Here is a 57,671-nt window from a genome sequence, read left to right as displayed (position 1 = left end):
CGGCCGTATCCCCTTCGTGATGCGGTCCATCTCCGTCAGGGCCGGGCCGTCCGGGCCCGCGTCGAACACGTAGCGGACGACGACCGCCGTCCGCGATCCCGTCCGGGACCGGAACGCCAGTGACTGGACGTAGCCGCCCGGCCCGTCGGCCGTCCGTATCCGCCAGCGCACGTAGTAGCCGGCCGCGCCCGCGACGGTGACCGGGCCGCTCGCGACGACCTGGTGGGACTCCAGCCCGCCGTAGGGGCGCCGGCCGAGCGGGTCGCGGTCGTACGCCTCCTCGGCCGCGGCCGGGACGTCCTGGGTGGCGAGCGTCCGCACGGAGGTCGCGCCGCTCGCCGTGGCGGTCCGGGAGATCACCAGGCCGTGGTGGCACGGGCCCGGGTCGCCGGGGCAGTCGTAGACCCCGTCGGTGGTCATGACGGCGTCCGGCTCCGTCACGTCCTGCGCCGGGACCCAGCCGTGGAGCAGCGGCAGCGTGATGCCGTTCAGCTCGTCCACGACGTACGACGGCGTGGGCGCGGGGGATCCCGGCGGCGCGGTGGGGCGCGACGGACCGGAGGTCGGCCGGGACGGCGGGCGGGAGGCGGGCGCGGGCGACGCGGAGTGCGGCGACGGCCGCGCGGTCGGCGACCTGGGCGGGGCGGACGAGCGTGTGGCCGAGGGCGCGGGGGTGGCGGACGGTGGCGCCGTCGGCGGGGCCGAACCCGCGCCGTCGGCCCGCGGATCGCCGTTCGGCGCGCGCCCGCCCTGGCCGAGGGCGCTCACCCCGGTGACGATCGCGACCACCAGGACGGCGCAGGCGGACACCAGCGCCACGGCCTTGGCCCGGCCCGGTCCCTCGGGCACCGGAGGCGGCTGCTGCCAGGGCGCCTGCGGGGTGCGCCGGTGCTCGGTCCAGTCGGCGCCGTCCCACCAGCGCTCCTGGTGGGCGGCCGCCGGATCGCGGTACCAGCCGGGCGGGGTCGTCATGCTCACCCCGGCACTGTAGGACCGGGCCCGGCGCCGCGTACACGGGGTGCGGGTGCCGAACGGGGGGCGCCCCGGGGCGGGTTACAGCGGGGTGACGTACGCGCCGGAGATCCCGCCGTCGACGAGGAAGTCGGTGGCGTTGACGAAGGAGGAGTCGTCGCTGGCGAGGAAGGCGACGGCGGCGGCGATCTCCTCCGCCTCGGCGAACCGGCCGACGGGGATGTGGACCAGGCGGCGCGCGGCGCGCTCGGGGTCCTTGGCGAACAGCTCCTGGAGCAGCGGGGTGTTGACCGGTCCGGGGCACAGGGCGTTGACGCGGATGCCCTCGCGGGCGAACTGCACCCCCAGTTCGCGGGACATGGCGAGCACGCCGCCCTTGGAGGCGGTGTAGGAGATCTGGGAGGTGGCGGCGCCCATCCGGGCCACGAAGGAAGCCGTGTTGATGACGGACCCCCTGCCCTGGCGGCGCATGTAGGGGATGGCCGCCTTGCAGCACAGGTACACGGAGGTGAGGTTGACCTCCTGGACGCGCTTCCAGGCCTCCAGGCCGGTGTCCAGGATGGAGTCGTCGTCGGGCGGGGAGATGCCCGCGTTGTTGAAGGCGATGTCGACGCTGCCGTAGGTGTCGTAGGCGCTCTTGAACAGCGCTTCGACCTGCTCGGGGTCGGTGACGTCGACCTTGACGAAGAGTCCGCCGACGTCGTCGGCGACGGCCTTGCCGCTGGTCTCGTCGATGTCGCCGCAGACGACGTGGGCGCCCTCGGCGGCGAGCCGGCGCGCGGTGGCGAGGCCGATGCCGCTGCCGGCTCCGGTGATGACGGCGGTGCGGCCGACGAGGCGGCGGCAGATGTTCTCCTGTGCCTGGGTCACAGTGCGGGGCCCTCCGTGCTGATGAAGACGTTCTTGGTCTCGGTGAAGGCGGTCAGGGCGTCCGGTCCCAGTTCGCGTCCGACGCCGGACTGCTTGAACCCGCCGAACGGGGTCCAGTAGCGCACGCTGGAGTGGGAGTTGACGGACAGGTTGCCGGCCCGGACGGCGCGGGAGACGCGCAGGGCGCGGCCGAGGTCCCGGGTCCACAGGGAGCCGGCGAGGCCGTAGGGGGTGTCGTTGGCGAGGCGGATCGCGTCCTGCTCGTCGGTGAACGGCAGCAGGACGGCGACGGGGCCGAAGATCTCCTCGCGGGCGGCCGGGGAGTCGGCGCGCTCGGCGGTGAGCACGGTCGGCGGGAACCAGAAGCCGGGTCCGTCGGGGGCGCCGCCGCGCAGCCCGGGGGCGTCGTCGGGCACCAACGCCCGGACCCGGTGCAGCTGTTGACGACTGATCAGCGGGCCCATCTGGGTCTTGTCGTCGGCCGGGTCGCCCACCACCACGGCGGCCAGCGCGTCGGCGAGCAGGTCGCGCACCTCGTCGAGGACCGTCTGCTGGACGAGGATGCGGGTGCGGGCACAGCAGTCCTGGCCGGAGTTGTCGAGGAAGGAGAACGGGTCGACGGCCGCCGCGAGATCGGCGTCCGCGAAGACGATGTTCGGGCTCTTGCCGCCGAGTTCGAGGGTGACCGGCTTGATGTGCCGGGCGGCGCGGGCCATGACCTCACGGCCGGTGCGGGTGGACCCGGTGAACACGATCTTCGCGATGTCCGGGTGGTCGGTGAGCGCGCGTCCGGTGACCGCGCCGTGGCCGGGGAGCACCTGGAAGAGGTGCTCGGGCAGGCCCGCCTCCAGGGCGAGTTCGGCGAGGCGCAGGGCGGTGAGGGGGGTGGTCTCGGCGGGTTTGAGCACGACGGCGTTGCCCGCCGCGAGCGCCGGGAAGGAGCCCCAGGCGGCGATGGGCATGGGGAAGTTCCAGGGGGCGATCACGCCGACCACGCCGAGGGGTTCGTGGAAGGTGACGTCCCAGCCGCCGGGCACGGGGATCTGCGCACCGAGGAGGCGCTCGGCGCCGCCGGCCGCGTACAGCAGCAGGTCGCGGGCGTTGCCCGCCTCCCAGCGGGCGTTGCCGAGCAGATGCCCGGCCTCGCGGACCTCCAGCAGGGCGAGTTCGTCGAGGTGCGCGTCGACGGTGTCGGCGAAGCGGCGCAGCAGCCGGGCCCGGTCGGCGGGTGCGGCGGCGGCCCAGGCGCGCTGGGCGGCGACGGCCCGTACGACGGCGCGGTCCACGTCGTGCGCGTCGGCGGCGGGGACGGTGGCGACGACCTCTTCGGTGGCGGGGTTGAGGACGGTCAACTCGTCGCCCACTGCCGGGACTTGCTGGTCGTTCAGGTCGGACAAGGCGTGCCCTTTCACATGCGTTCGAAGGAGCGGCGCAGCTCCCAGTCGGTGACCGCGGCGTCGTAGGCGTCGAGCTCGACGCGCGCCATGTTGCGGTAGTGGGCGACGACTTCGTCCCCGAAAGCGGCCCGCGCGATGGCGCTGTTCTCCCAGAGTTCGGCGGCCTCGCGCAGGGTGGTGGGCACGTGCTCGTACGCGGCGGTGTAGGCGTTTCCCGGGCAGGGCTCGGGCAGTTCGAGCTTCTGCTCGATGCCGTGCAGGCCGGCCGCGACCAGGGCGGCGACCGCGAGGTGGGGGTTGACGTCGCCGCCGGGCAGCCGGTTCTCGAAGCGCAGGGAGCGGCCGTGGCCCACGACGCGCAGCGCGCAGGTGCGGTTGTCGTGGCCCCAGGCGACGGCGGTCGGGGCGAAGGAGCCCGGCTGGAACCGCTTGTAGGAGTTGATGTTGGGGGCGTAGAGGAGGGAGAACTCGCGCAGCGCGGCGAGTTGTCCGGCGAGGAAGTGGCGCATGACGTCGGACATGCCGTCCCGGCGGGCGACGGCGGCCATGGCGTTGTTGCCGTCGGCGTCGGCGAGCGAGAGGTGGATGTGACAGGAGTTGCCCTCGCGCTCGTTGTACTTCGCCATGAAGGTCAGCGACACGCCTTCCTGGGCGGCGATCTCCTTGGCGCCGGTCTTGTAGATCGCGTGCTGGTCGCAGGTGACGAGGGCCTCGTCGTAGCGGAAGGCGATCTCGTGCTGGCCGGGGTTGCACTCGCCCTTGGCGGACTCGACGGTGAGGCCGGCGGCGGCCATGTCGTTGCGGATGCGGCGCAGCAGGGGTTCGATGCGGCCGGTGCCGAGGACGGAGTAGTCGATGTTGTACTGGTTGGCCGGGGTCAGGCCGCGGTAGTTCGCGTCCCAGGCCTGCTCGTAGGTGTCGCGGAAGACGATGAACTCCAGCTCGGTGCCGACCTGGGCGGTGTAGCCGAGGTCGGCGAGGCGCGCGAGCTGGCGGCGGAGGATCTGGCGGGGCGCGGCGGCGACCGGGGAGCCGTCGTTCCAGGCGAGGTCGGCGACGAGCAGCGCGCTGCCGGGGTGCCAGGGCAGGCGGCGCAGCGTGGACAGGTCGGGGTGCATGGCGAAGTCGCCGTAGCCGCGGTCCCAGGAGGACATGGCGTAGCCGTCGACGGTGTTCATGTCGGCGTCGACGGCGAGCAGGTAGTTGCAGCCCTCGGTGCCGTGGTGGAGGACCTCGTCGAGGAAGAATCTCGCGGCGAACCGCTTGCCCTGGAGCCGGCCTTGCATGTCGGGGAAGGCGAGGACGACAGTGTCGATCTCACCGCTCGCGACGAGGGTGCGCAGTTCCTCGACGGCGAGCGGGGGTGTGCGGTCTGCCACGGGAGAGCCTCCTTCGGCTTCCTTCTCCAGCCGGGAGCCATAAGGTATTGCCGCGAACCATTGCTTGGGAAGGGGGTGCGACCTCATGTCGCCGGACACGGACGGCTCTCTGGAGGACCGGCTGACGCCGGTGCTGCGGCCGGTGCGGGCGGGCAACGGCTTCGAGGAGGCCCTCGAACAGATCCTCCAGGTCGTACGGCTCGGGCTGGTGCCGGGCGGCGACCGGCTGCCGGCCGAGCGGGAGCTGGCGGAGCGGCTGGGGATCAGCCGGGTGACGCTGCGCGAGGTGCTCAAGGTGCTCCAGGACCAGGGGCTGGTGGAGTCCCGGCGCGGCCGGTACGGCGGCACGTTCGTGCTGCCGCGGGCCGACGGCGGCGGCGAGGACGAGCTGCGGCGCCGGGTGGCGGCGGTCGACATCGAGGACGTGCTGCGCTTCCGTGAGGTCCTGGAGGTGGGGGCGGCGGGGCTGTGCGCCGCGCACGGCCTGGGCGGCGAGCGGGCGGCGCGGCTGCGGGAGGCGCTGGCCCGCACGCACGACGCGCCGCTGGCCGACTACCGGCGTCTGGACACTCTGCTCCATCTCACCCTCGCCGAGCTCGCCGGCTCGCCGACGCTGACGGCGCAGTACGCGGCGGTCCGGGCGACGGTCAACGACCTGCTCGACTGCATCCCGCTGCTGGTGCGCAACCTGGAGCACTCGCAGCGCCAGCACACCGCGCTGGTCGAGGCGGTGCTGGACGGGGACGCGGACGGGGCGCGGGAGATGATGCGCGAGCACTGCGCGGGCACGGCGGCCCTGCTGCGGGGGTTCCTCGCGTGAGCGCACCGGGAAGGGTGCAAAGGTCCGGGCCGAGTCCATTGGCCGTGCCGTGGCGTACGTGGGGAAGGGGCGAGGGATGACCGCAAGGCCGCTGATCGGCGTCAGCACCTATCTGGAGGCCGACGCGCGCTGGAGGGTGTGGGAGCTGGAGGCGGCGCTGCTGCCTGCGGGGTATCCGCGGCTGGTGCAGCGCGCGGGCGGCCTGGCGGCGATGCTGCCGCCGGACGCGCCCGAGCACGCGGCGGCGGCCGTGGCCCGGCTGGACGGCCTGGTGATCGCGGGCGGCCCGGACGTGGATCCGGCCCGCTACGGCGCCGCGCGCGACCCGCGCACGGGGCCGCCCGCGCTCGCCCGGGACGCGTGGGAACTCGCCCTGATCGAGGCGGCGTCGGCGGCGCGGGTGCCGCTGCTGGGGATCTGCCGGGGGATGCAGCTGCTGAACGTCGCGCTCGGCGGGACGCTGGTGCAGCACGTCGACGGGCACGCGGAGGTCGAGGGGGCGTTCGGGCGGCACGCCGTGAAGCCGGTGCCGGGGACCCGGTACGCGGCGGTGGTCCCGGAGGAGACGGTGGTCCCGACCTATCACCACCAGGCGGTGGACCGCCTCGGCGCGGGCCTGATCCCGTCGGCCCACGCGACGGACGGCACGATCGAGGCCGTGGAGCCGGCGGATGCCGCCGCCGGCTGGGTCCTCGGGGTCCAGTGGCATCCGGAGATGGGCGAGGACGTCCGCGTCATGCGAGCGCTGGTGACCGCGTCGGCTCGCTGACCCCACACCTGCGGCCCGGTGGGGGCTGGTCGCGCAGTTCCCCGCGCCCCTGAAAACGCCGGGCCGAAGCCCCCCTCAAGGGGCGCGGGAAACTGCGCGACCGGCCACGACACACCCGCAAAATGCCCGACCGCGGCCCGGTGGCACCTGAGCGCGCAGTTCCCCGCGCCCCTAAAAGCACCTGGCCGAAGCCCCCCAAGGGGCGCGAGGAACTGCGCGACAAGCCACGACGCACCCGCATCGGAGGCACCACGGCACGCCCTTCAGGGGCGCGAGGAACTGCGCGACAAGCCACGACGCGCCCCCATCGGAGGCACCATGGCACGCCCTTCAGGGGCGCGAGGAACTGCGCGACAAGCCACGACGCGCCCGCACCGGAGGCGCCACGGCACGCCCTTCAGGGGCGCGAGGAACTGCGCGACCGGCCACGACGCGCCCGCACGGGGGCACCACGGACAGAGCCCGGCCGCAGGCCCGTGGTCAGCCCCGCGTCAAGGTCAGGAGGTCGCGGGCCGGGCCCGTCGGGCGGTGGCCCGTGGGCCAGACCGCTCGCAGGGCCCGCGCCAGCGACACGCTCTCGACCGGAATCCGGACCAGCCGCCGCAGCGACAGCTCCTCGCCGACCGCGAGCTCGCTCAGCACCGCCGGCCCCGCACCGCTCACCGCCGACGCCTTGACCGCCGTGGTCGACGACAACTCGATCAGGGGCCGGGCCAGGCCGCCGAGCGCCGCGTCGAGGACCTGCCGGGTGCCCGAGCCCTTCTCCCGCAGGATCAGCGGCGTCGCGGCCAGCTCGTCCGGCGACAGGGCCTGCCTGCGCCGGGCCCAGGGGTGGTCGGGGGAGGTCACCACGATCAGGTGGTCGTGGGCGATGACCACGAAGTCCAGGCCCGGCGGCACGGACAGGCCCTCCACGAAGCCGAGGTCCGCCTCGTCGGCCAGCAGCCGCTCGGCGACCGCCGCAGAGTTCCCGGCGAGCAGGGACACCGCCGTGTCGGGGCGCTGCGCGCGCAGCGCGAGCAGCCAGCCCGGCAGCAGGTACTCGGCGATCGTCATGCTCGCCGCGACCCGCAGCCGCGAGTCCCGCCGGTCCCGCAGCGCCTGCGCGCCGATGTCGAACGCCTCGGCCGCCTCCACCACCCGCCGCGCCCAGTCCGTCACCAGCGCGCCCGCGTCCGTCAGCCGGGAGCCGCGCGGCGACCGGTCGACCAGGGCCACGCCCAGCTGCCGTTCCATGGAGCGGATCCGGCTGCTGGCCGCGGGCTGGGTGATGCCCACCTCGCGCGCCGCCGCGCCGAGGCTGCCCAGCCGCGCCACGGCCAGCAGCAGCTCCAGCGCCCCGAGGTCCGGCACCCGGTGCGCCAGGGCCCCGCCGCTCCCCCGGTCCCCACGGTCCTGTCCGCCACTCGCTCCGCTCATAAACCCAGTTTATGTGGCCATAGGAACGCGCTCCCTGGTGGCCGCCCCACGCCGGCGCGACCGTGGACGCATGGTCACCGCAGCCCAGCCCCTCGCCCTGCCGTCCGCGCGCCCGCCCGGCGCCGTCGTCACCGCCGTACGCCATCTCGGGCCCAACTGGTACGCCGCCGTCATGGGCACCGCCATCGTCGCCACGGCCGGCGCCGGCCTCCCGGTCGAGGTACCGGGCCTGCGCACCGCCTGCACCGCGGTGTGGGCCCTGTCGCTGGCGCTGCTCGTGGTGCTGCTCGCGGCCCGCGCGCTGCACTGGCGCCACCACCGGGACCAGGCCCGCGCCCATCTGCTGGACCCGGCGGTCGCCCCGTTCTACGGCTGCCTGTCGATGGCCCTGCTGGCCGTGGGCGGCGGCACCGTGGTCGTCGGGGCGGACTGGATCGGAACGCCGGCGGCGGTCGCGCTGGACGCGGTGCTGTTCACCGCGGGCACGGCGATCGGGCTCGCCGCCATCGTCGCCGTGCCGTATCTGATGGCCGTACGGCATCGGATCGAGCCCGGTCAGGCGAGCCCGACGTGGCTGCTGCCGCTGGTCGCGCCCATGGTGTCCGCGGCGCTCGGCCCGCTGCTGGTGCCGCATCTGCCGGCGGGCCAGCCCGGCGAGACGCTGCTGCTGGCGTGCGTCGCGATGTTCGGGATGAGCCTGCTCGCGACGCTGGTGATGCTGCCGGTGCTGTTCGGGCGGCTGCTCACCGGCGGCCCGCTGCCCCTCGCGCTCGCCCCGACGATGTTCCTGGTGCTCGGCCCGCTCGGGCAGTCCACCACGGCGGCCGGCAAGTTCGCGGACTTCGCCGAGGGCGTCGTCCCGGAGCCGTACGCGCACGGACTCGCGGTGTTCGGCGTGCTCTACGGCGTCCCGGTGATCGGCTTCGCGCTGATGTGGCTCGCCCTCGCCGTCGCGTACGTCGTGCGGGCCCGGCGCCAGGGCATGACGTTCGCGATGACCTGGTGGGCGTTCACCTTCCCGGTCGGCACCTGCGTCACCGGCGCGGAGGCGCTCGCCCGGCACACCGGTCTTGCCGCGTTCGAGTGGCTCGCGGTCGCCCTGTACGCGGTGCTGGTCACGGCGTGGGCGACGGTGTCCGTGCTCACCGCCCGGGGACTGGCCGCCGGAGCGCTGCTCGCAGCGCCTCGCCCAGCACCCGTGGTGCCTCGCTGAGCGAGGGGCCGTACCAGGTCAGATGGCGTCCGCCGACCAGCGCGCAGGGCAGCCCGTCGAACGCCTCCGGGCCGTCGTCCGCCGTGAACCGGTAGGGCTCGTCCGGGAGCACCACCAGGCCGGGGGCGGCGGCGAGCAGCTCGGGCAGGGGCACGGCCGGATAGCGCTCCGGATGGTCGCGGAAGACGTGGTCCACACCCAGGCGGGCCAGGAGGTCGCCCGCGAAGGTGTCCCGGCCCAGCACCATCCACGGGCGGCGCCACACCGGCACGACGGCGCGCACGCGCGGTGCGAGGACCGGGGGGCGCTCCCAGGCCGCCTGCGCCGTGTCCAGCCAGCGCGGGCGGCCGCGCGCGCCGCACGCCGTGAGCACCCGGTCGAGTTCGGTGAACGCCTCCGGCAGCTCGCGCACCCGCGTCAGCAGCACCTCGATGCCCGCGTCGCGCAGGGCGGCGAGGTCGGGTGCGCGGTTCTCCTCCTCGTTGGCGATCACCAGGTCGGGACGGAGGGCGCGGATCCGCTCGACGGCGGGGTTCTTGGTGCCGCCGACGCGGGTGACGGACAGCTCCGGCGGGCGGCTGCACCAGTCGGTGGCGCCGACCAGCACCCCGGGCAGGGTCACGGCCACCGCCTCGGTCAGCGACGGCACCAGGCTGACCGCGCGCACCGGCGCGACCCGCCCCGCGCCGCCCGCGGGCCTCGGCGCGGGCCGTCCCGCACCGCCCGCGGGCATCAGCGCGACCGGTCCTGGACCGCCTCGATGTGCTCCGCGACCGCCACCACGATGATCCGGGTGTCCGGCACGGTGGCCCGCCAGCGGTGCCGCACCCCGCCGGTCAGATACAGCGTGTCGCCCCGCCCGAGCCGGTACGCGCGGCCCTCCGCCTCGACCTCGACCGCGCCGTCGGCGACGTACATCAGCTCGTCGTTGCGGTGCTGGAACTCGCGGCCCTCGTCGTGGTCGCCGGTGTACTCGGAGGCGTGCAGCTGGTGGTGGCCGCGGACCAGGGAGCGGACCCGGCGCTCGAAGTCCGGCTCGGTGCCGTCGGCGCGCACGAGGTCGACGCTGCACGCCGGGTCGGCCGCCGCGAGGAGCTCCACGGCGGTGGTGCGCAGCGCGTCGGCGACCTTCTCCAGGCTGCTGCGGCTGGGGCGCGCCTTGTCGTTCTCGATCTGGCTGAGGAAGGGCACGGACAGGCCGCTGCGTTCGGCGACGGCCGCGAGGGTGAGCTCCAGGGCCCGGCGCCGCCGTCGCACGGCAGCGCCCACCCGAAGGGGCTGGTGTTCCTTGTGGTCGCCCATGGGCCCGGTTCCCTCCTTCACCCGTCCGTCCGCCGCCGGCGTGCCGTGCGGAGCGCGCAGTGCTCCTGATGAGTTCTCTGCACCCTACGCATGTTCGGCAAACCGTTTCATGCGCCCGTCACATCGATGTCACACGGCACCGGTGTCACCGTCACGGTTCTCGCCAGCGGAGCGGCCGCCTCAGACGGAGCGCGTAGGCGCCGGTGACGGGCGCGCGGGGGGCGTGAGCGGCGGCGCCGCGGCCCGCAGCAGGTGATCCGCGACCATGGCCGCCAGGCTCAGGGCGGGACGTAGCGCTGCGTGGTTGTCCGGATCCCGCCCGTGGCGGTCCGGGGAAACCAGGAGGGGCGGGCCGCGCCGCACGGTCAGGAGACGTACGGTACGGCCCGCCCCTCGGGCGGCGGTCCGGGAGTGTCAGGTCACCCGGCCGCCTGGTCCTTGCTTCCCCGTTCGACGGGTGCCCATGTGTCGACGAGGCCGGGATGCTGTCCGAGCCAGGTCTTCACGGCCTGCTGCTCCTGTCCCTTGCCTGCCTTCTGGATCTGCGCCTCCAGGCCGGTGAGCTGCTTCTCCGTCATGGAGAAGTGCTTCAGCCAGCTCGCGACCTGCGGGTCGTCCTGGGCGAAGCCCTTGCGGGCGACGGTGTGCACGCCGTCTCCCTTGCCCCAGGCGCCCTTGGGGTCCTTCAGCTTCTTCAGCTTGTAGTCGCTGTACGCCCAGTGCGGCGACCACAGCGTGACGACGACCGGCTGCTTCCTGGCGTAGTCCCGCTTGAGCTCGGCCAGCATCGCGGGCGTCGAGCCGTCGACGACCTGGTACGAGCCGTCGAGGCCGTACTCCTTGAGGACCTTGTCCTTGAGCAGCCCCATCATTCCGGCGCTGGGCTCGATGCCGACGATCTTGCCGCCGAACTCGGAGGCGTGCGCCTTGAGGTCCGCGAGCGAGTCGACGTCCTTCACGTAGGACGGGACGGTCAGCTCCAGGGAGGTGCGCTGGTACCAGCTGCCGAGGTCGTCGAGCTGCTTGCCGTACTTCTTCCAGTACTCGGCGTGGGTGGTCGGCAGCCACGCGTCGGTCTGGAAGTCCAGCTGCCCGGTGGCCACGCCCGTGTAGAGCGGGCCGGCGGCGTACTGGGTGGTGGTGACCTTGTAGCCGCGCTCCTCGAGGATCTCCTTCCACAGGTAGGTGGAGGCGATGCCCTCGTCCCACGGGATGTAGCCGATCTTGATCTCCTTGCCCTTGCCGACGTCGTCCTTGGCGGCCGCGGCGGTGCCGGTGGAGGAGCCGAAGATGCCGAGGCCGCCCGCGACGAGGGCCAGCACGATCGCGCCGACGGCGGCGACCACGGGCCGGGGGCGGTACGTCAGCGTGGTCCGCGGGGCGCGGGCGGCGGCGCGGCGCCCGAGCGGGGAGAGCTGGGTGCCGAGCGCGCTCGTGACGCGGTCCAGGTAGATCGCGAGGACGACGATGCCGACGCCCGCCTCGAAGCCGTAGCCGATGTCGAGCTGTCCGATGGCCTCGTTGACGGCGCCGCCGAGTCCGCCGGTGCCGACCATGCCGGCGATGACGACCATCGACAGGCCGAGCATGATGACCTGGTTGACGCCCGCCATGATCGTCGGCAGCGCGAGCGGCAGCTGGACGCGGAGCAGGGTGTCGCGCGGCCGGGTGCCGAACGCCTCCGCGGCCTCGACCAGTTCGGCGTCGACCTGGCGGATGCCCAGCTCGGTCATGCGCACGCCCGGGGCGAGCGCGAAGACGAGCGTGGCGACGACTCCGGCCGCGGTGCCGAGGCCGAAGAAGAGGATCGCCGGGATCAGCAGCACCATCGACGGCATGGTCTGGAGCAGGTCCAGGGCCGGCCGCACGGCAGAGCTGACCGCCTTGGAGCGGGCGGCGAGGATGCCGAGCGGGATGGAGATCGCGAGGGCGACGACGGTGGCGACGAGCACCAGCGCGAGCGTCGACATCGCCTGGTCCCACAGGGCGAGGGAGTCGATGAGGGCGAACCCGGCGAAGGCGAGGACGCCCGCGGCGAGGCCGCGCAGCCACCACGCGAGCACCGCGAGGATGCCGGCCAGCAGCAGCGGGGCGGGGGCGGTGAGGACCGCGTCGATGCCGTCGTACATACCCTCCACGACCGCGCGGACCGCGTCGAACAGCCAGGACATGTGGGCGACCAGCCAGTTGACGCCGGAGTCGACCCAGTCGCCGAGGTGGAGCCTAGGCACGGGCGGTCACCTCCTTCGCGTCCGCGGCCGGTCCCCGGTCGGGCGACCGCCTCGCGTCGGGCACCCGCCGCGCGCCGTCGCAGGCCGCCGGGCGGTCCGGCTCGTCGCCGAGGAAGGCGACCAGACGGCCGCGCGGTACGACGCCCACGAGGGTGCCGTCACCGTCGAGCACGGCGACGGGGTGCCCGGTGCGGGCGCTGATCGCGCAGAGCTCGGCGACCGGGGTGTCCGGGGCGGCGGTCTCGCAGCCGCAGTCGGCCTCGTCGCCGCGGACCTCGGGGTCCATGACGGCGCCCGCGGTCAGCACGCGGGAGCGGTCGACGTCCTGCGTGAAGGAGGCGACGTAGTCGTCGGCGGGGCGCAGCAGGATGTCCTCGGCGGTGCCGTTCTGCACGATGCGCCCGTCGCGCATGACGGCGATGCGGTCGCCCAGGCGCATGGCCTCGTTGAGGTCGTGGGTGATGAACACGATCGTCTTCTTCAGGGTCCGCTGGAGTTCCAGCAGCTGGTCCTGCATGTCGCGGCGGATCAGCGGGTCGAGCGCGCTGAAGGACTCGTCCATCAGCAGCAGGTCGGCGTCGGTGGCGAGCGCGCGGGCGAGGCCCACGCGCTGCTGCATGCCGCCGGACAGCTCGTCGGGCCAGGAGTCCTCCCAGCCGGCCAGGCCGCACAGGGCGAGCGCCTCGTCGGCGCGGCGCTCGCGCTCGGCGCGGGGCACGCCCTGCACTTCCAGGCCGTACGCGGCGTTGTCGCGGACGCTGCGGTGCGGGAACAGGGCGAAGTGCTGGAACACCATGCTGATCTTGCGGGAGCGGACCTCGCGCAGCTCGCGCTCGTCGAGCGCGGTGAGGTCGCGGCCGTCGAAGCGGACCTGCCCGGCGGTGGGCTCCAGCAGGCCGTTGAGCATCCGCAGCAGGGTCGACTTGCCGGAGCCGGACAGGCCCATGACGACGAAGATCCGGCCCGCTTCCACGGTGAAGGACGCGTCGATCACGGCCGCGGTGGTCCCCTCGGCGCGCAGCTCCTTGCGGTCGGCTCCCTGGCGCAGCCGGTCGACGGCGGCTTCGGGTCGTCTGCCGAACACCTTGAACAGATGGTCGGCCTCTAGGCTCGCGGACACGCTCACCCTCTCGTCTTGACATCGAAGGACAGAGCCCGCGCCTGCCCTTCGACCCAAGGCGCAAACCTGCGGGTGGCCCACTTCACAAGGTCACATCCGAGTGGGGTTGCGTCGCGGGCCGGTGACTGTCGGTGTCGCGCGGGGTGGCCGTCAGCCCGGTGCCGGGTGACTGTCGGTGCCGTGCGGGGCGGCCGTCAGCGCCGTGCCGGGTGACTGTCGGTGCCGTGCGGCATGATGCGAGCGTGACCGGACGACTGATGCTCCTCGACACCGCCTCGCTCTACTTCCGCGCCTACTTCGGCGTCCCGGAGTCCGTGAAGGCCCCGGACGGCACGCCGGTGAACGCCGTGCGCGGACTGCTGGAGTTCATCGACCGCCTGGTCAAGGACCACCGGCCGGACGAGCTGGTGGCCTGCATGGACGCCGACTGGCGCCCGCAGTGGCGGGTCGACCTGATCCCCTCCTACAAGGCGCACCGGGTCGCCGAGGAGCACGCGAGCGGCCCGGACGAGGAGGAGGTGCCGGACACGCTCTCCCCGCAGGTGCCCGTGATCGAGGCGGTCCTCGACGCGGTCGGCATCGCCCGCGTGGGCGTCCCGGGCTACGAGGCGGACGACGTGATCGGCACGTTCACGGCCGGGGCGAGCGGCCCGGTCGACATCGTCACCGGCGACCGGGATCTGTACCAACTGGTGGACGACGCGCGCGGGATCCGGGTGCTGTACCCGATCAAGGGCGTGGGCACGCTCCAGCTGACCGACGAGGCGGCGCTCCGCGAGAAGTACGGCGTCGACGGCCGCGGTTACGTGGACCTGGCGCTGCTGCGCGGCGACCCGAGCGACGGCCTGCCGGGCGTGCCCGGCATCGGCGAGAAGACGGCGGCGAAGCTGCTCGCCGAGTTCGGCGACCTCGACGGGATCATGGCCGCGGTCGACGACCCGAAGGCGAAGCTCACGCCGTCGCAGCGCAAGCGGCTGACCGAGGCGCGGCCCTATGTCGCGGTCGCGCCGAAGGTGGTGCGGGTCGCCTCCGACGTGCCGCTGCCGCAGGTGGACACCAGGCTGCCGCACGCACCGCGCGATCCGGCGGGCCTGACGGAGCTCGCGGCGCGCTGGGGGCTCGGCAGCTCGCTGCAACGGCTGCTGAGCACGCTCGGCGCGTGATCGCGGTGCCGGCCGCCGAGCGCGCCCGGCGCGTCATCAAAGTTCTCGCACATGCACCATGTGTGCTTGCCTCTCACAGAGCGGGGGATGCTAACTTAGGCAAACCTAAGCAAGGCACCACTGGGAGGCCGCCATGGCAGAACGTCCGGCACGCAAGCCGCGGAAGCCTCATTCCGCACAGGTCGTCCGCACCCAGCGGCTGAGCCCGCACATGCAGCGCGTGGTGCTCGGCGGGGACGGGCTGACCGCGTTCGCGGCGGACACCTGCACGGACCACTACGTGAAGCTGCTGTTCCCCGCCCCGGGCGCCGTCTACCCCGAGCCCTTCGACGTGGAGCGCATCCGGGCGGAGTTCCCGCGCGAGCAGTGGCCGGTGACGCGGACGTACACCGTGCGGGCCTGGGACGCCGAACACCGCGAGCTGACGCTCGACTTCGTGGTGCACGGCGACGAGGGCCTGGCGGGCCCCTGGGCGGCGCGGGTGCAGCCCGGCGAGACCATCCACTTCATGGGCCCCGGCGGCGCCTACGCCCCCGACACGGACGCGGACTGGCATCTGCTCGTCGGCGACGAGAGCGCGCTCCCCGCGATCGCCCGCTCGCTGGAAGCACTGCCCGAGGGGACGCGCGCCCATGCCTTCATCGAGGTCGAGGGCCCTGCGGAGGAGCAGAAGATCGACTCCGACGTCGAGGTGGTCTGGCTGCACCGCGGGGACCGGCCGGTCGGCGAGCTGCTGGTGGAGGCCGTAGCGGCGCTGGAGTTCCCGGCGGGCCGGGTGCACGCGTTCGTGCACGGCGAGGCGACCTTCGTGAAGGAACTGCGTCGGCTGCTGCGGGTCGAGCGCGACATCCCGCGCGAGGACCTGTCGATCTCCGGCTACTGGCGGCTCGGCCACAACGAGGACGGCTGGCAGGCGTCGAAGCGGGAGTGGAACGCGCGCGTCGAGCGCGAGCAGGAGGGCGGCGCGCAGCCGGAGGGCAACGCGCCCGCCGCGTGACACCCGCGGTGTGACGTGGCACCCGCCGTGTGAGGCGACGAGGGCGGCACCGATGCGGTGCCGCCCTCACTCATGCCGCGGAACGCTCATGCTGCGGAACGCTCATGCTGCGGAACGCTCATGCCGCGAAGCGCCTCACACCGACCGCTGGTACGACCGGAACGTGCGGATCGACAGCCACACCGCCGCCACCGCGAGGGCCAGCAGCGCGCCGCCGCGGCCCAGCACGACCCCCCAGTCCGGCTGCTCCGACATCGCCGAACGGCCCGCGACCATGGCCCAGTTGAGCGGGTTGAAGTCGGCGACGTGCCGCATCCAGGACGGCATCTGCGACGGCGCCATGAAGGCGCTCGACAGGAAGGTCAGCGGCAGCAGCAGGAACGTGTTGATGCCGATGATCGACTCGCGTTCCCGCACCATCATGCCGAGCGCGTTGGACAGCGCCCCGAAGACCGTGCCGAGCAGCACCGACGCGACGACCAGGACCGCGATGCCGCCGATCCCGCCGGGGTAGTCGGCGCCGCCGAGCAGTCCGAGCAGCACGATGATCACCGACTGGGCGGCGGTGACCAGGCCGTTGTTGACGACGTTGCCGTTCATCAGCGCGGCCCGGCTGACCGGGGTGGTCAGGAAGCGGTCGAGGGTGCCGCGCTGGATCTCCTCCAACGTGCCCATGCCCGCCCACATGTTGGAGCTGAGGGCGCTCATCACGACCACGCCCGGCACCAGGTAGTCGAGATACGAGCCGGTGCCGAAGCCGCCCAGCTCGACGACCTTGCGGAAGAGGCTGCCGAACAGGAACAGCCAGATGACGGGCTGGACGAGCGTGATGATCGCGTAGGCGGGCTGCCGCGCGAACACCATGAGTTGACGCTGCGTCATGTACCAGGTCTGGGTGACGGCCGTGCTCATCGGGCACCTCCGGCGAGGACGAGGGAGTCGTCCCGCGCGCCGGAGCGCGGGTCGGCTTCGGCGTAACGGCGGCCCGCGTAGCGGAGGTAGACGTCGTCGAGCGAGGGGCGTGCGACGGTGGCGGTGGCGACGGAGACCCCGGCCCGCTCCAGCTCGCCGAGCAACCGGGGCATCGCCGCCGCCCCGTCGTCGGCGCGGACGCTGACCCGCGCCCGGTCGATCAGCACCTCGTGCACGCCCGCGAGCGCGCCGAGGGCGCCTTCGAGCAGGGTCCGTCCGGCCTCGCCGAGCGGCGCCCGCAGCTCCAGGTGGACCGCGTCGCCGCGCAGTTCGCCCTTGAGGCCGTCGGGGGTGCCCTCGACGACGACCCGGCCCCGGTCGACGATCGCGATGCGCTCGGCGAGCCGGTCGGCCTCCTCCAGGTAGTGCGTGGTGAGCAGGATGGTCAGGCCCTCGTCGCCGGCCAGCCGGCCGATCTCCTCCCACATCGCCGTGCGGGCCTCGGGGTCGAGGCCGGTGGTGGGCTCGTCGAGGAAGAGCACCTCGGGGCGGTGCACCAGCCCCAGGGCGACGTCGAGGCGGCGGCGCATCCCGCCGGAGTAGCCCTTGACCTGGCGCCCGGCGGCCTCGGCGAGGGTGAAGCGCTCCAGCAGTTCGTCGACCCGGCGGGCGAGCGGGGCGCCCTTCAACCCGAAGAGCCTGCCTTGGAGTCGGAGGTTCTCCCGGCCGGTGGCGACCGGGTCGGCGCCGGAGCCCTGGGCGACCACGCCGATGGCGCGGCGCACCCGGTCGGGGTGGCGCAGCACGTCGTGTCCGGCGACGGTGGCGGTGCCGGAGTCGGGGCGGGCCAGGGTGGTGAGGATCTTGACGGTGGTGGACTTGCCGGCGCCGTTGGGGCCGAGCAGCCCGAAGACGGTGCCTGGTTCGACGGTGATGTCCATGCCGTTGAGGGCGGTGACGTCGCCGGGATAGGTCTTGATCAGCTGACGCGCCTCGACCGCGGGCGCACGGGTGTTCATTTCGGCTGCTCTCCTGTGTGAGCGGATGACAGCTGATCCGTGTGAAGAGCGCCGGGATATCCTGGGTGTGCCGCACCTCGATGTCCTGGCGCTGCCTCACGGCGGAGTCAGCTCGGGGTTCGAGACCCTGGCGGGGCTGCTGCAACAGCCCTGCCGGGGTCTGTTTCATGAGGTCTGCTGCTCGAAACCGGCCTCCAGCCTGCTGAACTCCTCGGGGACCTCACCGGTCTCGCTGAAGGCCCGCCACTCCTTGACGCCGGGGAAGGTGCCGCCGGCCAGCTCGGTGAGGAAGCCGCGGACCCACTCCGCCTCCGCCTCGGCCATGTGGAGATGGAACTCCGTCTCGACCAGGAAGAGCCGGGGCAGGGTCTCGCGCAGCTTGGCCATGGCGCCGCGCTGGCTCGCGATCTCCACGTCGAGCGTGCCCAGCCGCTCCCCCAGCAGCCTGGTCACCTCGTCGGGGTGCAGGATGCCCATGAGGGAGATCGCGGACTCGAAGACGGGGAACTCCCGCGCGGGGACGGCGAGCAGGTCGGACAGCCACTCGGTGGCCTCCTCGCGGCCGGCGTCCGTGATGCCGTAGAGCGTGCGCTCGGGGCGGTTGCCCTGCCGCTCCACGTCGGTGACCTCGACGAAGCCGTGCTTCTGGAGGTTCTGCACCACCGTGTAGAGCGAGCCGTAGTTGATCTTCAGGCTCGCGTCCTTGCCGCGGCGGCGCAGGGTCTGGGCGATGTCGTAGGGATGCATGGGCTTCTCGGTGAGCAGCACCATGACCGCGAGCGCGAGCGGGTTGGTGAGCTTGCGGCGCTTGGTCGCCATGGGTACCGCCTCACTCTCCCGCTGCATGCCCTCGTTGACGAATATCCGTGGCCGAACATATCGCGACCGTCGGAGAGCGTCAAGACACACGATGTATCGCGTTCAGGCGGCCGGCAAGGGGCGTGAGCACTTCGGCCCGGCCCGGACACGCCCGCGTGATGCCGCCGAAACAGGCCGTCCCTAATTTCTGTCGCCCGACAGGAATTACCGGCGGGGGCCTCCCGGCAGGGGGCGGCCGCCCGGAATCGCCTGGACCGCAGACCGCTACCGCGTGCCGAAGGCAGGTGCCGCCGTGACGACGACCGCGACCACGACCGACACGACCGACGACCGTTCCCTCGCCGAGTTCGGCTACCGCCAGGAGCTGCACCGCAGCCTCGGCCGGTACGCCTCGTTCGCGGCCGGGTTCTCCTTCATCTCCGTCCTGACGACCGTCTTCCAGTTCTTCGCCTTCGGGTACGCCTTCGGTGGCCCCGTCTTCTTCTGGGCCTGGCCCGTCGTGCTGATCGGCCAGCTGGCGGTGGCCGCGTGCTTCGCCGAACTCGCCGCCCGCTACCCGATCTCCGGCGCGATCTACCAGTGGTCCTCACGGCTGTCCACCGCCGCCTTCGGCTGGTTCGCCGGCTGGATCATGGTGATCGGGCAGATCGTGGTGGTGGCCGCCGCGGCTCTGGCGCTCCAGATGGTGCTGCCCGCGCTCTGGTCCGGCTTCCAGCTCGTCGGCACCGACCCCTCGCCGGTCTCCGCGGACGGCGCCGCCAACGCGGCCGTCCTCGGCGTCGTCCTGCTGGTGCTCACCACCGTCGTGAACGTGCTCGACAACCGGGTCATGTCCGCGATCAACCGGGTCGGCGTGACCGCCGAGATCATCGGCGCGGTCCTGATCGTCGTCCTGCTGCTGACCCACTCCGAGCGCTCCCCCGGCATCACCTTCCACACCGGCACCGCCGCCCAGGGCGGCCTGTTCGGCGCGTTGGCGGTCGGCTCGTTCACGGCGGCGTACGTGATGATCGGCTTCGACAGCGCCGGCGAGATGAGCGAGGAGACGCGGCTGCCGCGCCGCACCGCGCCGCGCACCATCCTCACCGCGCTGGGCGCCGCCGGACTGCTCGGCGGGCTCGTCGTCCTCGGCGGGCTGCTCGCCGCGCCCAGCCTCACCGACGGGCACCTCGCCACGGACGGACTCAGCTACGTCCTCACCAGCAGCCTCGGCGACGGGGTCGGCCGGGTGCTGCTGGCCGACGTGGTGGTGGCGATCGCGGTGGCGACCCTCGCCATCCAGACCGCCGCCTCCCGGATGCTGTTCTCCATGGCCCGCGACGGGCAGCTCCCGTTCGCCCACCGGCTCGCGAAGGTCGACGCCCGCACCGGTATGCCCGGCGCGCCCGCCGTCGTCGTGGGCGTCCTCGCGGGCGTGCTGCTGCTGATGAACTTCGCCTCCCCGGACGCGTTCCTCGCCATCGGCACGACCTGCATCGTGATGCTGTACCTCGCCTACGCCATGGTCACCGGGCCGCTGCTGTACCGCAGGCTGCGCGGCGAGTTCACCGCCGACGGCACGGACGAGACGGGCGCGCCGCTGTTCTCGCTGGGCCGCTGGGGCGTCCCGGTCAACGCGCTCGCGCTGGCCTACGGCCTGCTGATGACGGTCGACCTGGCGTGGCCGCGCGCGGCGGTGTACGACCCGGCGGGCGGCCACTGGTACTTCCAGTGGTTCACGGTCCTGTTCCTCGTGCTGACGCTGGCGGCGGGGTGGGGGTACCGGGCGTACCGGGCGCGTACGGCGGCGCTCGCCGCGCGGACGCCGGAGCCGGTGGCGGCACGGGCGCTCTGAGCGAGCGGGGGCGGGCGCGCCGGTGACGGCACGGGCCTGCGACCGAGCGGGGAGGCGGGCGCGCCGACGGCGCCCCGCCTCCCGGTCGTGCACCGCTTACGCTGGCCCTGATGAGACGCAAGACCCGGATCCCGCCCTCCCCGCTCCCCCAGCGCGACGGGGTCGACCCGGTGCGGGTGCGGCTGCCCCAGCAGGGGCCGTGGGCGACGGTGCGCGAGCACCTGCGCGAGCGGCTGTCGGGGGCGGGTCCCGGGGTGGTGGACGCCCTGTTCGAGGACGGGCTGGTCGTGGGCGCCGACGGGCGGGCGGTCGCGCCGGACGCGGGCTACGAGCCGGGCCTGTTCGTGTGGTTCCACCGGGAGCTGCCCGCCGAGCCGCGGGTGCCGTTCCCGATCGAGGTGGTGTACCGCGACGAGCACATCGTCGTCGCCGACAAACCGCACTTCCTCGCCACGACACCCCGCGGCAGCCATGTCACCGAGACCGCGCTCGCCCGGCTCCGGCGGGAGCTGGAGCTGCCCTCGCTCGGCGCCGCGCACCGGCTCGACCGGCTCACCGCCGGACTGGTGCTGTTCACGGTGCGGCCCGAGGAACGCGGCGCGTACCAGGCGCTGTTCCGGGACCGGCGGGTGCACAAGGAGTACGAGGCGATCGCGGCGTACGACGCCGGGCTCGGGCTGCCGCGCACCGTGCGCAGCCGGATCGTGAAGGAGCGGGGGGTACCCGCGGCACGGGAGGTGGCGGGCGAGCCCAACGCCGTCAGCCGGGTCGAGGCGGCCGAGCACCGCGCCGACGGCCTCGCGCGCTACCGGCTCCTGCCCCGCACCGGGCAGACCCACCAGCTGCGGGTGCACATGAGCGCGTTGGGCGTGCCACTGCTCGGCGACCCGCTGTATCCGACGGTGCTGCCGCCCGTGCCCGCCGGCGACTTCCGCCGCCCGCTGCAACTGCTGGCGCGGGCGCTGGAGTTCACCGATCCGGTGACCGGCAGGGAGCACCGCTTCCGCAGCGCGCGGACGCTGGCCGCGTGGTCCGCCTACGCGGAGTGGGCGTCGGACCACTGACCGAGGGCCACGTGCGGGTCTGCGGGCGGGTGCGGCTCCGTCGTGGCTGATCGCGCAGTTCCCCGCGCCCCTTCAGGGGCGCGGGGAACTGCACGAAAGGGCCCCACCGGGCCGCGCCGGTCGCTACTCGCCCCGCCACCAGCGCAGCAGGCGCCGCAACACGCCCTGCCTGCGGGGGTGTTCGGCGATGGGAGCTGGGGGCGAGACCGGAGCCGCGGGGGTCGCGGCGGGGGCCGTGTGCTCCGGCGGCGCCGCCTCGGGGCGGGCCGTGCCGACCTGCCAGGTGCCCCGCTGCGGCGGGATCGCCGCGTGCCCCGGCCTCGCCTTGACGTCCTGCTGCGGCTTCGGCTCGAAGTGCACCGGCAGTTCCGCCAGATGCCGTGAGGAGATCGACTCGGTCCAGCGCAACTCGTCCTCCTCGCAGGAGAGTTGCACATCCGGCAGCCGCAGCAGCAGCGCGTCCACGCCGGTGTCGGCGATCGCCCGCCCGATGTCCTGGCCGGGGCACTCGTGCGGGCCCCCGCCGAACGCCAGGTGGGAGCGGTTGCCCTGCATGTTGGCCGCGAGATCCGGGCGTACCCGCGGGTCGACGTTGCCGGGCGCGATGCCGAACAGCAGCCCGTCGCCCTTGCGGATGCGCTGCCCGCCCAGTTCGGTCTCCTGCTTGGCGAAGTAGGCGAAGACCGTGCTGAACGGCGGCTCGTCCCACAGGGACTGCTCGACCGCCTCCGGGACCGTCATCTGGCCCCCGTTGAGCTGGGCGCGGAAGCGAGGGTCGGTCAGCACCATCCGCAGCACGTTCGCGGTGAGGTTCACCGTGGCCTCGTAGGCCGCCATGAGGACCACCCACAGGTGCTTGGTGACCTCGTCGTCGGTCAGGCCGGCGGGCTGGGCGATCAGCTGGCTGGCGAGGTCCTCCTCGGGCTGCGCGCGCCGCCGGGCGGTGAGGCGCTGGAGCGCCTCCATGACGTAGCCGTGGCTGGCGATGGCGGTCTCGGTGCCCTTGAGCATGTCGCGGGCTGCCTGCACCATGCGGTCGTTGTACTCCTCGGGCAGCCCGAGGATCTCGCACATCACGCCCATGGGTAGGTGTTCGGCGAACTGGCTGACCAGGTCGGCGCGGCCCTGTTCGCAGAAGGTGTTGACCAGGCGCTGGGTGTAGCGGTTGATGTAGCGCCGGATGCCGCGGTGGTCGATGGTGGCCATGGCGCCGGTGACCGCGCCGCGCAGCCGCAGGTGTTCGTCGCCCTCGGCGTAGGAGCAGATCGGCTCCCAGGCGATGTGCGGCATCAGCGGGTGGTCGGGCTTGACCATGCCCTCCTGGAGCGGCGTCCAGATCCGGCTGTCCCGGCAGTACTGGGACGGCGTGCGGACCATGTGGAGGTTCTCGGCGTGGCCGAGCACCACCCACACCGGCACGTCGTCGTGGAGCAACGCCGGTGCGACAGGGCCGTGTTCGGCGCGCAGGGTGTCGTAGAGGGCACTGAGGTCGGCCGCGTCGGGGCCGTAGAGCCGGTGCAGTCCGCCGGGGCCGGTGCCGTGTGCGGGGCAGCCCGGCGGCGGGCCGGACAGGGGGCCGTCGGTGCCGGTGGAGGAGTGGGGTTCAGGCGTCACGGTGATCGCTCCGAAGCAGAGGTGGTCAGGCGGGCGCGCCGTCGGGTCGGCGGGCCCGTCGGGTCGAGGCGCGGGGCGGGTCGGGCGGACGCGCCGGTCGGGTCGGCGCGGTCCGTGGGTCGAGGCGCGGGGTCGGGCGGGCGCGCCGGTCAGGTCAGCGCGCCCGTCGTGTGGAGCGAGTGCAGGAAGTGCATGAGGGTCATCAGCACGTCGCGGCTGGAGGCGCGGCGGCGCGCGTCGCACTCGACGATCGGGATGTTCGGCGCCAGGTCGAGCGCCGCGCGCAGCTCCTCGAGGGGGTAACGAGGGCCGTCGGGGAAGGAGTTGACGGCGACGACGAACGGAACGCCGCGCTCCTCCAGGCGCCCCATGACGTCGAAGCTGACCTCCAGACGGCGGGTGTCGATGAGCACGACCGCGCCGAGCGCGCCTTCGAACAGGCCGTTCCACAGGAACCAGAAGCGCTCCTGTCCGGGGGTGCCGAACAGGTAGAGCACCAGTTGGTCGGTGATGCTGATCCGGCCGAAGTCCATCGCCACGGTGGTGGCGGTCTTGGTCTCGGAGCCGTAGTTGTCGTCGACGCCGACACCCGCCTGCGTCATGGTCTCCTCGGTGGTCAGCGGCCTGATCTCGCTGACGGAGCCGACCATGGTGGTCTTTCCGACGCCGAACCCGCCCACGATCACGATCTTCACCGCGGCCTGCGCCGTGTGCGGCAGGTGGTCCGCGGTGCGTGGTCCGGGGACGGTGTCAGAGCCTTTGAAGTCCATGCATCACCGCTTCGAGGAGGGAACGGTCGGGGAGCGCCTGCCGGACGATCGGGGCGCGCGCCTGCACCAGTTCGGCCGTGAGCAGCTCGGTGAGCAGCACGGTCACCACGCTGAACGGCAGTTCGAGGTAGGCCGACAGCTCGGCCACGGACAGAGGTGCGGCGCACAGCCGCAGCAGGGCGGTCTGTTCCGGGCTGGTGGCCGGCGGCGGGTCGCCCCGGGTCACGATCAGCGTCACCAGGTCGAGGTTCGCGCGCTCCCCGTCGACGGCGCCGGTGAGGACGTACAGGCGTTCCGGGTTCCTGGTGGTGCCCTGTGCCGGGTCCGCCCCGTCGCCGTGCCGCGGTTTCGGGGGCTCGGGGGCGGCCCGCTCCCTGGGTTCGCGCCGTCGGCGTCGCGGAGGAGTCATACGGTCTGCCCGTTGCGCCGCGGCGGGCTGGTGAGATGCGCGCCGATCCGGACGACGAGGTCGCGCATCCGGTTGCTCATCAGACCGGGTTCGGCGACGACGTCGGAGAGCACCGCGAGATAGGCGTTGGGGCCGGCAGCCATCAGGTAGAAATAGCCGCCGTTGATCTCGATGATGACCATCCTCATGCGGCCGTCGCTGTCGGGGATCTCGGCGGCCACGGCGCCCGCCAGGCTCTGGAGTCCGGCGCAGGCGGCGGCGACGCGGTCGGCCGCGTCGGGGTCGCCGCCGTGGCGGGCGATGCGCAGCCCGTCGGCGGAGAGGACCACGATCATCTCGATGCCCGGTACGCCGTCGGCGAGATCCTTGAGCATCCAGTCGAAGTTGGCACGCTGCTGGATCACGTGAGGTCACCCTCCTCGTCGGCCTCGATGCGGGCCGGCTCGCTGGTGGTCGGCTGGGGGGAGGCGACCGGTTCGGGGTCGCCCTTGAGCCCGCTCATGAACGCCTCGACCCACAGGCCCGGTTCGGGCTCCTTCTCCTCCGGCTCGGGGTCCGCCGCGGGCGAAGGCCAACGGGACTCGGCCTCCTGCTCGGCCCGTTCGAAGGCGGCCTGTTCCGCGAGGCGTTGGTGGAGCGGCGTCTTCATCCGGCTGCGTCGCTGCGGGAGTCCGTTCGGCGTCCACTCGGTCACCTCGGGGACGTCGTCCTCCAGGGTGAACGAGGCGGGGATCCGGGGGCTGGTGGGGCGGCGCTTCTTCGGCGCGCGCTTGGGGCCCTCCACGGCGCCGAGTTCGGCCCTGGGCGCGGCGGTGACGCCGATGCCGTGGGCCAGGCCGGGGGCGGGCTCGGAGGTCATCATGGCGCTCGGCACGATCATCACGGCCCGCACACCGCCGTAGGCGGAGGCCCGCAGCGAGACCTGCATGTCGTACGCCGAGCAGAGCCGGCCGACGACGGCGAGGCCGAGGCGCGGGGTGTCGCCGAGGTCCTGGAGGTCGACACCGGCCTTGGCGCGCTCCAGCATCCCCTCGGCGCGGGCGCGGGCCTCCTCGCTGAGGCTGACGCCGGCGTCCTCGATCTCGATGGCCACGCCGGTCTGCACCTCGACGGCGGTGACGTGCACCTTGGTCTGGGGCGGGGAGTAGCGGGTGGCGTTGTCGAGGAGCTCCGCGGCGGCGTGGATGACCGGTTCGACGGAGACGCCCTTGATGTTGACCGCGGCGATCGAGTGCAGCTCGATGCGGCGGTAGTCGAGGATGCGGGACATGGCGCCGCGCAGCACGCTGTACAGCGGGACGGGGGCGGGCCACTGGCGTCCGGGGCGGCCGCCGCCGAGGACGGAGATGGAGTCGGCGAGCCGGCCGATCAGCGCGGTGCCGTGGTCGATGCGCAGGAGGTCGTCGAAGACCTCGGGGTTGCGGCCGTGGTCCTCCTCCATCTCCCGCAGTTCCGCCGCCTGTTGATGGACGATGGCCTGCACGCGGCGGGCGATGCTGACGAAGGAGCGCTGCGAGGAGTCACGCAGGGCCTCCTCGTTGTCCACGATCCGCAGCACGGTGCGCAGCAGGGCGCGCTGCGACTCGGGCAGCAGTCGCCACTCCGGGTCGGCGTCGACGACTTCGCGCATCACCTCTTGGGGGGATTCTCCGCCGCGCAGCCGGAACAGCGCGGCGGGCACGATCTCCTGCCCGAGGCGCGCGAAGTCGGCGTCGTGGCCGGCGACGCGCCGTTCCAGTTCGGCGGTGCGCCGGTCGGCCCGCAGCCGCAGGTCGCGCAGGTCGCGTCCGCGGCGTACGACCTCGGCGGCCAGGGCGAGCACCAGCAGCGTCGCCACGGCGCCGCACCAGCCGACGGCGGTCCGGGCCGGACCGGGGACCAGGGCGACGGCGCCGCCGGTCGCCGCGGCCATCAGTATCGCGGGCGGCAACAGCACCCGGCTGTAGGGGAGTTCGCGGCCGCGGGGAGGCGATTGAACACTCACCATGTAAGCCCTTTGAGACGAATCGGCTGGGGGTCGGGGAGCTTGCCGGGGGAAACGTCACGCACCCGTACTGGACCTTTGGCACGTCGGGGAACAAACGCCCGAATCCATCCCAACTCGGTGCGCTGCGGGCGAGCTTAGTCCGACCGGATCATCGCTGTGTCATATTCAGCAAGCGGCTGAAATCGCCCTTGCGACAGGAGTACCCTCGGCCCCATTTGTACGCTGGGAGATCATTCGCACACACGGTGTCACTAGGGGCGGATGTGCGAGAAGAGGTCACCGGGGCGGGTGAATCAGGGCCCACGGGGCCGGACGCCGGACGTCGGGGGCCGGACGTCGAGGGCCGGGCGCCCGGGGCGCCTCAGACCCCCGCGATCCGCAGCGCCGCGTCCGCCGTCGCGCGGGCGAACTCCCCCACCGGGCGCTCCGGATCGGAGCGGTGGACCAGGATCACGCCCTCGATGAGCCCGAAGACCAGATCGGTCCTGAGGTCGAGATCGGCCTTCGCGAGCGCGCCGCCCGCCACCGTGGCCGCGAGCAACTGCCGGTAGGCGTCCTTGAGTTCGGCCCGCACCGCATGGAACCCGGCGAACCGCTCGGCCCGCACCTCCGGCAGCAGGTACAGCCCGCCCAGGTTGTGCGACCCGCCGCACAGCAGCTCCACGTCGGCCCGGCACAGCTCCCACAGGCGCCGCTCGCCCGGCGCGGTGTCGTCGGCGAGCAGTTCACGGGCGTACGCGAGCGACGGCGTGACGGTGGACTCCAGCAGCTCGGCGAGGAGTTCCTCCTTGCCGGTGACGTAGTGGTACATCGTCGCCTGCCGCATCCCGGCGCGTTCGGCGACCGCCCGCGTGGTGGTGGCCGAGTAGCCGCGGGTGGTGAACAACTCGGCGGCGGCGGCCAGCAGTTCGGCGCGCGGTTCGAGTCCGCTGGCCGGGCGCTGCGCGGCCCGCGGCCGGCCCACCCGCCCTCCCTGCCCGGCACCTGGCGTCCCCATGCTCCCGATCCTCGCACACCGCCCGCCCCCGTGATCTCGGTGAGCGGTCGGTAACCCGGCGGCAACGGCGGGGCAACGCCCCCGACCCGGCCCGCTCCTAATTTCTGTCGAGCGACAGAAATCATCCGAGCGCCGCCCGGACATCACCCCGAGCGCCGCCCGGCAAGCTTCCCCCGGAGCCGGAGGTCCCGCGATGGCCACAGCGACCACGTACGGAGCGCGCGATCACGCCCGCGCCCAGGAGGGCGCCCGCACCGAGGCCATGCCCGTCGTGCCCGCGGCCGACTGGCCGTCCCCGCCCTGCGCGGCGGGGCACCTGGTGTGGGCGGAGACGGTGGCGGGCGGCAACTACACCCACCGGGTGCTCGCCCGCGGCACCGAACTGCGCCTGACCGACCTGCGCGGCGACGCCTGCGCGCATCTGCTGCTCTTCGTGGACGGCCGCCCCTGGGAGCGGCTCAACGTCGCCGACACCGTCAAGGTCCAGTGGAACGCCTACCTCGGCGAGGGTGTGCTGCTCCTGTCCGACCAGGGCCGCGTCCTCGCCTCGGTGATCGCCGACACCTCCGGCCGCCACGACGCCCTGTGCGGCACCTCCGCGCTCGCCCGCAACACCGCGCGCTACGGCGACGGCACCCCGCAGTCCGCCTCCCCGGCGGGCCGCGAGCTGTTCAAGCTGGCCGCGGCGAAGAACGGCCTCACCCCGCGCGATCTGCCGCCGTCGCTGTCGTTCTTCCAGGGCGTGACGGTCGACGAGGACGGCTCCCTCGCCTTCACCGGCTCGGCGGGACCCGGCGCGAGCGTCACCCTGCGCGCCGAGCAGGACCTGACCGTGCTGATCGCCAACGTGCCGCACCCGGTCGATCCGCGCCCCGACTACGTCAGCACCCCGCTGGAGGTGCTCGCCTGGCGCGCCGCGCCGACCGCGCCCGGGGACCCCCTGTGGGACGCCACCCCGGAAGGCCGCCGCGCCTTCCTCAACACCGCCGAATTCCTCACCGCGAGGGGGCTCGCATGAGCAGCACGACCGTGATCCCGGCCCGCGAGGGGACCCGTACGGGCACGACGGCCGAGGCCACGTCCGGCATCGGCACGACGACCGTGGTCGCGGCCCGTGCCGCCTGGTCGTCCGTCGTCCGCTGCGGCGAGACCCTGACCGTCACCGACCTGCACGGCAACCAGGCCGTCGACTTCCTCGTCTACGACGCCCACGACACGTCCGTGCGCTACAGCGCGCCCGACACGATCCACGCGCAGGGCGGCATCTTCCTGACCACCGGCAGCGTGCTGCTCTCGGGCGAGCACACCCCGCTGATGACGGTCGTCGAGGACGAGGTCGGCCGCCACGACACCGTCGGCGGCGCCTGCTCCAAGGAGTCCAACACCCTGCGCTACGGCCACCACACGTGGGCGCAGCACGCCTGCGTGGACAACTTCCTCGCCGAGGGCGCCCGGCACGGCCTCGGCAAGCGCGACCTGGTCTCCAACATCAACTGGTACATGAACGTGCCGGTGGAGAAGGACGGCACCCTCGGCATCGTCGACGGACTGTCCGCGCCGGGCCGCCGGCTGACCCTGCGCGCCGAGTGCGACGTGCTGGTGCTGGTCTCCAACTGCCCCCAGATCAACAACCCGTGCAACGGCTTCGACCCGACGGCCGTGCAGCTGACGATCGGAGCCGCGGGATGACCTTCGACACCCTGCTGGTCGCCAACCGGGGCGAGATCGCCGTGCGGATCATCCGCACCGCCCGCGAACTCGGCCTGCGCACGGTCGCGGTGTACTCCGACGCCGACCGCGGCGCGGCGCACGTACGGCTCGCGGACGAGGCCGTGCGGCTCGGGCCCGCGCCCGCCAAGGAGTCGTACCTCGACGCCGATCTGGTGCTGCGGGCGGCGAAGGACACCGGCGCGGGCGCGATCCACCCGGGCTACGGCTTCCTCTCCGAGGACGCGGCCTTCGCCCGGCGCTGCGAGGACGCCGGGATCGTGTTCGTCGGTCCGACGCCGCGGCAGCTGGAGCTGTTCGGTGCCAAGCACACCGCGCGGGCGGCCGCCGAGGCCGCGGGCGTGCCGCTGGCGCCGGGCACCGGACTCCTCGCCGACCTGGCGCAGGCCCACGCCGAGGCGGCCCGCATCGGCTACCCGGTGATGCTGAAGGCCACCGGCGGAGGCGGCGGCATCGGCATGTCGGCCTGCCGCTCCGCCGGTGAACTGGGCGACGCCTGGGAGCGGGTGCAGCGCGTCGCCGCCGCGTCCTTCTCCTCCGCCGGGGTCTTCCTGGAGCGCCTGGTGGAGCACGCCCGCCATGTCGAGGTGCAGGTCTTCGGCGACGGCGAGGGCCGGGTCGTCACCTTCGGCGACCGCGACTGCTCCCTCCAGCGCCGCAACCAGAAGGTTCTGGAGGAGGCCCCGGCCCCCGGCCTGCCCGACGCCGTGCGCCGCCGACTGGCCGACGCCGCCCGCGACTTGTGCGCCTCGGTCGGCTACCGCTCGGCGGGCACCGTGGAGTTCGTCTACGACGCCGCCCGCGAGGAGGCGTACTTCCTGGAGGTCAACACCCGCCTCCAGGTCGAGCACCCGGTCACCGAGGAGGTCTACGGCGTGGACCTCGTCGCGTGGATGCTGCGCCTGGCGCGCGGCGAACGCGATGTCGTCCGCGACCCCGGCACCCCGCGCGGCCACGCCGTCGAGGCCCGCGTGTACGCCGAGGACCCCTCGCGCGAACACCGGCCGAGCGCCGGGCTGCTGACCCGGGTGGAGTTCCCGGCGGGCGTCCGCGTCGACGGCTGGGTGGAGACCGGCACCGAGGTCACGACGGCGTACGACCCGATGCTCGCGAAGGTGATCGCCCGCGGCGCCGACCGGGGTGAGGCGCTGCGCAGGCTGGACGAGGCGCTGGCCCGCACCCGGGTCGACGGCATCGAGACCAACCTCGGCCTGGTCCGGGCGGCGCTCGCCGACCCGGCCGTTGCCGCGGCCACGCACTCCACGGCGACCCTGGCCGGCATCACCGACCCCACCCCGCGGATCGAGGTGCTCACCGGCGGCACCCTCACCACCGTCCAGGACTGGCCGGGCCGGATCGGGCACTGGCAGGTCGGCGTGCCGCCGTGCGGCCCCATGGACGACCTGTCGTTCCGCCTCGGCAACCGTGCCCTCGGCAATCCCGAAGGCGCGCCGGGACTCGAATGCACGCTCCAGGGGCCGTCGTTGAGGTTCACGCACGCCACCACGGTGTGCGTGACCGGCGCCCCCGCCCCCGTCACCGCGGACGGCGCCCCGGTCGCGCAGTGGGAGCCTCTGACGGTCCCGGCGGGCGCGGTCCTGGAGGTGGGCGCCCCGGCCGAACACGGCCTGCGCACCTATGTGTTGTTCGCCGACGGCCTCGACGTGCCCGCGTTCCTCGGCAGTGCGGCCACCTTCACGCTCGGCCGGTTCGGCGGGCACGGCGGCCGCGCCCTGCGCACCGGCGACGTGCTGCACGGCGGCACCGTCGCCGACGGCACGCCCGTACCGGCCGCCGACCGTCCGGAGTTCGGCTCCGTGTGGCGGGTGGCCGCGGCCGAAGGACCGCACGCGGCACCGGAGTTCTTCACCGAGGACGACATCCGCGACTTCTACGCCGCCGACTGGAAGGTGCACTTCAACTCGGCGCGCACCGGGGTGCGGCTGGTCGGCCCCAAGCCGCGCTGGGCGCGCGCCGACGGCGGCGAGGCCGGTCTGCACCCCTCCAACATCCACGACACCCCCTACTCGGTGGGCGCCGTCGACTACACCGGCGACATGCCGGTGCTGCTCGGCCCCGACGGGCCCTCCCTCGGCGGCTTCGTCTGCCCCGCCACGATCCTCAGCGGCGAGCGGTGGAAGCTGGGCCAGCTCCGGCCCGGCGACACCGTGCGGTTCGCGCCCGTCCATGTGGACGGCACGGCCCGCCCGGAGATCCACGACGGCGGCATCCTGGCCCGCGACGGCGATCTCACCTTCCGCCGCAGCGGCGACGACAACCTGCTCGTCGAGTTCGGGCCGATGCAGCTCGACCTGGCGCTGCGGATGCGCGTGCACGCCCTGATGGAGGCCGTCACCGCGGCGGCGCTGCCCGGCGTCGCCGACCTCACCCCCGGCATCCGCTCGCTCCAGATCCGCACCGACCCGCGCCGCCTGCCGCTGCCCGAACTGCTGGCCGCCGTACGGGAGATCGCGGCCGGGCTGCCGCCCACGGACCAGCTCGTCGTGCCCTCCCGCACGGTGCACCTGCCGCTGTCCTGGGACGACCCCGCCACCCGCGAGGCGATCGCCCGGTACATGGCGGGCGTGCGCGACGACGCGCCCTGGTGCCCGTGGAACATCGAGTTCATCCGCCGCGTGAACGGCCTGGACTCCGTCGACGACGTGTACCGCACGGTCTTCGACGCCGAGTACCTGGTCCTCGGCCTCGGCGACGTCTACCTCGGCGCCCCGGTCGCCACCCCCCTCGACCCGCGCCACCGCCTGGTCACCACCAAGTACAACCCGGCCCGCACCTGGACGGCCGAGAACTCCGTCGGCATCGGCGGCGCCTACCTGTGCGTCTACGGCATGGAGGGCCCCGGCGGCTACCAGTTCGTCGGCCGGACGACCCAGGTGTGGTCGGCCTGGCAGCAGCGCGGCGCGTTCGAACCGGGCTCCCCCTGGCTGCTGCGCTTCTTCGACCGCATCCGCTGGTATCCCGTCGACGCCGACGAACTCCTCGACCTGCGCGCCGACATCGTCTCCGGACGCTTCGTGCCGCGGATCGAGGACGGCACCTTCTCGCTCGCCGACCACGAGCGCTTCCTCGCCGAACACGCTGCTTCCATAGGCGAGTTCCAGGACCGGCAGCGCACCGCGTTCGCCGCCGAGCGCGACGCGTGGGAGGCGGCGGGCGAGTTCGCGCGCGCCGACGCGGCCACCGCTCCCCCGGCCCCCGCCGCCGAGGTCACCGTGCCGCCCGGCGGGCGCCTCGTCGAGGCCGAGTTCGCCGCGTCGGTGTGGCAGCTGAACGTCGAACCCGGCGACACGGTGACCGCCGGACAGCCGCTGCTCGCGCTGGAGGCGATGAAGATGGAGTCACGGGTGCACGCGCCGACGGCCGGCGTGGTCCGCGAGATCCTGGCCCGCCCGGGGGACCAGGTGGAGGCGGGCACGGCGCTGATCGTGCTGGGCCCCGCCGCCTGACCCCGCCGTCCCCGCGACCGCGGGATCCGGGATCCCGCCACCAGCACCCGGCCCCGGCACGGCGGCGAACCGACCAGAGGAGCAAGGATGTCCACCACCCTGACCCGGCTGCGCGCGGCCTACGACCGGATCGCGGCGGTCGACCGCCCGGAGATCTGGATCGGCCTGCGACCGCGCGCCGAGACGGAGGCGGAGGCCCGCGCGATCGACGCGCGGGTCGCCGCCGGGGAGCGGCTGCCGCTCGCCGGGCGCCTGCTGGCCGTCAAGGGCAACATCGACGTCGCCGGGCTGCCCACCACCGCGGGCTGCCCCGCCTACGCCTACCGGCCCGCAGCCGACGCGCCCGCGGTCGCCCGGCTGCGCGCGGCAGGCGCGCTCGTCCTGGGCACCACCAACCTGGACCAGTTCGCCACCGGTCTGGTCGGCACCCGCTCCCCCTACGGCGCCGTACGCGCCGCCCACGACCCCGCGCGGATCAGCGGCGGCTCCAGCTCCGGGTCCGCGGTCGCCGTCGCCCTCGGCATCGCCGACCTCGCCCTGGGCACCGACACCGCGGGCTCCGGCCGGATCCCGGCCGCCTTCAACGGCATCGTCGGGCTGAAGCCGACCCGCGGCCTGGTCCCCACCGAGGGCGTGGTCCCCGCCTGCGCGTCGCTCGACTGCGTCACCGTGTTCGCCCGCACCCTGCCCGAGGCCGAGCAGGCGCTGGCCCACCTGGCGGGCCCGCCCGCCCGCGCCCTCCCGCCGCTCCCGGCCCGCGCGCCGGGCCCGTGGCGGATCGCCGTACCCCCGCTCGCCCAGCTCGGCGACCTGGACGACGGCTGGCCGGCGGCGTACGAGACGGCCGTACGACTCCTCGCGGACGCGGGCGCGGAGATCCGGCCGCTGGACCTGACGCCGTTCACCGAGGCGGCGGCGATGCTCTACGAGGGCGCGTTCGTGGCCGAGCGCTACACCGCGGTGGGTGAATTCATCGACAAGGCGACAGCGGACGGCGGCGCCGACGCGGACACGCTCGACCCGACCGTCGCCGGCATCATCTCCCGCGCCCGCGACATCCCGGCCCATCGCCTCTACGCCGACATGGACCGCCTGGCCGCGCTGCGCGCCCGCGCGCTCGCGGAACTCGCCGACGCGGACGCCCTGTTGCTGCCGACCGCTCCCGGCCATCCCACCCTCGCCGAGGTGGCCGCGGACCCGCTGGGCGCCAACGCCCGCCTGGGCCGCTTCACCAACTCCACCAACCTCTTCGACCTGGCGGCGGTCGCCGTCCCCGCGGGCGAGGTCGGCGGACTGCCGTTCGGGGTGATGCTGATCGGTCCGGCGTTCACCGACGAACGCCTGGCCACGATCGCCCGCTCGCTCCGGGCGGAGGTGAGCCTCGCGGTGGTCGGCGCCCATCTGACGGGTCAGCCCCTGAACCCCCAACTCCTGTCCCTGGGCGGCCGCCTGGCCCGCACGACGACCACGGCCCCCGTCTACCGCCTGTACGCCCTGGACACGGTCCCGCCGAAGCCGGGGCTGGTCCATGTCGGCGAGGGCGGTGCGGGCATCGAGACGGAGATCTGGCGTCTCCCGGCGGAGGGCCTCGGCAGCCTCCTGGCCACCCTCCCCCGCCCGATGGCCCTGGGCCGGGTGGAACTCGCCGACGGCACGACGGCCCCCGGCTTCCTGTGCGAACCGTCCGCACTGCGCGATGCGCAGGACATCACCCACCACGCCGGCTGGCGCACCTACCTGCAACAGGGGTAAAGGGGTCGTTCGTCGTCCACAGGTGCTCCGTGGCGCCCCTGAAAACAGGGGGCTGCACGGAGCCCCCTGTTTTCAGGGGCGCGGGGAACTGCGCGATCAGCCCCCACCCACCCGCACACGACGAACGACCCTCTCTTCAGGGGCGCGGGGAACTGCGCGAAGCCCTTCAGCCCACGGACGAGTACGCGACAACACCCCGCAGCAGCGATTCAACGGCCTTACGCGCAGCCTTCCCCACAGTGGAGCCCTCCGCAGGAGCCGCCGCCGCGATCTGCCCCAGCACGTCGATCACCTGCTTGCACCACCGCACGAAGTCCCCCGCCGGCATCTCCGCCTCGCGCAGCACCTCGTCGAGCCCCTTGTCCGAGGCCCACATGTACGCGGCCCACGCGAACCCGAGGTCGGGCTCGCGCTGCCCGACCCCCTCGGTCTGGGTGATCCGGAAGTCCTCCTCCAGACCGTCCAGCCGCCCCCAGATCCGCACCATCTCGCCCAGCGCGGCCTTCGCCTTGCCGGAGGGCAGCTTCGGCGCCATCGCGTCGTCGGCGGCCCGCGCCTCGTACACCAACGCGGACGCGCAGGCGGCGAGTTCGGCGGGCGCGAGACCCTCCCAGACACCCGCGCGCAGGCATTCGCTGGCCAGCAGGTCCAGCTCGCCGTAGAGCCGGGCGAGCCGCTTGCCGTGCTCGGTGACCTCGTCGCCGCGCAGGTAGTCCAGCTCGGTCAGCAGCGCCACGATCCGGTCGAAGGTCCGCGCGATGGTGTTCGTACGGCCCTCGATGCGCCGTTCCAGCTGCGAGGTGTCGCGCATCAGCCGGTGGTAGCGCTCGGCCCAGCGGGCGTGGTCCTCGCGGTCGTCGCACCCGTGGCAGGCGTGCGCGCGGATCGCCTTGCGCAGCCGGGCGATCTCCCGGTCGTCGGCGGCCTGCGCACGCTTCTTGCGGGCCCGCTCCGGCGGGATGTGCCCGGCCTTGGTGCGCAGCGCGGACGCCAGGTCCCGGCGGGACTGCGGCGAGCGCGGGTTGAACGACTTGGGGATGCGCATCCGCTCCAGCGGCTCGACCGGCACCGGGAAGTCCATCGACGCGAGCCGCTTGACCTGCCGCTCCGCGGTGAGCACCAGGGGGCGGGGCCCGTCGTGGTGGTCGAAGCCGCGGTGGCCGTTGGACCGGCCCGCGGGCAGCCCCGGGTCCAGCACCAGGGCCAGGCCCGCGTACTTGCCCGTGGGCACGTGGATGACGTCGCCGGGCTTGAGCTTCTCCAGCGCGACGGCGGCCTCGGCCCGCCGCTCGGAGGCGCCCTGCCGGGCCAGGTCGGTCTCCCGGTCCTTCAGCTCGCGGCGCAGCTGCGCGTACTCCTCGAAGTCGCCGAGGTGGCAGGTCATGGATGCCTTGTAGCCGTCCAGGCCCTCCTCGTTGCGCTGCACCTGCCGGGAGATCCCGACCACCGACCGGTCGGCCTGGAACTGCGCGAACGACGTCTCCAGCAGCTCGCGCGAACGGTGCCGGCCGAACTGCTCGACCAGGTTGACGGCCATGTTGTACGACGGCTTGAAGCTGGAGCGCAGCGGGTACGTGCGCGTTCCGGCCAGGCCCGCGAGGTGCTCGGGGCTGAAGCCGCGCTGCCACAGCACGACCGCGTGGCCCTCGACGTCGATGCCGCGGCGCCCGGCCCGGCCGGTCAGCTGGGTGTACTCGCCGGGCGTGATGTCGGCGTGCTGCTCGCCGTTCCACTTGACGAGCTTCTCCAGGACCACGGAGCGCGCGGGCATGTTGATGCCCAGGGCGAGCGTCTCGGTCGCGAAGACGGCCTTGACCAGGCCGCGCACGAACAGCTCCTCGACGACCTCCTTGAACGTGGGCAGCATGCCCGCGTGGTGGGCGGCGATCCCGCGCTCCAGGCCCTCCAGCCACTCGTAGTAGCCGAGGACGTGGAGGTCCTCCGTGGGGATGGCGGCGGTGCGCTCCTGGACGAGGGCGCGGACCTTGTCGCGGGCCTCCTCGTCGTTGAGCCTGAGGCCCGCGTAGAGGCACTGCTGCACGGCCGCCTCGCAGGCGGCGCGGCTGAAGATGAAGGTGATCGCGGGCAGCAGGCCCTCGGCGTCGAGCCGCTCGATGACCTCGGGGCGGCCCGGCGTCCACACCCGGGAACGCTGGCGGCGCTCCCGCTCCCGGTCCGCCTCGCGCATCATGCGTCCGCGTCTGCGGTCCTGGAACGAGGGCCGGGTCGACTCCATGCGGGCCAGCCGGGCCAGGTCGGGGTTGACGGCCTTCTTGCTGCCCTCGCCCTCCTCGAACAGGTCGTACATCCGGCGTCCGGCGAGCACGTGCTGGAACAGCGGCACGGGCCGGTGCTCGGAGACGATCACCTCGGTGTCGCCGCGGACGGTGTCCAGCCAGTCGCCGAACTCCTCCGCGTTCGACACCGTCGCCGACAGCGACACCAGGGTCACCGACTCGGGGAGGTGGATGATCACTTCCTCCCACACGGCGCCGCGGAAGCGGTCGGAGAGGTAGTGGACCTCGTCCATGACCACATACCCCAGGCCGAGCAGGGTCTGGGAGCCCGCGTACAGCATGTTCCGCAGCACCTCGGTGGTCATCACGACCACGGGGGCGTCGGAGTTGACACTGTTGTCGCCGGTCAGCAGGCCGACCTTCTCGGCGCCGTAGCGGCGGCAGAGGTCGGCGTACTTCTGGTTGGACAGCGCCTTGATCGGCGTGGTGTAGAAGCACTTCTTGCCCTGCTGGAGGGCGAGGTGCACGGCGAACTCGCCGACGATCGTCTTGCCGGAGCCGGTGGGCGCGGCCACCAGCACGCCCTTGCCCGCTTCGAGCGCCTGGCAGGCTTCGACCTGGAAGGGGTCGAGGCCGAAGTCGTACATCTCGCGGAAGGACGCGAGCGAAGTGGCCTGCTCGGCGGCGCGCCTGCGTGCTGCCGCGTACCGCTCGGCCGGGGAGAGGTCCTCTGTCATCGTGCTTTCGAGCGTACCGGCAGCCACTGACAACGTGACGATCTTTATCCGGAACGGGGGCGGCCGGCGGCCGGGCCGGGGGTGAGCGGCGGGAGTGGGCGGCCGGTGACGCGAAGGTGCCCGCCGCCCCCGGTGGGGGGTGGCGGGCACCTCGGTGACTTCGTTCAGCCGTTCACGCGTCGGCTCGGGTCACGTCACGTCGTCGTAGCCGTTGACGCGCTCCGGGCCGGCCTGCTCGGGCAGCGCCCGGCTGGCGGAGACCGTCTCGATCTCGCCGATGTCCTCGGGCGTGAGGTCCAGCTCGGACGCCTCGTCGTCGCCCGGTCCCGCGGCGTCCCGGCGGCGCTTGCGCCGGTCGTTGAGGATCGAGAAGCCGACCGCGCCGAAGTACAGGATCCAGATCGGACCGGCCAGCGCCAGCATCGAGATCGGGTCGGTGCTGGGCGTGGCGACGGCCGCGAAGACCGTGATGCCGAGGATCATCGCCCGCCACCAGCCGAGCATCCGCTTGCCGCTGAGCACCCCGGTGAGATTGAGCATCACCAGCAGCAGGGGCAGCTCGAAGGAGAGGCCGAAGACGATCACCATGCGGGTGACCAGCTGGAGCAGGTCGTCGAGCGGGAGCAGGTTGTCCACGCCGGACGGGGTGAAGTCGATCAGCACCTTCGCGGTGGTCGGCAGCACCCTGTAGGCGAAGTACGCGCCGCCGAGGAACAGCGGCACACCCGTGCCGACGAACGCGTAGGCGTACTTCTTCTCGTTGCGGTGCAACCCCGGCGCGACGAACGCCCACAGCTGGTACAGCCAGATCGGCGAGGCGAACACCACACCCGCCATCAGGGAGACCTGAAGGGCCAGCGTGAAGGGCGCGAGCAGACCGTTGATGGTGATGCGCGCGCACTGCTGGTCGGTGTCCGTGTTGGAGTGCGCCAGCTGTTCGAAGGACTTCCCGCAGCCGACCGAGTCGAGGACCGGCTTGGTCAGGAAGTTGATGATGTCGTTGTAGAAGAAGGCGGCGACGATCGTCACGATGACGATGGCCAGCATCGCTTTCGCAAGCCGGTTGCGGAGCTCACGAAGATGATCCGCCAGAGGCATACGCCCCTCGGGATCTTTCTCCTTCTTGCGGGCAGGTTTGGACAACCCACGTCCTCATCTCGTGCGGCGGACCGGGCGTCGCCCGGCCTCGCGTCAGCGCTGGGTGGTGTCCGTGGGCTCGTTGACCGGGCGCGAGCTGGTCACGTCGCCGGGGGAAGCCTGGATGGTGCGCTGCGCCGGGGGCTGCTCGTTGCCGCTGGGGGCGGGGGCGGGCGTGTTGCCCTCCTCCTTCATCGCCTTGGCCTCGCTCTTGAGGATGCGAGCGGACTTGCCGAGGGAGCGGGCCATGTCCGGAAGCTTCTTCGCCCCGAACAGCAGGACGACGACGACGAGGATGAGAATGATCTCGGGAGCTCCGAGCCTTCCGAACATAAGTCTTTACCTTCTCACCGAGGCGGCTGGGTGTGGGGGCTGTCCGACTCGTCGGACATGCGTCCGACTGTCGTGCCGACAGCGATCGTAACGCTCAGGGGTAAACGTGAGGCAATCCCCGTGCGTACTCCCGGTCCGCGGTCCGGGCCTCGTTCGCCGCACCGCGACTCGCAGCGTACCTGCCGAGGTGGGGCGGGTGACAGGGCGAAGTGGCGCACAGCGCATCCGGTTCGACTCTCACCGGGTTCTCACCCGACGCGCGGCGCCGTGCTCACAGCGAGTCCACGGCCCGCGCGACACCGGTCGAGGCCCGCTCCAGGTCCTCGGCGGCCTGGTTGATACGGCGCGCGGAGTCGCCGACCTGCCTGCCGAGGCGCTGCGCCTCCACAAAGACCCGGACGGCCAGCACGCCGAGGACGGCGAGACCCAGAAAACCCATCGCTACCGCGAACATCGGCCAGAACATGGCGACGAGCCTAGACGGTCGTCGTCCCTCGGTTCGGCAGGGATGGTGGGGGTGGGTGGCTCGGGCCGGGGGGAGGCGCGGGTGCGTGGGGGCTTGTCGCGCGGTTCCCCGTGCCCCTGACGGCCACCGTGCGGGTGCGTCGTGGCCGGTCGCGCAGTTCCCCGCGCTCCTTCGGGGGCGCTGGGTTCAGGCCGTGGAGTGGAGGCGCAGGGTGCGTACTCCGCCGCCTGTGAGCAGTTCCACGATCCGTTCGCCCGCCGGCTTGCGCACGGCCGAGCCGCACTCGGGGCAGGTGAAGGAGTAGAAGGTCGTACGGCTGCTCGCGCCGATCGCGAGCCGCAGGGCGCTCGCGGCGAGTTCGAACCGGCCCCGGCAGTCCGGGCAGCCCGCCCGGAACATCACGGGCGCCACGCTTCTCATCCCGGCGAAGGCCGCCGCAACCGACATCACACGTACCCCGGACGCCGTCGACTCGCTCACAGCCCCTGCTCCTGCCTGTCGTCCACTCCCTGGGCACCCCGCGGGACCGAAGGCGCCGTCCCGTACACGGCGCCGGCGGCCGCCTCGGCACCGGTCGCGGACGGACCGGCACGGCCCGCGTCCGACACGGCGCCGTACGCCGTCGCGTCCGACCCGCCGTCGTGGGCCGCGCCCGCCCCGCCGTCGTACGCCAGCAGTGCCTCGCGGGCCGCCTGCCGGGCGCTCGCGGCGAGATCGAGCGGTGCCACGATCCGGCCGTCGCGGCCGAGCCGCAGTGCCAGGCGCCGCAGCGACGCCGGGTCGGGGGTGCGCAGAGTAATACGCAGCCCGCCGTCGGGAAGCTCATCCGCGCTGTCGTGCGGGTAGTACTCGGCGACCCAGCGGCCGCCGGGGCCGACCTCGACGACCACCTCCGGGTCCTCGGCCGCGGGCTGCACCAGCGCCTCGGACAGGTCCCGCAGCTCGACCTCCGGCGGGGCGGACGGCTCGTCGAGGATCCTGATCTCGGCGACCCGGTCGAGCCGGAAGGTGCGCCGCGCCTCGGAGCGGCGGCACCAGGCCTCGACATAGGTGTGCCCGACGCTGACCAGGCGGATCGGGTCGATCTCGCGCTCGGTGAGCTCGTCGCGCGCCGGCGAGTAGTAGCGGATCCACAGCCGGCGCCGCTCGGAGATCGCCCGGTCGACGTCGGCGAAGACGCCGCCCTCGGACTCGAAGGTCACCGACAGCCGCGCACTGGCGCCGGCCGCCTCGCCGGCCGCGGTCTCCACCTTGGCGGTGGCCCGCAGCAGGGCCTGGCGGTCGCCCTCGCGCAGGCCCGGCAGCGTCGCCACCGCGCGGGCCGCCACCAGCAGCGCGGTCGCCTCGTCGGCGGCGATGCGCAGCGGCTCGGCCGCCTCCGCCTCCAGCGCGGAGGGGTTGTGCCACCAGATGCGCTCGCCGTCGGTGTCGATGTCGAGGAGGTCGCCGCCGCGGAAGCTGGTGCCGCACATGGGCAGCACGTCGAGGTCGGAGACCAGCTCGTCCTCGGTGATGCCGAAGGCGCGCGCGACGTCCTCGATCCGCGCGCCGGGGCGCTCCCTGAGATAGGTCACCAGGGAGAGCATCCGCCGTGTCTGGTCGATGGCGTTCACGGGCCTGGCCGGTTTGCCTGCCACTGTCTCGTCCGCTCCCCCTCAGCCCTTGGCCACGGCACGCAGCCGGTCCACCACGTCGGCCCGCAGCTCCTCGGGTTCGAGGACCACCACGTCCGGTCCGAACTCCACGAGCCAGGCGTCCAGCCCGTGGCCGTACGGAATCTCCAACTCGTCCCAGCCGTTCCCGAGTTCCCGGACCGAGACGGCCTTCGCCCGAAGGGGGTAACCGGAGCCGGTACGCAGCCGGATGCGGGCGCTGCGGTCCGCGCCCTCGCCCGCCCACCCGGCGACGGTCTCGCGCACGGTGACGACATCGGGGACCGGCGCGGTGAAGCGGGCGCCGCGCGAGCGCACCTTGCCGGTGATCCGGGACAGCCGGAAGACGCGCTCGGCGCCGCGGTCGCGGTCGAAGCCGGCCAGGTACCAGTGGCCGCGCCAGCACTCCAGGGCCCACGGCTCGACATGCCGGGGCTCGGGGTGGGCGGCGGTGGCCTTGCGGTAGTCGAAGACGACCGGGCGCCGGTCGCGGCAGGCCAGCATCAGCGGCTCGAAGGCCGCCTCGTGCACGGGGATGCGCGGTTCGAGCGCGCCGTGCGCCTCGTAGGGGTCGACGTCCTCGGGGAGTCCGGCCGCGCGCAGCTTCTGCAGGGCGCCGCTGGCCGCGCCGGCGAGGCGGGCCTGCTGCCAGACCTTGGCGGCCAGCCCGAGGGCGGCGGCCTCCTCGGCGTCGAGGGTGATCGGCGGGAGCCGGTTGCTGTCGCGGCGGGCGAGATAGCCGACCTCGCCGTCGAGGTTCTCCACGGTCTCGATCACGAGTCCGAGCTCGCGCAGGTCGTCCTTGTCGCGCTCGAACATGCGGTTGAAGGAGTCGTCGCTGCCGGCTCCGCCCCGGCCGGGGCCGAACGCCTCGGTGTACGCCTCGATGGACTCGCGCAGCTCGCGCTTGCTGAGCGGCCGTCGCGTGTGCAGCAGGCACAGCGCCAGGTTCATCAGCCGCTCCGCCTTGGCAATGGCCATCGACGCCTTTCGCCTCTCTCGTCGTGCTCCCGAGCGTCGACCGTACCGCTCCCGGGTGTACTGGCAAAAGCCGAGGGCCCATGCCCGTACAGGCATGGGCCCCAGGTGATCGGGTCCGGTCGGATCGCGCGCCCATGTCGTACGACGATCGGACGGATCGGTCACACCCGAACGGTCCGGTCGGTCAGACCGCGATCAGGTCCACCACGAAGATCAGCGTCTCACCGGGCTGGATCGCCGGGGTCGGGCTCTGGTTGCCGTAGGCGAGGTGGGCCGGGATGGTCAGCCGGCGGCGGCCGCCGACCTTCATGCCCTGCACGCCCTGGTCCCAGCCCTTGATGACCCGGCCGGCGCCGAGCGGGAAGCGGAACGGCGTACCGCGGTTCCAGCTGGCGTCGAACTCCTCGCCGGTACTGAAGGCGACACCGACGTAGTGGACGGTGACGGTCTGACCCGCCTCGGCCACCTCGCCCTCGCCCTCCCAGATGTCCTTGATCTCGAGGTCCTTCGGGGCCTCGCCCTCAGGGAAGTCGATCTCGGGCTTCTCGATGCTCACGTCTTTCAGCTCCTGCTTGTCCGCGGAAAGGCAACAGGAACCAGTCTTACATCCTCCGGCCTCACATCGCCGCCAGGATGTCCACCGAGAACACCAGCGTCGAGTCCTTCTTGATGCCGCTGCCCGACGGCGGGTTGTCGCCGTAGCCCAGCTTGGGCGGGATGACGACGAGGACCCGGCTGCCCACCTTCTTGCCCGTCAGGCCCTGCGCCCAGCCCTTGACGACCTGTGAGAGCGAGAAGGACGCCAGCTGGTTCCTGCTGTACGTCGAGTCGAACTCCTTGCCGCCGTCCCACACGACGCCCTTGTACTGCACCAGGACCGACTGGGAGGACTTGACCACCGGGCCCTTGCCCTCCAGGACGTACTCCGAGACCAGCTTGGTCGGCGCGTCGGTCTTCGGCACGTCGATGGAGGGCGCCTTGCCGTCGGTGTTGGTGCCGACCTTGGGCAGCTTCGCGTCGTTCTGCGGCACGACCGTGCCCTTGGCGGAGCTCTTGGAGTTGAACGTCGCCTCCAGGTCCACCACGAACACCAGCGTGTCGGTGCCCTTGATGCCGGCCTGCGAGTTGCCCTCCTTGCCGTACGCCCAGGTGGGCGGCACCGAGAACTCCACCCGGCTGCCGACCTTCTTGCCCGTCAGCGCGTAGCGCCAGCCGTCGATGATGCTGCCCTGGGCGAGCTGGATCACCAGCGGGATGCCGCGGTCGTAGGAGTTGTCGAACACCTTGGCGGTGGACCAGATCTGGCCCAGGTAGTTCGCCTGGATGAAGTCGTTCTCCACGACGGTCGTGCCGTTGCCCGCGATCACCGTCTTCACCGCGAGCTGGCTCGACGGGTCCCCCGTGCCCTTCGCCACGGTCGGCTTCTCACCGAACTTGGTGCCCGCCGTGATGGCCGGCAGCGGGCCGTCGACGATCTTCGGCGGCGGCGCGGCCGACGTGGCCGAAGCCGACGGCGACGCGCTGTCGCTGGCCTTGCTCGAGGCGGACTTGTCGTCGTCGCCGCACCCGGCGAGCGTGACCAGTCCAGCGGGTACGGCGGCAAGGATGAGTGAGCGTCGGCGCACGGTCGGGCCTCGTAATCGATCGATCTTGTGGATGGCGTGCGCGCAACTCTACGGCGTGACACGGGCGCCGTACGGGAAACGTACGGCGCCCGTGTGGCGCTCCGGTCACTTCCGGAACATTTCGCTCACATTCCTGCGATCAACTTCTCCACCCGGTCGTCGACCGAACGGAACGGGTCCTTGCACAGGACCGTCCGCTGCGCCTGGTCGTTCAGCTTCAGATGCACCCAGTCCACCGTGAAGTCCCGGCGCTGCTCCTGCGCCCTGCGGATGAAATCGCCCCGCAGCCGGGCCCGAGTGGTCTGCGGCGGCACCGACTTGCCCTCGAAGATCTTCAAGTCGTTGCAGATACGCGTCGCTTGACCCTTGCGCTCCAGCAGGTAGTACAGCCCACGACGCCGGTGGATGTCGTGGTACGCGAGGTCTATCTGCGCGACCCGCGGGTGCGACATCGTCATGTTGTGCTTGGCCCGGTACCGTTCGATGAGCTTGTACTTCATCACCCAGTCGATCTCGGTGCCGATCCGGTCCAGGTCCTCCGCCTCGATCGCCTCGAGCGTACGGCCCCACAGCTCCAGGACCTGCTCGACCGTGCCGGTGCGGATACCGCGGCGCTCGACGAAGTCCACGGCCTTCTCGAAGTACTCCCGCTGCACCTCCAGGGCGGAGGCCTCGCGGCCGCTGGCCAGACGCACCTTGCGCCGGCCCGTGATGTCGTGGCTGACCTCGCGGATCGCCCGGATCGGGTTCTCCAGCGTCAGATCCCGCATCACCGTCCCGGCCTCGATCATCCGCAGCACCAGGTCGGTCGCCCCGACCTTCAGCAGCATCGTCGTCTCCGACATGTTCGAGTCGCCGACGATGACATGCAGCCGGCGGTACCGCTCGGCGTCCGCGTGCGGCTCGTCGCGGGTGTTGATGATCGGCCGTGAACGCGTCGTCGCGGACGACACGCCCTCCCAGATGTGCTCCGCCCGCTGACTGACGCAGTACACCGCGCCGCGCGGCGTCTGCAGCACCTTGCCCGCGCCGCACAACAACTGCCGCGTGACCAGGAACGGGATCAGAATGTCCGCGAGCCGCGAGAACTCCCCGTGCCGCGCCACGAGATAGTTCTCGTGGCAGCCGTAGGAGTTGCCCGCCGAATCCGTGTTGTTCTTGAAGAGGTAGACGTCGCCCGCGATTCCTTCCTCGTGCAGGCGTCGCTCCGCGTCCACCAGAAGCCCTTCGAGAATGCGCTCCCCGGCCTTGTCGTGCGTGACCAACTCGGTCACGTTGTCACATTCAGGTGTCGCATATTCCGGGTGCGAACCCACGTCGAGATACAACCGGGCGCCGTTGCGCAGAAAGACATTGCTGCTACGACCCCATGACACGACACGGCGGAAGAGGTAGCGCGCCACCTCGTCAGGCGACAGGCGGCGCTGTCCCCTGAACGTGCACGTGACGCCGTACTCGTTCTCCAGCCCGAAAATTCGGCGGTCCATGAGTGAACATTACGCCCGATCCCCCGAGCTGAAACGGGGTTCGGCCGCACGATTTGGATCATTTTCCGATGAAGCAGCAACGACCGCGCCCGCCACGGGAGCTGCGAGGACCCGCGCGCCCGCCAGCAGCACCAGCAACGACACCACCCCCGCCACCCCCGGCACCGCGAACCCCCACACCGCGCCACCCGCCTCGACCACCGGCCCGGCCAGGCCCGTTCCCACCGACGCGCCCACCGTGAACGTCGTCACGAGCCACGAGAACGCCTCCGTCACCGTCCCCGCCGGCGCCTGCCGGTCCACGATGATGAACGCGCACGCGATCGCCGGCGCCAGGAACACACCCGCCACCGCCGTCAGGAACGTCATCGCCACCGCACCCGGCATCAGCAGCAACGGCAGATAACACACCGCCAGAAGCCCCACCAGCACCCGCAGTCGCCCCTCCGGCGCCCCCGTCCAGCGCCGCACGCCGTACACCGTGCCGCCCACCAGCGCGCCCAGCCCCAGCGCCGCCATCAGCCAGCCGTACACCACGTCCCCGCCGTGCACGTCCGCGTACGACACCGCCGCCACCGTGATGGAACCCAGCGCCATCCCCACGAACAGGAAGGCCGCCAGCAGCACCAGCAGCCCCCGCGAACGCAACGCGCCCAGCCAGTGCGCCTCACGCGGCGCCGAACGCCACGCCCGCGAAGGCCCCGAGACCACCACCGACAGCGCGCCCAGCACCCCCACCACGTTCAGCAGCACCAGCGCCGCGCCCGCCGACCACAGCGACACGCACAGCGTCACCAGCAACGGGCCGACGGTGAACATGACTTCCTGCGCCACGGCGTCCATCGCGTACGCCGTGTGCACCGCCTCCTCCTCCGCACGCAGGATGCCCGGCCACAACGCCCGCAGGCCGCCCTCCAGCGGCGGCGCGAACAGACCCGCGCCGGCGACCGCCGCGTACGCCACCGGCCGCGGGTCCAGGCCGCAGAAGGCGAAGACGGTCATCGCCAGCGCCGCCAGCACCGCCGCGGGCAGCTGCACCCGGGGCTGGCCGTGCAGATCCACCAGGCGGCCGAGGAGCGGCTGCCCCACCGCGTTCGCCACGCCGTAGACCGCCGCCAGCGCGCCCGCCATGCCGTACGTGCCGCCCTCGGCGCGCACGAACAGGACGATCGCGATCGCCGCGGTCGCGTTCGGCAGCCGCCCCACCAGCGTGCCCACCAGCAGCCGGGCGGCATGTCTCGACTTGAGGATCTCCACGTATCCAGCGGCCATCATCCGCCCCTTCACGGGTCCCGGTCGGCGCTGCCGACGACACCCAAGTTTTACGTATAACCCCCTCCGTCATACGTACCATGTCCACCGACCGCCCGTCCAGGGCGAACACCCCGCCGACCGCAGGCCGCACGCGGCCCGCCGACCACCCGCCCCCACGAGAGAGCAGGCCACCGGTGGCACCAGGCAGCACCCGCCCCACCAGCCGCGACGTCGCGCAGGCCGCCGGCGTCTCCCAGGCCGCCGTCTCCCTCGTCCTCGGCGACAAATGGCGCGGCCGCGTCTCCGCGACCACCGCCCAACGCGTCCGCGACGCCGCCCGCGACCTCGGATACCGGCCCAACCTCGCCGCCCGCAACCTCCGCCTCGGCCAGACCCGCACCGTCCTCCTCGTCGTACCCGCCCTCACCAGCGAATTCTTCGCCGGCATCTACACCGGCGCGGCCCGCGTCGCCGCCGACCACGGCTTCGGCGTCGTCCTCTACCTCTCCCCCGACGGCATCGGCCCCGCCCGCGACCCCTTCGCGTCCGCCCAGAGCGCCCTCGCCGGCGTCCTCGCCTCCTCCATGGCCGCCGACGCCCTCACCACCATCCGCGGCGACCAGCTCCCCCTCGTCATGCTCGACAGCGACCCCACAGGCAGCCTCGGCGCCGCCACCGTCAACCTCGACATCACCGACGGCGCCCGCCAGATCACCCGCCACCTCCTCGGCCTCGGCCACCGCCACTTCCTGCACCTCGCCTCCGACGTGCCCTCCTGGACCTTCCACGTCCGCGCCCAGGAGATCGCCCGCCGCATCGGGGCCACCCCCGGCACGACCCTGCGCACCGCCCACACCCCCATCTCCATCACCGGCGCCCGCACCGCCGCCGAGGCCGCCCTCGCCACCCCCGGACCCCGCCCCACCGCCGTCATCTGCGACGACGACCAGCTCGCCGCCGGCGCCTACAAAGCCGTCCGCCGCCTAGGCCTGCGCATCCCCGACGACATCTCCGTCACCGGCTTCGACGACCTCGGCCTCGCCACCGCCGTCGACCCCGAACTCACCACCGTCCGGCTCGACGCCGAACTCTTCGGCGAACGCGGCATGAAAGCCCTCCTCGCCGTCCTGGACGGCCGCACACCCGACGTGGGCGACATCCCCGTCCACCTCGTCACCCGCGGCTCCACGGCGCCCCCGAACACCCCCTGACACGCCTGTGCCCCAGCCGCACCACGGCCGGGGCACACCATCAGGCAATCCGATATTCGGTTGGTCAGGCGTTCCAGCAGTCAGGCGAGAACAGCGGGACGCACGCCACGCCTACTCGTCGTCGGACCCCTCGGACTCCTCCGCATCCGACTTCGACACACCGCCCACACCGCCCTGCTCCAGCAGCCGCGACAACTGCGGACCCACGATGCGCTTGAACTTGCGCTTCTGCGGCCGCGTACGGTCCAGCACCGCGACCTCCAGCCGCTCCGCCGGAATCTCCCGCTGTGTGCCGTTCGACTCCCGCGACAGCGCCTGCACGGCCAGCTTCAGCGCCTCCGCCAGCGTCATCCCGTCCTGATGCCGCTGATCCAGATAGTTGCTGATCAACTCGGCATTGCCGCCGACCGCGACCGAGCCGTGCTCGTCCACGATCGAACCGTCGTGCGGCAGCCGGTAGATCTGGTCCCCGTCCGGCGTGTCACCGACCTCCGCCACGACCAGCTCCACCTCGTACGGCTTCTCAGCCGCCGACGAGAAGATCGTGCCCAGCGTCTGCGCATACACGTTCGCCAGACCACGCGCCGTGACATCGTCCCGGTCATAGGTGTAACCCCGCAGATCGGCATAGCGCACGCCACCGATCCGCAGATTCTCGTACTCGTTGTACTTGCCGGCGGCCGCGAAACCGATCCGGTCATAGATCTCACTGAACTTGTGCAGCGCACGGGACGGGTTCTCGCCGACGAACACGATGCCGTCGGCGAATTGCAGCACGACCAGGCTGCGACCACGGGCGATACCCTTGCGGGCGTACTCCGCCCGGTCGGCCATCGCCTGCTGAGGTGACACATAGAACGGCGTCGACACCGGTTATCCGTCCCTTTCTCTCGAAGTCACACGACCACCTACAAAATCCCGGCCGCCGGCTACAGCAGCGCGGCCCGCGGACCGTCCGGCTGCTCCAGCCGCCGCTCCAGCACCGAGCGGGCGATCGCCGACGACTCGTCGTCGGTGAGCCGGCGGAAGCCGTCCTCCGTGATCACGGTGACGATCGGATAGATCCGGCGCGCGACATCGGGACCACCGGTCGCCGAGTCGTCGTCCGCCGCGTCGTACAGGGCCTGCACCACCAGCGTCGTCGCCTGGTCCTCGGTGAGGTCGTCACGGAACAGCTTCTTCATCGCGCCCCGCGCGAAGATCGAACCCGAACCCGTCGACGCGTAGCCGTGCTCCTCGGAGCGGCCGCCCGTCACGTCGTAGGAGAAGATGCGGCCCTTGCCGCGGTCCAGGTCGTACCCCGCGAACAGCGGGACCACCGCCAGACCCTGCAGGGCCATGCCCAGGTTGGAACGGATCATCGTCGACAGACGGTTCGCCTTGCCCTCCAGCGAGAGCTGCGCACCCTCCACCTTCTCGAAGTGCTCCAGCTCCAGCTGGAACAGCTTCACCATCTCCACGGCCAGGCCCGCCGTGCCGGCGATGCCCACCGCCGAGTACTCGTCCGCGGGGAAGACCTTCTCGATGTCCCGCTGGGCGATCACGTTGCCCATCGTGGCCCGGCGGTCACCGGCGAGCACCACGCCGCCGGGGAACGCGACCGCGACGATCGTCGTGCCGTGCGGCGCCTCGATCACCCCCTGGACCGGGGGCAGCTGCCGCTTGCCGGGCAGCAGCTCGGGCTGGTGATCGGAGAGGAAGTCCATGAACGAGGAGGACCCTGGCGTCAGGAAGGCAGCTGGTAGACGCCCGGTGCTACGAGTGTTGGCTTCCACGCGTTTCCTTCCACATATGCGGCAGCCCGCCTTATGGCGTCGGGCCGATCCTTGAACTGCCCCAGTGCGGCGTTGCAGCTGAAGCACAGTACGCCCCGGACCCTACCCGTCTTGTGGCAGTGATCCACATGTGCAGCCGAAGCTGACAAACATATGCAGCAGACGCCTCCTTGAGAGGCGATCAGCTCGTCACGCTCGGCCTCCGTGAGGCCATAGTTCCGCTTCAGATGCCGCTGCCGCCCCTTCACGGCCTTGCACGCTTTGCACAGCGTGGCCAGACCGTCGGAGGCCGTGCGATTCCGTGTCCACTCACTGTGGGGTTTGATCTCCCCGCACGTGCGGCAGTACTTGTGCCCCGGTGGAACATCCACCCTCGGACGGACATTGCGCCCTTTGCCCACCTGCCGCTGCTGGTGGTACGCGGACGCGCACTCTCGACAGTAGGCCTGCAGACCGTCACGCATTGCCGCGTTTCGCGCGAACGCCACTCGCGGCTTGTGCTCCTTACACCGCGAGCAGCGCTTCACGTCACCTTCGAGTTCCAAGCCAGATTCCCCCGACATCTTCGATTCGAAGGAAAAAGCGGCTTACTGCCCGCCCTTCTGAACGAAGCTTCGAACGAAGTCCTCTGCGTTCTCCTCCAGGACATCGTCAATCTCGTCAAGAACCGAGTCCACGTCGTCGCTCAGCTTCTCGTGGCGTTCCTTGAGGTCGCCCTGGGACTGTTCGTCCTGGGTCTGCTCCTCGACCTCTTCGCTGGTGCGCGTGGCCTTCTGCTGCCCGCCGCCGGTGTCCTTGGTCGCCATAACCCTCACCCCGCTCAGTTCGCCCGACATGGTCGACAGGTCGGCTTTCCTGCCGATCGGTGATGATCAGACCCTACAAGCCCGGTCTGACATCGGCCCTGTGGTTTCTTCAACGCACGAGGACCATCTCGATGATTCCCTGGCGGCAGGGTTTCCACCCTGTCGGCCAGGTCCGCCCCGGGTGCCCGCTCAGCCGCCGGACAACACCCTGACCAGGTCTTCCGCGGTGCGACACCGGTCCAGCAGCTCCTTGACATGATTTCGCGTTCCGCGAAGCGGTTCGAGGGTTGGGACGCGCTGGAGGGAGTCCCGCCCCGGGAGGTCGAAGATCACGGAGTCCCAGGAGGCGGCGGCGACGTCGTCGGCGTACTGCTCCAGGCAGCGCCCGCGGAAGTAGGCGCGGGTGTCCTCCGGCGGGGCCGTACGGGCCCGCTCGACCTCGTCCTCGGTCAGCAGCCGCTTCATGCGTCCGCGGGCCGCGAGGCGGTTGTAGAGGCCCTTCTCGGACCGTACGTCGGCGTACTGGAGGTCGAGGAGGTGCAGCTTGGCGGCGTCCCAGTCGAGGCCGTCGCGGCGGCGGTAGCCCTCCATGAGCTCGCGCTTGGCGACCCAGTCCAGCTCGCCGGCGAGGCTCATGGGGTCGTTCTCGAGCCGGTTGAGGGTGTCCTCCCAGCGGCTGAGGACGTCCACGGTCTGGTCGTCGGCGTCGGCCCCATAGCGCTCCTCGACGTACTTGCGGGACAGCTCGTAGTACTCCATCTGGAGCTGTACGGCGGTGAGGGTGCGCCCGCTGCGGAGGGTGACCAGCCGCTTCAGCGTGGGGTCGTGGGAGACCTGGTGGAGGGTGCGGACGGGCTGGTCCACGGCCAGGTCGACGGCGATGAAGCCGTCCTCGATCATGGAGAGCACGAGTGCGGTGGTGCCGAGCTTGAGGTAGGTGGAGATCTCGGAGAGGTTGGCGTCCCCGATGATCACGTGCAGGCGGCGGTACTTCTCCGCGTCGGCGTGGGGTTCGTCGCGGGTGTTGATGATGGGCCGCTTGAGGGTGGTCTCCAGGCCGACCTCGACCTCGAAGTAGTCGGCGCGCTGGCTGAGCTGGAAGCCGTGCTCGTGGCCGTCCTGGCCGATGCCGACGCGTCCGGCGCCGGTGACGACCTGGCGGGAGACGAAGAAGGGCGTGAGGTGGCGCACGATGTCCGAGAAGGCGGTCTCCCGCTTCATCAGGTAGTTCTCGTGCGTGCCGTAGGAGGCGCCCTTGTTGTCGGTGTTGTTCTTGTAGAGGTGGATGGGCTGGGCGCCGGGGAGCTGGGCGGCTCGTTCGGCGGCCTCGGCCATGATCCGCTCGCCGGCCTTGTCCCAGAGGACGGCGTCGCGGGGGTTGGTGACCTCGGGTGCGCTGTATTCGGGGTGGGCGTGGTCGACGTACAGGCGCGCGCCGTTGGTGAGGATGACGTTGGCGAGGCCGATGTCCTCGTCGGTGAGCTGGCTGGAGTCGGCGGCCTCGCGGGCGAGGTCGAAGCCTCGCGCGTCGCGCAGCGGGTTCTCCTCCTCGAAGTCCCAGCGGGCTCGGCGGGCCCGGTGCATCGCCGCCGCGTAGGCGTTGACGATCTGGGACGAGGTGAGCATGGCATTGGCATTGGGGTGGCCGGGGACGGAGATGCCGTACTCCGTCTCGATGCCCATTACTCGCCGTACGGTCATGCGGCCCTCCTTGCCCGGCGGCACCCTCGGTCGTGGGGGCCGCTCAAGTACCGCTGGCGCTCCGGTGCGTGTGCGGTGCCCGTCCCCGCACTGCGCGACTCGGCGGTACCGAAGAGCCTAGAACGCCTTTGCGCTGGTGGGGAGATCATTTGCGTCATTGCCTTGCTCAGGCCGTGGTCTGAAAAACAGTCGGCTGCGGGTACCCGGTGAGGGCACCCGCAGCCGCCCTGTTTTTTACAGGTACTGACCGGTGTTCGCCACCGTGTCGATGGAGCGTCCCGTGTCCGCGCCCTGCTTTCCGGTGATCAGGGTGCGGATGTAGACGATCCGCTCGCCCTTCTTTCCGGAGATGCGGGCCCAGTCGTCGGGGTTGGTGGTGTTCGGAAGGTCCTCGTTCTCCTTGAACTCGTCCACGCAGGCCTGGAGCAGGTGGGAGACGCGGAGGCCCTTCTGCCGGCTGTCGAGGAAGTCCTTGATCGCCATTTTCTTGGCGCGGCCGACGATGTTCTCGATCATCGCGCCGGAGTTGAAGTCCTTGAAGTAGAGGACTTCCTTGTCGCCGTTGGCGTAGGTGACTTCCAGGAAGCGGTTCTCCTCCGATTCGGCGTACATGTGCTCGACCGCGGTCTGGATCATGCTCTGGACCGTGACGCTCTTGTCGTCCCCGTGTTCGCCGAGGTCGTCGGCGTGCAGCGGGAGGCGCTCGGTGAGGTACTTGCCGAAGATGTCCTTGGCGGCCTCGGCGTCGGGGCGCTCGATCTTGATCTTCACGTCGAGTCGGCCGGGGCGCAGGATCGCCGGGTCGATCATGTCCTCGCGGTTGGAGGCGCCGATGACCACGACGTTCTGCAGGCCCTCCACACCGTCGATCTCGGCGAGCAGCTGGGGGACGATCGTGTTCTCGACGTCCGAGCTGACTCCGGAGCCTCGGGTGCGGAAGAGGGATTCCATCTCGTCGAAGAAGACGATGACGGGGGTGCCCTCGCTGGCCTTCTCGCGGGCTCGCTGGAAGACCAGGCGGATCTGGCGCTCGGTCTCGCCCACGTACTTGTTGAGGAGTTCGGGGCCCTTGATGTTGAGGAAGAAGCTCTTGCCGGCGGCCTGGCCGGTGACCTCGGCGACCTTCTTGGCCAGCGAGTTGGCGACGGCCTTGGCGATGAGCGTCTTGCCGCATCCGGGGGGCCCGTAGAGCAGGACGCCCTTGGGCGGGCGCAGTTCGTGCTCCTTGAACAGGTCCGGGTAGAGGTACGGCAGCTCGACCGCGTCGCGGATGGCCTCGATCTGGCCGCCGAGTCCGCCGATCTGCTCGTAGCCGATGTCGGGGACCTCTTCGAGGACGAGTTCCTCGACCTCGCTCTTGGGGACGATCTCGTAGACGTACCCGGAGCGGGGTTCGAGGAGCAGGGCGTCGCCGGGCCGGATCGTGACGTCCAGCAAGGGCTCGGCGAGCCGTACCACTCGTTCCTCGTCGGTGTGCCCGAGCACCAGGGCGCGTTCGCCGTCCTCGAGGATCTCCTTGAGGGTGACGATGTCGCCGACGCGCTCGAACTCCATGGCCTCGACCACGTTGAGCGCCTCGTTGAGCATGACTTCCTGGCCGCGCCTGAGGTCGTCGAGGTCGACGCTGGGGCTGACGTTCACCCGCAGCTTGCGGCCGCCGGTGAAGATGTCGGCGGTGCCGTCCTCGTTGGCCTGCAGGAAGACGCCGAAGCCGGCGGGCGGCTGGGCGAGCCGGTCGACCTCTTCCTTGAGGGCCACGATCTGGTCGCGGGCCTCTCGGAGGGTGTTCGCGAGTCGCTCGTTCTGGGCGGACACGCCGGCCAGGTTGGTCTGCAGCTCGACGATCCGCTCTTCGAGAATCCTCGTGTGTCGCGGAGAGTCGGCGAGCTTGCGTCGCAGGACGGCGATCTCCTGCTCAAGGTAGGCAATCTGCCCGGCGGGGTCGTCGGACCCTCGTCCCGGGCGGATGCCGCGGTTCATGTCGTCGTCGTGGGCTGCCACGGTCCTCACCTCCTCCAAGGGGAGCTGGACGCTTCCAGACCCTACCTGGGTGGGTGTCGATTGAAACCCCTAGATCACAAAGACTGTCAAGGTGTGTCGTCGGTCACCCCTGCGCTCTCCCTCGTGCCGTGTCGATACCCACTCAACGTGATTCAGAAGCCGCCTGTTCCAAGGACCGAGTGGTCAAAATCCTTCAAGGGCGGAGGGAGTTGTTCTGCCGCGGGGTGGTCGGGGGCTCGTGGCGGCGGGTTGCGGGGCAGGTGGGCGGCGTGCGGGTTCGTCACCCCGCGCGTGCCCCGGCGCACGCTCCGCGCAGGGCAGCGCGGAGGGCGCGGTCACGCAGAGCGACGACGTGGCGGGATCCGGTCACCTCGGGGGTGACTCGAAGATGATCGCGGTGGGTAGGGAGAAGGCCCCGGGAACGCCGCGTGGAGGGGCGGGGGACGGCCGTGCGGGCGGGCGGGGACCGCCGTGCGGGCGGGCCGGGGGCCGCCGCGCGGGGCGTGGGGAACGCCGTCGGGGTCCGTTGATCGGCGGAAGGTAGGGTCGAGGCTTCAGCATCGGTGGAGGACGGCAGGAGACATGACCGCACAGCAGGAGGCCGGCGTCGGCGGTGAGGCGCTCGAGGTGTGGATCGACCAGGACCTGTGTACCGGGGACGGTATCTGCGCCCAGTACGCGCCGGAGGTCTTCGAGCTGGACATCGACGGCCTGGCCTATGTGAAGAGCGCGCAGGACGAGCTGCTCCAGGAGCCGGGCGCGACGACGGCGGTGCCGCTGCCGCTGCTCACGGACGTCGTGGACTCGGCGCGGGAGTGTCCGGGCGAATGCATTCATGTACGGCGGGTCGCGGACGGTGTCGAGGTGTACGGGCCCGGCGCGCAGGAGTGAGGCGCTCGGGGGCCTGAGCGGGCCCCGCCCGCGCGCCCCTGGCCCGGCCCTCAGCCGCCCCTGATCCTGGCCGTGAGCCGCCCCTCACCTGGCGCTGGGCGCCCCGGGCCTGTCCCTGAGCGAGGTACGGCCGCTCGTCGGCCCCGCCTCGCGGAGGCGGGCCGGCGAGGGCGTGACCGGACAGGTCCGGGCGCGGGCGGTCGTGGTCCCGGTGGCCGGATCAGACCGTCTGGGCGTCGCCCGGGGCGGAGCGGACGAACGCGCCGCCCTTCCACTGCCACGCGGCGGTCTTCTTCACGTCGGGGCAGCAGCTGGGCACGTCGTCGGTGGAGTAGCCGAGGAGCGTGGCCGTGACGACTCCGGCGCGGACGGCGAAGTCGGTGACGGTCTGCCGGTCCTTGGGGTCGACGAGGGTGGCGACGACGCGGGGCTTCTTCGCGTTCGCGCCCTGGGTGAGCACGTAGACGCCGTCGGGCGGGGTGCCCATGGGGGCGTCGCAGTGCACGACGGCGACCGTCTCGGGGCGGCCGTCGCCGTCGAGGTCGCCGCTCGCCTTCTTCACGACGAGCGCCTTCACGGGTCCGCAGTTCAGCGGGTAGTGCACGCCGGTGGTGGACGGGGCGGGCGCGGTGGGCGCGGCGGTGGGTTCGGCTCCGGCGTTCGTCGGCGCGGCGGTGGCCGAGCCGGGTTGCAGGATGGAGGAGAAGGCCACGACGCCGGCCACGGCGGTTGCGGTCGCGACCCAGTGGATGGGCCGGGTGTGCGTGTGTGCGAGTTCCGGGACGACGGATTGCTGCACGAGGGGTGTCTCCTGCGAGGGCGGTGCCGGTGGGACCGGGGCGGGGCCTGGTGGGGGCCTGGGCCTGGTGGGGTGGCCAGCATCGTGCCACACGTCACAGGGCTGGGGAACGGCGGGGTGGGTACCGGTTCCGGTTCGCTTCGGGCCGGCCGCGGCGGGGTCCGGTGCGGGGCTGTGTCCACTCAACGCGAGGGCGCCGTGGTGGAGTTCCGGTTGTGTCCCGGGAACTCCACCACGGCGCTACGTGGTTGTCGTGGGTGCGGCCGGCCGGCTCAGGGGCCGGGGTCGGTGTCGGCCGTGGGCCGGCTCAGCGGCCCGCGCCTCCGTCGGCGTTGGGGCCGGCGTAGTCCTCGCCGTAGGCGCCCTTGGCGGGGCGGCGGCGGCGCATGGGCGGCTCGACGCCGTCGGCGAGGCGGCGGGCGGTGAGCAGGAAGCCGGTGTGCCCGATCATGCGGTGGTCGGGGCGGACGGCGAGGCCCTCGATGTGCCAGTTGCGGATCATCGACTCCCAGGCGGTCGGCTCGTTGAAGGAGCCGACCTCGCGGATGGACTCCACGGTCCGGGCGAGCTGGGTGGTGGTGGCGACGTAGCAGCAGAGGATGCCGCCGGGGACGAGCGCCTTGGAGACGGCCTCGAGGCATTCCCAGGGGGCGAGCATGTCGAGGATGACGCGGTCGACGTCGGTGTCGCTGAGGTTGTCCTGGAGGTCGCCGACGGTGAGCTGCCAGGCCGGGTGGGGGCCGCCGAAGTAGCGCTCGACGTTCTGCTTCGCGATCTCGGCGAAGTCCTCACGGCGCTCGTAGGAGTGCAGCATCCCCTGGTCGCCGATGGCGCGCAGCAGGAAGCTGCTCAGCGAGCCGGAGCCGACCCCCGCTTCCACGACGCGGGCGCCGGAGAAGATGTCGGCGAAGGCCAGGATCTGCCCCGCGTCCTTGGGGTAGACCACGGCGGCGCCGCGGGGCATGGACAGGACGTAGTCGGGGAGCAGGGGGCGCAGCGCGAGGTAGGCGACGTTTCCCGTGGTGCGGACAACGCTGCCCTCGGGAGCGCCGATCAGCTCGTCGTGGGGGAAGGAACCCTTGTGGGTGTGGAAGTTCTTCCCGGCCTCGAGCGTGAACGTGTAGTGGCGGCCCTTGGGGTCGGTCAGCTGTACCTGGTCCCCGACCTTGAAGGGCCCGCGCCTGCGGGCGGCACCGGTCGGTTCGGACATGTGAACAGCCTACCGGGTCCCTGCGGGGGGCTTGGACCATCAGCGGCCGGGAGGGGGCTGCGGTGGGTGCACGGCGCGGGTCGTCCGTGGTGGGTCGCGCGGTTCCCCGCGCCCCTTTTCGGGACGCGGGGGTGTCGGGCGGGTCAGGCGGGTCGTGCCATCGCCTTGACGAAGGCGCGCTCGACGTCGGCGGCGGAGAGGACGCCGTAGATCTCCCCGGTGTCCTCCACGACGAGGTATTCGGTGGCGGGGGTGGCGCGGAGGGTTTCCAGGAGGTCCTCGCCGGCGAGTTCGGCGGAGACGCGCATGCCGTCGGTGAGGTCCTGGGCGAGGCCGCCGACGGGGACCCAGGGGCGGCGGTGCTCGGGTACGCCGACGATGGCGGCCTCGCGGACGAGGGAGAGCGGGGCGCCGTCGGCGTCGACGACGACGAGGGCGCGGGCTCCGGCGGCGTTGGCGCGGCGCAGGGCCTCGGAGAGCGGGGTGTCGGTCTGGACCGGGACGGCGCGCCGGGTGAGGGTGCGGGCGCGGAGGTCGGGGAGGTGTTCGCGGAGCCGGGCGACGCGCAGGCTGTTGCCGGCGCCGGTCCAGATGATGGCGGCGAGGATGGCGGCCAGCAGGGCGTCGGTGACGGTGTCCATGCCGACGTTGTCCTCGGCGGTGGAGCCGAGGGCGCCGGACTGGGTGAGCAGCGGGAGTCCGATGAGGACGGTGACGGCGAGGGCGCGGCCGACCCAGGCGGCGGCGACGGTGCCGCTCATGGGGCGGCCGGTGAGCTTCCAGACGACGGCGCGGAGCATGCGGCCGCCGTCGAGGGGCAGTCCGGGCAGCAGGTTGAAGACGGCGACGATCAGGTTGGAGATCATCAGGCCGGCCAGCAGGACGCCGGGGACGGTGCCGGGTTCGACGGGCTGGAGGGCGACGTAGAAGATCCCGGCGAGGATCAGGGAGAGCAGGGGGCCGACGAAGGCGAGGACGAATTCGCGGCCGGGGGTCTCGGCGTCCTTCTCGATCTCGGAGACGCCGCCGAAGAACTGGAGCTGGATGCGGCGGACGGGGAGTTTGAAGCGGAGGGCGGCCACGGTGTGGGCGAGTTCGTGGACGAGGACGGAGGCGTAGAAGGCGATCGCGAAGAAGAGCGAGACGAGGTAGCGGGCGGCGCCGAGTTCGGGCAGGACGCGGTCGAGCTGGCCGCCGAAGACCCAGGTGATGAGGGCGGCGACGAGGAACCAGCTGGGGGCGACGTAGACGGGGACGCCGAAGGGGCGGCCCATGAGGATGCCGCCGCCGGGCTCGCGGGGCCGTGGGGGCGGGCTGTTCTTGGCGGTCGCGGCGGGGTGGGGG

Annotated in this window: 51 protein-coding genes (1 of these 51 running past the window's edge); 13 read left to right on the top strand and 38 right to left on the bottom strand. The window is 72.3% G+C overall.

What is annotated here, in order from left to right:
- The 4 genes from WN71_RS28615 to WN71_RS28600 form a co-directional block, all read right to left on the bottom strand.
- Positions 1–972 carry the 5' portion of a DUF2510 domain-containing protein gene (locus tag WN71_RS28615; protein WP_046586327.1) on the bottom strand. 9 nt of this gene lie to the left of the window's left edge, so 972 of the gene's 981 nt are visible here — the first part of the coding sequence; its start codon is at positions 970–972; the stop codon falls past the left edge of the window.
- A gap of 81 nt (positions 973–1,053) precedes the next feature.
- Positions 1,054–1,842, bottom strand: a complete 789-nt coding sequence (locus tag WN71_RS28610) for a 3-oxoacyl-ACP reductase (protein ID WP_046586326.1) — start codon at positions 1,840–1,842, stop codon at positions 1,054–1,056.
- Positions 1,839–3,239 carry an aldehyde dehydrogenase family protein gene (locus WN71_RS28605; RefSeq protein ID WP_420856537.1) on the bottom strand — a complete coding sequence of 467 codons (1,401 nt, stop codon included), beginning with the start codon at positions 3,237–3,239 and terminating at the stop codon, positions 1,839–1,841. The genes WN71_RS28610 and WN71_RS28605 overlap by 4 nt, the downstream gene beginning before the upstream one ends.
- 11 nt (positions 3,240–3,250) lie before the next feature.
- The gene (locus WN71_RS28600; RefSeq protein ID WP_046586324.1) at positions 3,251–4,618 is read right to left on the bottom strand and encodes a glutamine synthetase family protein; all 1,368 of its coding nucleotides are present in this window, start codon (positions 4,616–4,618) and stop codon (positions 3,251–3,253) included.
- Positions 4,619–4,703: 85 nt separating this feature from the next.
- On the opposite strand from WN71_RS28600, the gene WN71_RS28595 reads away from it, so the two are divergent.
- Together WN71_RS28595 and WN71_RS28590 are read left to right on the top strand one after the other, a co-directional pair.
- The gene (locus tag WN71_RS28595; protein WP_046586320.1) at positions 4,704–5,438 is read left to right on the top strand and encodes a FadR/GntR family transcriptional regulator; all 735 of its coding nucleotides are present in this window, start codon (positions 4,704–4,706) and stop codon (positions 5,436–5,438) included.
- A gap of 76 nt (positions 5,439–5,514) precedes the next feature.
- Positions 5,515–6,207 (top strand): gamma-glutamyl-gamma-aminobutyrate hydrolase family protein, encoded by a 693-nt coding sequence (locus tag WN71_RS28590; protein WP_046586318.1) that lies wholly within the window; start codon positions 5,515–5,517, stop codon positions 6,205–6,207.
- Positions 6,208–6,687: 480 nt separating this feature from the next.
- On the opposite strand, the gene WN71_RS28585 is transcribed toward WN71_RS28590, so the two are convergent.
- Positions 6,688–7,626: a LysR family transcriptional regulator gene (locus tag WN71_RS28585; RefSeq protein ID WP_046586317.1), complete on the bottom strand. Its 939-nt coding sequence runs from the start codon at positions 7,624–7,626 to the stop codon at positions 6,688–6,690.
- Between the two features lie 70 nt (positions 7,627–7,696).
- Between WN71_RS28585 and WN71_RS28580 the strand changes: the two genes are divergently transcribed.
- Positions 7,697–8,839, top strand: coding sequence for a TDT family transporter (locus WN71_RS28580; protein WP_046586316.1), 1,143 nt, complete (start codon positions 7,697–7,699; stop codon positions 8,837–8,839).
- On the opposite strand, the gene WN71_RS28575 is transcribed toward WN71_RS28580, so the two are convergent.
- From WN71_RS28575 to WN71_RS28560, 4 genes are all read right to left on the bottom strand, one after another.
- Positions 8,769–9,506, bottom strand: coding sequence for a helical backbone metal receptor (locus tag WN71_RS28575; RefSeq protein WP_046586341.1), 738 nt, complete (start codon positions 9,504–9,506; stop codon positions 8,769–8,771). The two genes, WN71_RS28580 and WN71_RS28575, sit on opposite strands and share 71 nt — an antisense overlap.
- A gap of 65 nt (positions 9,507–9,571) precedes the next feature.
- Complete coding sequence (locus WN71_RS28570) at positions 9,572–10,141, bottom strand: helix-turn-helix domain-containing protein (protein ID WP_046586315.1); 570 nt, start codon at positions 10,139–10,141, stop codon at positions 9,572–9,574.
- Between the two features lie 419 nt (positions 10,142–10,560).
- Positions 10,561–12,372 (bottom strand): ABC transporter permease/substrate binding protein, encoded by a 1,812-nt coding sequence (locus WN71_RS28565; protein WP_046586314.1) that lies wholly within the window; start codon positions 12,370–12,372, stop codon positions 10,561–10,563.
- The gene (locus WN71_RS28560) at positions 12,365–13,492 is read right to left on the bottom strand and encodes a quaternary amine ABC transporter ATP-binding protein (protein WP_079178175.1); all 1,128 of its coding nucleotides are present in this window, start codon (positions 13,490–13,492) and stop codon (positions 12,365–12,367) included. The genes WN71_RS28565 and WN71_RS28560 overlap by 8 nt, the downstream gene beginning before the upstream one ends.
- 242 nt (positions 13,493–13,734) lie before the next feature.
- Between WN71_RS28560 and WN71_RS28555 the strand changes: the two genes are divergently transcribed.
- Entirely contained in the window at positions 13,735–14,655 is a 921-nt protein-coding gene (locus WN71_RS28555; protein WP_046586313.1) for a 5'-3' exonuclease, read from the top strand.
- Between the two features lie 133 nt (positions 14,656–14,788).
- Positions 14,789–15,652, top strand: a complete 864-nt coding sequence (locus WN71_RS28550) for a siderophore-interacting protein (protein WP_046586312.1) — start codon at positions 14,789–14,791, stop codon at positions 15,650–15,652.
- A 135-nt stretch (positions 15,653–15,787) separates the two neighbouring features.
- On the opposite strand, the gene WN71_RS28545 is transcribed toward WN71_RS28550, so the two are convergent.
- The 3 genes from WN71_RS28545 to WN71_RS28535 form a co-directional block, all read right to left on the bottom strand.
- Entirely contained in the window at positions 15,788–16,564 is a 777-nt protein-coding gene (locus WN71_RS28545; protein WP_046586310.1) for an ABC transporter permease, read from the bottom strand.
- Positions 16,561–17,583 carry an ATP-binding cassette domain-containing protein gene (locus WN71_RS28540; protein ID WP_046586309.1) on the bottom strand — a complete coding sequence of 341 codons (1,023 nt, stop codon included), beginning with the start codon at positions 17,581–17,583 and terminating at the stop codon, positions 16,561–16,563. The genes WN71_RS28545 and WN71_RS28540 overlap by 4 nt, the downstream gene beginning before the upstream one ends.
- A 165-nt stretch (positions 17,584–17,748) precedes the next feature.
- Positions 17,749–18,402 carry a PadR family transcriptional regulator gene (locus tag WN71_RS28535; RefSeq protein WP_046586308.1) on the bottom strand — a complete coding sequence of 218 codons (654 nt, stop codon included), beginning with the start codon at positions 18,400–18,402 and terminating at the stop codon, positions 17,749–17,751.
- Positions 18,403–18,694: 292 nt separating this feature from the next.
- Between WN71_RS28535 and WN71_RS28530 the strand changes: the two genes are divergently transcribed.
- The gene (locus WN71_RS28530) at positions 18,695–20,236 is read left to right on the top strand and encodes an amino acid permease (RefSeq protein WP_046586307.1); all 1,542 of its coding nucleotides are present in this window, start codon (positions 18,695–18,697) and stop codon (positions 20,234–20,236) included.
- A gap of 110 nt (positions 20,237–20,346) precedes the next feature.
- The gene (locus WN71_RS28525; RefSeq protein ID WP_046586306.1) at positions 20,347–21,300 is read left to right on the top strand and encodes an RluA family pseudouridine synthase; all 954 of its coding nucleotides are present in this window, start codon (positions 20,347–20,349) and stop codon (positions 21,298–21,300) included.
- Between the two features lie 123 nt (positions 21,301–21,423).
- Here the strand turns inward: WN71_RS28525 and WN71_RS28520 are convergent, their stop codons facing one another.
- The 6 genes from WN71_RS28520 to WN71_RS28495 form a co-directional block, all read right to left on the bottom strand.
- Complete coding sequence (locus tag WN71_RS28520; RefSeq protein WP_046586305.1) at positions 21,424–22,914, bottom strand: cytochrome P450; 1,491 nt, start codon at positions 22,912–22,914, stop codon at positions 21,424–21,426.
- Between the two features lie 149 nt (positions 22,915–23,063).
- Positions 23,064–23,684 carry a GTP-binding protein gene (locus WN71_RS28515; protein WP_046586304.1) on the bottom strand — a complete coding sequence of 207 codons (621 nt, stop codon included), beginning with the start codon at positions 23,682–23,684 and terminating at the stop codon, positions 23,064–23,066.
- Positions 23,665–24,093, bottom strand: coding sequence for a DUF742 domain-containing protein (locus WN71_RS28510; RefSeq protein ID WP_046586303.1), 429 nt, complete (start codon positions 24,091–24,093; stop codon positions 23,665–23,667). Before WN71_RS28510 ends, WN71_RS28515 begins: the two co-directional genes overlap by 20 nt.
- Entirely contained in the window at positions 24,090–24,497 is a 408-nt protein-coding gene (locus tag WN71_RS28505; protein WP_046586301.1) for a roadblock/LC7 domain-containing protein, read from the bottom strand. Before WN71_RS28505 ends, WN71_RS28510 begins: the two co-directional genes overlap by 4 nt.
- Entirely contained in the window at positions 24,494–26,080 is a 1,587-nt protein-coding gene (locus WN71_RS28500) for a sensor histidine kinase (RefSeq protein WP_046586300.1), read from the bottom strand. Before WN71_RS28500 ends, WN71_RS28505 begins: the two co-directional genes overlap by 4 nt.
- A 361-nt stretch (positions 26,081–26,441) precedes the next feature.
- A complete protein-coding gene (locus tag WN71_RS28495; RefSeq protein ID WP_046586299.1) occupies positions 26,442–27,077 on the bottom strand; it encodes a TetR/AcrR family transcriptional regulator in 636 nt (211 codons plus the stop codon).
- Positions 27,078–27,270: 193 nt separating this feature from the next.
- Here WN71_RS28495 and WN71_RS28490 point away from each other — a divergent pair, with 193 nt between their 5' ends.
- The 4 genes from WN71_RS28490 to atzF all read left to right on the top strand — a co-directional run bounded on the left by WN71_RS28490 (position 27,271) and on the right by atzF (position 34,024).
- Positions 27,271–28,095, top strand: a complete 825-nt coding sequence (locus WN71_RS28490) for an urea amidolyase associated protein UAAP1 (RefSeq protein WP_046586298.1) — start codon at positions 27,271–27,273, stop codon at positions 28,093–28,095.
- Complete coding sequence (locus WN71_RS28485) at positions 28,092–28,766, top strand: urea amidolyase associated protein UAAP2 (protein WP_420856536.1); 675 nt, start codon at positions 28,092–28,094, stop codon at positions 28,764–28,766. Before WN71_RS28490 ends, WN71_RS28485 begins: the two co-directional genes overlap by 4 nt.
- Positions 28,763–32,272, top strand: a complete 3,510-nt coding sequence (locus WN71_RS28480; RefSeq protein WP_046586297.1) for a 5-oxoprolinase/urea amidolyase family protein — start codon at positions 28,763–28,765, stop codon at positions 32,270–32,272. The genes WN71_RS28485 and WN71_RS28480 overlap by 4 nt, the downstream gene beginning before the upstream one ends.
- Positions 32,273–32,359: 87 nt before the next feature.
- Positions 32,360–34,024 carry an allophanate hydrolase gene (atzF, locus tag WN71_RS28475; protein ID WP_046586295.1) on the top strand — a complete coding sequence of 555 codons (1,665 nt, stop codon included), beginning with the start codon at positions 32,360–32,362 and terminating at the stop codon, positions 34,022–34,024.
- Positions 34,025–34,190: 166 nt separating this feature from the next.
- Here the strand turns inward: atzF and WN71_RS28470 are convergent, their stop codons facing one another.
- The 11 genes from WN71_RS28470 to WN71_RS28420 form a co-directional block, all read right to left on the bottom strand.
- Positions 34,191–36,998: a DEAD/DEAH box helicase gene (locus tag WN71_RS28470; protein WP_046586293.1), complete on the bottom strand. Its 2,808-nt coding sequence runs from the start codon at positions 36,996–36,998 to the stop codon at positions 34,191–34,193.
- A 189-nt stretch (positions 36,999–37,187) separates the two neighbouring features.
- Positions 37,188–38,141: a twin-arginine translocase subunit TatC gene (gene tatC, locus WN71_RS28465; protein WP_079178174.1), complete on the bottom strand. Its 954-nt coding sequence runs from the start codon at positions 38,139–38,141 to the stop codon at positions 37,188–37,190.
- A 48-nt stretch (positions 38,142–38,189) separates the two neighbouring features.
- Complete coding sequence (gene tatA, locus WN71_RS28460) at positions 38,190–38,468, bottom strand: Sec-independent protein translocase subunit TatA (protein ID WP_046586285.1); 279 nt, start codon at positions 38,466–38,468, stop codon at positions 38,190–38,192.
- A 271-nt stretch (positions 38,469–38,739) separates the two neighbouring features.
- Positions 38,740–38,934 (bottom strand): hypothetical protein, encoded by a 195-nt coding sequence (locus tag WN71_RS28455; protein ID WP_046586283.1) that lies wholly within the window; start codon positions 38,932–38,934, stop codon positions 38,740–38,742.
- Between the two features lie 186 nt (positions 38,935–39,120).
- On the bottom strand, positions 39,121–39,414 hold the full coding sequence (locus WN71_RS28450; protein WP_046586282.1) for a hypothetical protein: 294 nt from the start codon (positions 39,412–39,414) through the stop codon (positions 39,121–39,123).
- Positions 39,411–40,571, bottom strand: coding sequence for a helix-turn-helix transcriptional regulator (locus tag WN71_RS28445; RefSeq protein WP_052743060.1), 1,161 nt, complete (start codon positions 40,569–40,571; stop codon positions 39,411–39,413). The genes WN71_RS28450 and WN71_RS28445 overlap by 4 nt, the downstream gene beginning before the upstream one ends.
- 18 nt (positions 40,572–40,589) lie before the next feature.
- On the bottom strand, positions 40,590–41,567 hold the full coding sequence (locus WN71_RS28440) for a helix-turn-helix transcriptional regulator (RefSeq protein ID WP_046586277.1): 978 nt from the start codon (positions 41,565–41,567) through the stop codon (positions 40,590–40,592).
- Positions 41,568–41,751: 184 nt separating this feature from the next.
- A complete protein-coding gene (locus WN71_RS28435; protein WP_046586275.1) occupies positions 41,752–42,123 on the bottom strand; it encodes an FKBP-type peptidyl-prolyl cis-trans isomerase in 372 nt (123 codons plus the stop codon).
- A 61-nt stretch (positions 42,124–42,184) separates the two neighbouring features.
- Entirely contained in the window at positions 42,185–43,192 is a 1,008-nt protein-coding gene (locus WN71_RS28430; protein ID WP_046586273.1) for an FKBP-type peptidyl-prolyl cis-trans isomerase, read from the bottom strand.
- A 125-nt stretch (positions 43,193–43,317) separates the two neighbouring features.
- The gene (gene pafA, locus WN71_RS28425; RefSeq protein WP_046586272.1) at positions 43,318–44,679 is read right to left on the bottom strand and encodes a Pup--protein ligase; all 1,362 of its coding nucleotides are present in this window, start codon (positions 44,677–44,679) and stop codon (positions 43,318–43,320) included.
- Positions 44,680–44,688: 9 nt separating this feature from the next.
- Positions 44,689–45,951 (bottom strand): MFS transporter, encoded by a 1,263-nt coding sequence (locus tag WN71_RS28420; protein ID WP_046586335.1) that lies wholly within the window; start codon positions 45,949–45,951, stop codon positions 44,689–44,691.
- 176 nt (positions 45,952–46,127) lie between these two features.
- Here WN71_RS28420 and WN71_RS28415 point away from each other — a divergent pair, with 176 nt between their 5' ends.
- Positions 46,128–47,144 carry a LacI family DNA-binding transcriptional regulator gene (locus WN71_RS28415; protein ID WP_046586271.1) on the top strand — a complete coding sequence of 339 codons (1,017 nt, stop codon included), beginning with the start codon at positions 46,128–46,130 and terminating at the stop codon, positions 47,142–47,144.
- A gap of 111 nt (positions 47,145–47,255) precedes the next feature.
- On the opposite strand, the gene prcA is transcribed toward WN71_RS28415, so the two are convergent.
- The 6 genes from prcA to arc all read right to left on the bottom strand — a co-directional run bounded on the left by prcA (position 47,256) and on the right by arc (position 53,427).
- A complete protein-coding gene (gene prcA, locus WN71_RS28410) occupies positions 47,256–48,014 on the bottom strand; it encodes a proteasome subunit alpha (protein WP_046586270.1) in 759 nt (252 codons plus the stop codon).
- A gap of 59 nt (positions 48,015–48,073) precedes the next feature.
- Positions 48,074–48,919 (bottom strand): proteasome subunit beta, encoded by an 846-nt coding sequence (prcB, locus tag WN71_RS28405; RefSeq protein WP_046586265.1) that lies wholly within the window; start codon positions 48,917–48,919, stop codon positions 48,074–48,076.
- The gene (locus WN71_RS40240) at positions 48,871–49,482 is read right to left on the bottom strand and encodes an endonuclease VII domain-containing protein (RefSeq protein WP_046586263.1); all 612 of its coding nucleotides are present in this window, start codon (positions 49,480–49,482) and stop codon (positions 48,871–48,873) included. Before WN71_RS40240 ends, prcB begins: the two co-directional genes overlap by 49 nt.
- Before the next feature lie 24 nt (positions 49,483–49,506).
- On the bottom strand, positions 49,507–49,725 hold the full coding sequence (locus WN71_RS28400) for a ubiquitin-like protein Pup (protein ID WP_046586333.1): 219 nt from the start codon (positions 49,723–49,725) through the stop codon (positions 49,507–49,509).
- Positions 49,726–49,914: 189 nt separating this feature from the next.
- On the bottom strand, positions 49,915–51,426 hold the full coding sequence (dop, locus tag WN71_RS28395; RefSeq protein WP_338058705.1) for a depupylase/deamidase Dop: 1,512 nt from the start codon (positions 51,424–51,426) through the stop codon (positions 49,915–49,917).
- A 234-nt stretch (positions 51,427–51,660) separates the two neighbouring features.
- On the bottom strand, positions 51,661–53,427 hold the full coding sequence (gene arc, locus WN71_RS28390; RefSeq protein WP_046586261.1) for a proteasome ATPase: 1,767 nt from the start codon (positions 53,425–53,427) through the stop codon (positions 51,661–51,663).
- A gap of 582 nt (positions 53,428–54,009) precedes the next feature.
- Here arc and WN71_RS28385 point away from each other — a divergent pair.
- On the top strand, positions 54,010–54,318 hold the full coding sequence (locus WN71_RS28385; RefSeq protein ID WP_046586260.1) for a ferredoxin: 309 nt from the start codon (positions 54,010–54,012) through the stop codon (positions 54,316–54,318).
- A 220-nt stretch (positions 54,319–54,538) separates the two neighbouring features.
- Here WN71_RS28385 and WN71_RS28380 read toward each other — a convergent pair whose 3' ends face one another.
- The 3 genes from WN71_RS28380 to WN71_RS28370 form a co-directional block, all read right to left on the bottom strand.
- The gene (locus WN71_RS28380) at positions 54,539–55,117 is read right to left on the bottom strand and encodes a hypothetical protein (protein ID WP_046586256.1); all 579 of its coding nucleotides are present in this window, start codon (positions 55,115–55,117) and stop codon (positions 54,539–54,541) included.
- A 307-nt stretch (positions 55,118–55,424) separates the two neighbouring features.
- Positions 55,425–56,327, bottom strand: a complete 903-nt coding sequence (locus tag WN71_RS28375; protein ID WP_046586255.1) for a tRNA (adenine-N1)-methyltransferase — start codon at positions 56,325–56,327, stop codon at positions 55,425–55,427.
- 143 nt (positions 56,328–56,470) lie between these two features.
- On the bottom strand, positions 56,471–57,671 hold a 1,201-nt coding region (locus tag WN71_RS28370; RefSeq protein WP_240529796.1), incomplete at its 5' end, for a site-2 protease family protein.

Origin of the sequence: Streptomyces mangrovisoli, from assembly GCF_000974985.2 — a bacterium.
GTDB lineage: Bacteria > Actinomycetota > Actinomycetes > Streptomycetales > Streptomycetaceae > Streptomyces > Streptomyces mangrovisoli.
The sequence above is the reverse complement of the archived record's forward strand: the minus strand, read 5'-3'. Positions and strand labels throughout refer to the sequence as shown.

Coding starts and splice junctions, on each gene's coding strand:
- WN71_RS28595 (WP_046586320.1), top strand. CDS start 4,704: ATGTCGCCGGACACGGACGGCTCTCTGGAGGACCGGCTGACGCCGGTG.
- WN71_RS28590 (WP_046586318.1), top strand. CDS start 5,515: ATGACCGCAAGGCCGCTGATCGGCGTCAGCACCTATCTGGAGGCCGAC.
- WN71_RS28585 (WP_046586317.1), bottom strand. CDS start 7,626: ATGAGCGGAGCGAGTGGCGGACAGGACCGTGGGGACCGGGGGAGCGGC.
- WN71_RS28580 (WP_046586316.1), top strand. CDS start 7,697: ATGGTCACCGCAGCCCAGCCCCTCGCCCTGCCGTCCGCGCGCCCGCCC.
- WN71_RS28570 (WP_046586315.1), bottom strand. CDS start 10,141: ATGGGCGACCACAAGGAACACCAGCCCCTTCGGGTGGGCGCTGCCGTG.
- WN71_RS28550 (WP_046586312.1), top strand. CDS start 14,789: ATGGCAGAACGTCCGGCACGCAAGCCGCGGAAGCCTCATTCCGCACAG.
- WN71_RS28545 (WP_046586310.1), bottom strand. CDS start 16,564: ATGAGCACGGCCGTCACCCAGACCTGGTACATGACGCAGCGTCAACTC.
- WN71_RS28540 (WP_046586309.1), bottom strand. CDS start 17,583: ATGAACACCCGTGCGCCCGCGGTCGAGGCGCGTCAGCTGATCAAGACC.
- WN71_RS28535 (WP_046586308.1), bottom strand. CDS start 18,402: ATGGCGACCAAGCGCCGCAAGCTCACCAACCCGCTCGCGCTCGCGGTC.
- WN71_RS28525 (WP_046586306.1), top strand. CDS start 20,347: ATGAGACGCAAGACCCGGATCCCGCCCTCCCCGCTCCCCCAGCGCGAC.
- WN71_RS28515 (WP_046586304.1), bottom strand. CDS start 23,684: ATGGACTTCAAAGGCTCTGACACCGTCCCCGGACCACGCACCGCGGAC.
- WN71_RS28510 (WP_046586303.1), bottom strand. CDS start 24,093: ATGACTCCTCCGCGACGCCGACGGCGCGAACCCAGGGAGCGGGCCGCC.
- WN71_RS28500 (WP_046586300.1), bottom strand. CDS start 26,080: ATGGTGAGTGTTCAATCGCCTCCCCGCGGCCGCGAACTCCCCTACAGC.
- WN71_RS28495 (WP_046586299.1), bottom strand. CDS start 27,077: ATGGGGACGCCAGGTGCCGGGCAGGGAGGGCGGGTGGGCCGGCCGCGG.
- WN71_RS28490 (WP_046586298.1), top strand. CDS start 27,271: ATGGCCACAGCGACCACGTACGGAGCGCGCGATCACGCCCGCGCCCAG.
- WN71_RS28485 (WP_420856536.1), top strand. CDS start 28,092: ATGAGCAGCACGACCGTGATCCCGGCCCGCGAGGGGACCCGTACGGGC.
- WN71_RS28480 (WP_046586297.1), top strand. CDS start 28,763: ATGACCTTCGACACCCTGCTGGTCGCCAACCGGGGCGAGATCGCCGTG.
- atzF (WP_046586295.1), top strand. CDS start 32,360: ATGTCCACCACCCTGACCCGGCTGCGCGCGGCCTACGACCGGATCGCG.
- WN71_RS28470 (WP_046586293.1), bottom strand. CDS start 36,998: ATGACAGAGGACCTCTCCCCGGCCGAGCGGTACGCGGCAGCACGCAGG.
- tatA (WP_046586285.1), bottom strand. CDS start 38,468: ATGTTCGGAAGGCTCGGAGCTCCCGAGATCATTCTCATCCTCGTCGTC.
- WN71_RS28455 (WP_046586283.1), bottom strand. CDS start 38,934: ATGTTCTGGCCGATGTTCGCGGTAGCGATGGGTTTTCTGGGTCTCGCC.
- WN71_RS28440 (WP_046586277.1), bottom strand. CDS start 41,567: ATGGCCATTGCCAAGGCGGAGCGGCTGATGAACCTGGCGCTGTGCCTG.
- pafA (WP_046586272.1), bottom strand. CDS start 44,679: ATGGACCGCCGAATTTTCGGGCTGGAGAACGAGTACGGCGTCACGTGC.
- WN71_RS28420 (WP_046586335.1), bottom strand. CDS start 45,951: ATGGCCGCTGGATACGTGGAGATCCTCAAGTCGAGACATGCCGCCCGG.
- WN71_RS40240 (WP_046586263.1), bottom strand. CDS start 49,482: ATGTCGGGGGAATCTGGCTTGGAACTCGAAGGTGACGTGAAGCGCTGC.
- WN71_RS28400 (WP_046586333.1), bottom strand. CDS start 49,725: ATGGCGACCAAGGACACCGGCGGCGGGCAGCAGAAGGCCACGCGCACC.
- dop (WP_338058705.1), bottom strand. CDS start 51,426: ATGACCGTACGGCGAGTAATGGGCATCGAGACGGAGTACGGCATCTCC.
- WN71_RS28385 (WP_046586260.1), top strand. CDS start 54,010: ATGACCGCACAGCAGGAGGCCGGCGTCGGCGGTGAGGCGCTCGAGGTG.
- WN71_RS28375 (WP_046586255.1), bottom strand. CDS start 56,327: ATGTCCGAACCGACCGGTGCCGCCCGCAGGCGCGGGCCCTTCAAGGTC.